Origin of the sequence: Halomonas maura, assembly GCF_030409305.1 — a bacterium.
GTDB classification, from domain to species: Bacteria; Pseudomonadota; Gammaproteobacteria; order Pseudomonadales; family Halomonadaceae; genus Halomonas; species Halomonas maura.
This window is the reverse complement of the sequence record NZ_JAUFPQ010000023.1, coordinates 1-54,524: the sequence shown is the minus strand read 5'-3', so window position 1 is coordinate 54,524 and position 54,524 is coordinate 1. Positions and strand designations below refer to the sequence as shown.

Sequence of the window (54,524 nt, the reverse complement as noted above, 5' to 3'; positions counted from 1 at the left end):
TGGCCAGCCTGCTGCTGGGGGCGCTGGTGGTGCGCCACTGGGAGGGTGTGCGGGTCTGGTCGGCGCGGCTCGAGCCCCTCATGGCCCTCGGCCCGGAGGGCGGCTACGCGGCCGTGATGCGCGGCTGGCTGCGTCTCGCCGAGGCGCAGACCCGATGGCTGCAGAATGGCCACCTGCGCAGCTACCTGGTGATGACCCTGCTGGTGCTGCTGGGGCTGGTCGGTCATGCCCTGTTCGTGCGCCACGGGACCCTGGCGGCCCCCGTGCCGTCGGCCCGGGGGCACGAGGCCGTGGTCGCCGCGCTGATGGTGGCCGGGGCGGTGACGGCCTGCCTGATGCGTTCCCGGCTGGCGGCGGTCGCCGCCCTGGGCGCCATGGGGTTCTCCATCGCCCTGATCTTCGTGCTGTTCAGCGCGCCGGACCTGGCGATCACCCAACTGCTGGTGGAGACCCTGACGGTGGTCCTGCTGGCGCTGGTGCTGTTTCGCCTGCCGCGCTTCGCCATCCTCTCCACCCCGCTGCAACGCCTGCGCGACCTGGGGGTGGCGAGCCTGGTCGGCGGGCTGATCAGCCTGCTGATGCTGTCGGTGCTCGGCGGCGAGCAACTGCCGCGCATCTCCGCGTACATGATCGCCAACGGGCTGCCGATGGGGCATGGCCATAACCTGGTCAACGTCATCCTGGTGGACTTCCGGGCGCTGGACACCCTCGGCGAGGTCATCGTGCTGGGCCTGGCCGCCACCGGGGTCTTCGCGATGCTCGGCCTGCGTCCCGAGGATCCCGCGAGCCGGCGGGAGGCGCGAGCGGGGGAGGGCGGTCATGGTTAAGTCCGGCACCCTGATCCTCGAGGTCGCGGCGCGCCTGCTGGTGCCCCTGCAACTGCTGTTCTCGCTGTTCCTGCTGCAGCGCGGCCATGATGAGCCGGGCGGCGGCTTCATCGCCGGCCTGGTGGCCGCGGGAGGGCTGGCGCTGTTCCTCTTCGCCCACGGGCGCCAGGCCCTGCGCGCCCTGCTCAAGGTGTCCCCCCGCGATCTGATCGGCCTGGGACTGCTGATCGGCGTGCTCTCGACCCTGCCCGCCTGGTGGTGGGGCGAGCCCCTGTTCACCGCCCAGTGGTGGCGGATCCCGGGCATCGGGCTCGAGATCTCGACCCCGCTGATCTTCGACATCGGCGTCTACCTGGCGGTCATCGGCTCGGTGCTGACCGCCATCATCGCCCTGGTGGAGACCGACCGGGACGATGTCATCCGCTGACGAGGAGGCTCCATGGAACCCGTGATGGCCGTGATCATCGGCATTCTCTTCGCCGCCGCCATCTACATGATGCTGCGACGCTCCATCGTCAAGCTGGTGATCGGCCTGATGCTGCTCTCCAATGCGGCCAACCTGCTGATCTTCGTCACCGCCGGCCTGACCCGCGATGCGCCCCCGCTGGTACCCCAGGGGATGAGCGCGCCCGTGGGGGCGGTGGCCGATCCGTTGCCCCAGGCGCTGGTGCTCACCGCCATCGTGATCTCCTTCGGCGTGCTGTCCTTCGCCGTGGTGCTGGTGCATCGTGCCTGGGAGGTGGTGCGCACCGATGACCTGGACCACCTGAAGGAAACCGATACGTGAACCCGGCGGTCACGCTGCCCCTGCTGATCCCCCTGCTCGCCGGGACCCTGTCGCTGATGGCCTGGCGCCAGCCACGCCTGCAGCGAGGGCTCGCCGTGGCCGGCACCGGCGGGCTGCTGATCGCCGGAGGCTGGCTGCTCCACCGGGTGCGGCAGGAGGGCATCCTGGTGGTCCAGGTGGGGGCCTGGCCGGCGCCCTTCGGCATCAGCCTGGTCGCCGACCTGCTGGGCACCCTGATGGTGGTCATCACCGGCCTGATCGGCCTTGCCGTGGCCGTCTTCTCGCTGGCGACCAGCGGCCGAGAGCACCAGGCCTTCGGCTATTTCCCGCTGATGCATCTGCTGCTGGCGGGGGTCGTGGGCGCCTTTCTCACCGGCGACCTGTTCAACCTCTACGTGTGGTTCGAGGTGATGCTGGTGGCGTCCTTCGCGCTGCTCATCCTGGGCGGCGAGAAGGCCCAGATGGAAGGGGCGATCAAGTACGTCACCCTCAACATGCTGTCGTCGGTGATCTTCCTGGTCGCCGTGGGGCTGCTCTACGGCAAGCTCGGCACCCTGAACATGGCCGATGTCGCGCGGCGCGTGGCGATGCTCCCGGGGGACGGCATGGTCGAGGCGCTGGCGATGATGTTCATGGTCGCCTTCGGCATCAAGGCGGCGGCCTTCCCGTTGTTCTTCTGGCTGCCGGCCTCCTATCACACGCCGCCGGTGGCGGTGTCGGCACTGTTCGCGGGGCTGCTCACCAAGGTGGGCGTGTATGCCCTGTTTCGCATGTTCACGCTGGTCTTCCCCCACAGCCCGGGCTATACCCATCAGGTCCTGCTGTGGGGGGCGGGCCTGACCATGCTCTCGGGGGTGCTCGGGGCGGCGGTCCAGTTCGAGTTCCGGCGCATCCTGTCGTTCCATATCGTCAGCCAGATCGGCTACATGCTGCTGGGCCTGGCGCTGTTCACGCCGCTGGCGGTGCTCGGCGGGCTCTTCTACATCGTCCATCACATCATCGTGAAGACCAACCTGTTCCTGATCAGCGGCATCGTCCATCGCCTGCGCGGCAGCTATCGACTCGAGCGGCTGGGCGGGCTCTACCGGCAGCGCCCCTGGCTGTCGGTGCTGTTCCTCGTGCCGGCGCTGTCGCTGGCCGGCATGCCGCCGCTCTCCGGCTTCTTCGCCAAGTTCATCGTGATCCGGGCCGGCCTCGAGGCCGGGGCCTACGGGGTGACCGCCATCGCCCTGCTGGTCGGGCTGCTCACGCTGTTCTCGATGGTCAAGATCTGGGCCGAGGTGTTCTGGAAGGCCTGCCCGCAGGACGTCGACACGCCGGTGCCGGTGGCGCGGGGCGAGCTGTGGCTGATGATGGCGCCGGTGGTGGGGCTGGCGCTGTGCACGCTGTTCCTCGGCCTGCATGCGGGGTCCCTCTATGACCTGGCCGAGGCCTCGGCCGAGCAGCTGCTCGACCCCGAGCGCTATATCCGCGCGGTGCTCGGCCCCGCCGGGGAGGCGGCGCCATGATCGGCATGATGTGGAACCTGCTGCTGGGGCTGGGCTGGCTGCTGCTCACCGGCGACTTCAGCGGCGCCAACCTGCTGACCGGGCTGGTCTTCGCCTATCTGGTGCTGGCGCTGGTGCAGCCCCGGATCGCCGCCCTGTCGGGCTACGCGCAACGCCTGCCCCGGCTGGTGGCCTTCGTCGGCTTCTTCGTCCGGCAGCTGCTGCTGGCCAACCTCAAGGTGGCCTACGACATCCTCACGCCGCCCTGGTACATGAAGCCGGGGGTGATCGCCATGCCGCTGGCGGCGCGCAGCGACTTCGAGATCGCCTTCGTCGCCAACCTGATTTCCCTGACCCCGGGGACCCTGAGCCTGGACGTCTCCGACGATCATCGCGTGCTCTACATCCATGCCATGTTCCTCGGTGACGAGCCGGCGCTGCGACGCAGCCTGGCCGAGCTCGAGCGCCGGGCCCTGGCGCTGTTCCGCTAAGCTTTTTCAGACATTGCTCAGCCAAGGGAGGCCCGCCATGCCGATCGTCATCCTGCTCTGCCTGACGTTACTGACCCTGGCGCTGGGCCTGGTCTTCCTGCGGCTGTTCCGCGGGCCCGGCCTGCCCGACCGGGTGGTGGCCCTGGAACTCTTCGCGACGATCATCGTGGGGATCATCGGCTTGCTGGCCATCGCCACCGACATCGCCCTGCTGCTCGACGTGGCCATCGTCATGGCACTGATGAGCTTCATGGCCACCATCGGCTTCGCCCGGTTCCTGGAACGGGGAGGGCCGCGGGATGATTGAGTGGCTAGTGGTCGGCCTGATCCTCGCCGGCACCACCTTCATGCTGGTGGCCGCGCTGGGCGTGGTGCGCCTGCCCGACCTGCTGACCCGCATGCATGCCACCACCAAGGCGGCCACCCTCGGCGTCTCGCTGATCATGCTGGCGGTGGCGCTGCATTTCGGCGAGGTGGCGGTGGTCGCCCGGGCGCTCGGGGTGGTGCTCTTCCTGATGATGACGGCGCCGGTGGCGGCCCATGTCATCGGCCGGGCAGGCTACTTCGTCGGCACACGGCTGTGGAGCGGCACCCTGAAGGACGAACTGCGACCCCACTATCACCCCCTCACGCACCGCCTCGACAGTGGCCTGGAACGGCCGGACGAGCCGTCGGACCCCACCCCGCGAGATCCCCCCTGATCCCTGGCCCCGCTGGCTCTGGCGGCCTGCTGGCCTTCACCGCCCGTCAGCTGCCGCCGATCTCTCGGCGGCTGCTACTGGCCTGAAACGGCGTTCTGCGCGATCATCGTCGGCCTGATGTTGCCAAGGAACGCCAGCCCATGATGTCCAGGATCCTCTCCCTCGTGCTGCTGTCTGCCGCCCTGGCGGGTTGCCAGGCCCGGGCCGCCTCGCCCGATCTCATGGCCGTCGCCGCGAGCGACGCGCCGGCCGCCGAGCGGGCGGAGGCGGCCGGCTTCGATGCCTGGCGGGCGTCCTTCCGGGAGCGGGCCCGGGCGGCGGGGATCGCGGAGGCGACCCTGTCCCGAACCCTGGACGGCCTGCGCTATCGGCCCCGGGTCATCGAGCTGGACCGCAGCCAGCCGGAATTCGTCCGCCCGATCTGGACGTACCTGGACAGCGCCGTCTCGCCGACCCGAATCCGCCAGGGTCGCGCGCGCCTGGCCGAGCATCGCGACACCGCCCGGGCGGCGGCCCGGCGCTACGGGGTGCCGGCCGAGATCCTGGTCGCCATCTGGGGCATCGAGAGCAGCTACGGGGATCATCTCGGCGACTTCTCGACCCTCGAGGCCCTGGCCACCCTGGCCTACGAGGGGCGCCGCCGCGACTTTGCCCGGGACGAGCTGATCGCGGCGCTGCGCATCATCGAGGCCGGTGACATCGCCCCCGAACGCATGCTCGGCTCCTGGGCCGGTGCCATGGGCCACACCCAGTTCCTGCCCTCGAGCTTCCTGGCCCATGCGGTGGACGGGGACGACGACGGGCGGCGCGACATCTGGGGCAGCATTCCCGATGTGCTGGCCTCCACCGCCCACTACCTCGAGGCGGCCGGCTGGCACGAGGGCGAGCCCTGGGGGGCGGAGGTCGTGCTGCCGGCGGACTTCGATCATGGCCTGGCCGACTCGTCGATCCGACGCTCCAGTGCCGAGTGGGCCGCCGCCGGCGTGCAGGGCCGGCAGGGCCGGCCGCTGCCGGCGCTCGACGACGCCGCGGTGATCGCCCCGGCGGGGGCGCGCGGCCCGGCCTTCCTGGTCGGCCACAACTTCCGGGTCATCCGCCGCTACAACAATGCCACCAGCTATGCCCTGGCGGTGGCCAGCCTGGCGGATGTCCTCGCCGGGCGCGATGCCATCCAGGGCGCCTGGCCCAGGGACGAGCCCCCGCTGAAGCGCGCCCAGGTCAGCGAGATGCAGCGTCGACTGAACGCCCTCGGCCACGAGGTCGGCCCGCCGGACGGCGTCCTGGGGCCGAACACCCGGCGTGGCCTGCGCGCCTTCCAGCGCCGGCTCGGCCTGGTCCCCGACGGCTTCGCTACCCTCGGCCTGCTCGAGCGCCTGCGGCGCCAGACCCTCTGATCCCCAGCCTGACCCTCAGGAGACCTCGCATGACCGCCATTCTTCGCCCTCTGCTGCTGGCCGTGGCCCTGTGGCCGGCCCTGACCTCGGCCGCCGCCCCCGAGCGGGTGGTGGGCTGGATCGAGACGGTGACCCTGTCGCCCTGGGACGTGGCGGTCAAGGCCAAGCTGGACAGCGGGGCCCTGACCTCGTCGCTGGACGCCCGCCACATCGAGACCTTCGAGAAGGCGGGGGAGGACTGGGTGCGCTTTCGGCTGATGCTCGAGGACGAGGCGTCCGGCAAGACCTTCTCGATGACCCTGGAGCGGCCCCTGTTCCGTGACATGGTGGTGCGCGGCGCCGGCGGCCGCGATGATCGGCTGGTGGTGCTGATGGACATCTGCGTGGGGGAGACCCGCTACGAGGAGGAGTTCAGCCTGCGTAACCGCGAGGAGATGACCTACCCGATGCTGCTCGGGCGCCGCACCATCGGCCATCTCGGCCGACTGGACGTGCGCGAGACCTTCCTCACCGAGGCGGACTGCGACGAGGACTCGCCCCGGGTGCCTCACGCGCCCGAGCGGGGCGAGGCCGGCGACGAGGACTGAGCCGCGCTAGAAGAGCCGGCTGAGCAGGGCGGTCACGGCGGTCTCCACCCGCAGGATGCGCGGACCGAGGTGGATGCCCCGGCAGCCGGCGGCGAGCAGCCGCTCCACCTCCCAGGGGATGAAGCCGCCCTCCGGGCCGACCACCAGCAGGGTGGGGGCCTCGATCCCGCGCGGGCAGGCCTCGGCCATGCCCGGGTGGGCCAGCAGGCCCCGGCGACCCGCCAGCAGCCCCGGCAGGCGGTCCTCGACGAAGGGCCGGAAGCCCTTGGCCAGGGTCACCGTCGGCAGCCGGGTGTCCCGGGCCTGCTCCAGGCCCAGCACCAGGTGGCGACGGATCCTGGCGTCGCCGAGCTCCGGCGACTGCCAGTAGCTCTTCTCCACCCGGCGGGTGTGGAGCAGGGTCAGCTCCTTCACCCCCAGCGCCGTGACATGCTCCAGGGTCCGGGCCAGCATGCGCGGGCGCGGCAGGGCCAGCACCAGGTGCACCGGCAGCGGCGGCGGCGGGGCCTGGTCGAGGCCCGCCACGTCGAACACCGCCTCGTGGGCATCGAGAGTCAACAACTCGCCGCGCCCCAGCCATCCGCCGGCGACGCCCAGCGTCATGACATCGCCCGCCCGGGCCCGGTGGACCTCCTTGAGATGCGCCAGGCGACGGGGGTCGCGGACCCGCGCCAGGCGGTCGTTCTCGATGTCTTCGGGCGAGAGCAGGATCAGGTTCATGGGGCCTCGTGATGCCTTTTGCCTTGCATGGATGGTGGCGCGGTGCACAATACCTGCATAAGGGGGCGACCGCCCACCTGACACGACAAGGAGCATCGCCGTGCGCGTGATTCGCAAGTATGCCAACCGCAGGCTCTATGATACCGAACAGAGCCGCTATGTGACCCTCGAGGATCTGCGGGGGCTGATCCTCGACGAGGTGCCCTTTCGCGTCGAGGATGCCAAGTCCGGCGAGGACCTGACCCGGACCATCCTGCTGACCATCATCATCGAGCAGGAACAGGCCGACGGCGATGCCGAGGTGTTCTCCAACGACCTGCTGGCCCAGTTCATTCGCGTCTACGACATGGCGCAGCCGCTGCCCCTGGCGCGCTACCTCGAGCAGGGCACCCGGCTGATGCTGGAGCAGCAGAAGCGCATGCAGGACCAGTGGCAGCAGGCCATGCGCCACACCCCGATGGAGATGATGCGCGAGCTGGCCGAGGAGAACATGCGCTTCTGGCAGCAGAACCTCGGCGCGACCGGCAAGAAGAGCGACGACCCCGAGGACAAGTGACCCAGCCGGGGCGGCGGTCGGCAGCGGTTTCTGACATAATGCCGCGATGTTTCCCCGAGGTATTGAGGTAGAGCAGCGGATGAAGGTTCTGATCATCGGCGGCGGTGGCCGCGAACATGCCCTGGCCTGGAAGGTCGCCCAGTCGCCCCGGGTCGAGACCGTCTTCGTGGCGCCCGGCAATGCCGGCACCGCCCGGGAGCCGGGACTCGAGAACGTGGCCATCGGCGTCGACGACCTGGACGGCCTGGTGGCCTTCGCCCGGAACGAGGACGTCGCGCTGACCATCGTCGGTCCCGAGGCACCGCTGGTGGCGGGCGTGGTGGATCGCTTCCGCGAGGCGGGGCTGGCGATCTTCGGGCCCACCGCCGGCGCGGCCCAGCTCGAGGGCTCCAAGGCCTTCACCAAGGACTTCCTGGCGCGTCATGCCATCCCCTCCGCCGAGTACCGCACCTTCGTGGCGGTGGAGCCGGCGCTTGAGTATCTCGCCGAGAAGGGCGCGCCCATCGTCATCAAGGCCGACGGCCTGGCCGCCGGCAAGGGCGTGATCGTCGCCATGACCCAGCACGAGGCCGAGGCGGCGGTGCGCGACATGCTCGAGGCCAATGCCTTCGGCGACGCCGGTGCCCGGGTGGTGATCGAGGAGTTCCTCGAGGGCGAGGAAGCCAGCTTCATCGTCATGGTCGATGGCGAGACGGTGCTGCCGCTGGCCACCAGCCAGGACCACAAGCGGGCCTGCGACGGCGATACCGGCCCCAACACCGGCGGCATGGGGGCCTACTCCCCGGCGCCGGTGGTCACCGACACGGTCTTCGAGCGGATCATGGCGCAGGTGATCCGACCCACGGTGCAGGGCATGGCCGAGGAGGGCCACCCCTATTCCGGCTTCCTGTATGCCGGGCTGATGATCGATACCGAGGGCAATCCCAAGGTGATCGAATACAACTGCCGCTTCGGTGACCCCGAGACCCAGCCGATCCTGCTGCGCCTGAGCTCGGATCTCGCCGAGCTGTGCCTGGCCGGGGCCCGCGGCGAGCTGGCCGGGCGCGACTGCGACTGGGACGCGCGGGCCGCGGTGGGCGTGGTGATGGCCGCCGGCGGCTATCCCGGCAGCTACCGCAAGGGCGACGCCATCGAGGGCCTCGCGGCCGCCGAGGCCACCGGCTGCAAGGTCTTCCACGCCGGCACCGCCGAGGGCGAGCAGGGCGGGGTGGTCACCGCCGGCGGCCGGGTGCTGTGCGTCACCGCCCTGGGCGAGGGCGTCTCCGCCGCCCACGATCTGGCCTACCGGGGGGTGGCCGAGATCCACTGGCCGGAGGCCCTCTATCGCCGCGACATCGGCCACCGCGCCATCGCCCGCGAGCGCGGCGAGCGCTGATCCTGCCGCCAGACAACAACAAGGAGGCTGCATGGAGCGCGTCAGACTGGATTTTCCCGAGGCGGACATTCGCCATCGCCACCCGCTGACGGTGCGGGTCACCGACATGAACTACGGCCGTCACCTGGGCCATGACGCCCTGGTGTCGCTGCTCCATGAGGCGCGCATCTCGGCGCTGGCGGCGCTGGGGCTCGCCGAGGGCGACATGGGGGGCTATCCCAGCGTGGCCGCGGACCTCGCCGTGCAGTACCAGGCCGAGGCCCGCTGGCCCGACGCCCTGGTGGTCGACACCGCGATCCCGGTCCCCTCGCGCAAGGCGATCACCGTCTATCACCGCATCCGCCGCGAGGTGGACGCGGTGGTCGTCGCCACCGCTCGCCTCAACCTGATGCTGGTGGACCCGGCGGAGGGCCGTCCGGTGCCGATCCCTGGCCCGCTGCGCGACTGCCTGACGGGAGCGGCCTGATGTCCCGAGAGTATCCGATCATCGCCGTGACCGGCTCTTCCGGGGCCGGCACCACCACGGTCAAGCGTACCTTCGAGCGCATGTTTGCCCGCGAGGACTTGCACGCCGCCTTCGTCGACGGCGACGCCTTCCATCGCTATACCCGCCAGGAGCTGGCGCGGATCTTTCGCGAGGAGCCCGAGCGCAAGGGCGAGCTCTCGCACTTCGCCGTGGAGGCCAACCTGCTCGACCACCTGGAGGCGCTCTTCCAGGAGTACGGCGACAAGGGCGCCGGGACCTACCGGCACTACATCCACGCCGAGGACAAGGCGATGATCGAGGCCGGCTACCAGGTCGGCACCTTCACGGAATGGCAGTCGCTGCCCACGGGCACCGACCTGCTGTTCTACGAGGGCCTGCACGGCGGCCTGGTCACCGCCGAGCACGACATCGCCCGCCATGTCGACCTGCTGGTGGGGGTCGCGCCGACCATGAACCTGGAGTGGATCCAGAAGATCGACCGCGACATGCGCTACCGGGGGTATTCCCAGGAGGCGGTGATCGATACCATCCTGGGCCGCATGGACGACTACGTGCGCTATATCCAGCCGCAGTTCTCGCGGACCCATATCAACTTCCAGCGAGTGCCGACGGTGGATACCTCCAACCCCTTCGAGGTGCAGGACATCCCCACCGATGCCGAGTCCTTCGTGGTGATCCGCTTCCGTGACCCCGCCACCGTGGACTTCCCCTACCTGCTGGCGATGATCCAGGATGCCTTCATGAGCCGGCCCCACACCCTGGTGGTCCCGGGCTCGCGCCTGCCGCTGGCCATGGAGCTGATCCTGGGACCGCTGGTGCGCCACCTGCTGGCCCAGCGGCGTTTCCGCTGAACGCCGGCCGAGCCCAACCGCCGAGGAGCACGAATCCATGGACTGCCTGTTCTGCAAGATCATCGACCGCGAGATCCCCGCCGACATCGTCTTCGAGGACGACGAGGTGCTGGCCTTCAAGGATCTCAACCCCCAGGCCCCGACCCACCTGCTGATCGTGCCCAAGCGGCACATCGCCACCCTCAACGACATCGAGGAGGACGGCGACCTGGCGCTGGTGGGGCGCCTGCAGTTCACCGCCGCCCAGCTGGCCAAGCAGGCCGGCTTCGCCGAGGATGGCTACCGGGTGGTGATGAATTGCAATGAGCAGGGCGGCCAGACGGTCTATCATATCCACATGCACCTGATGGGCGGTCGTCGCTTCACCTGGCCGGCTGGCTAGCCGGCGCTGTGCGGTTCGCCGCGCCACCCAAGCGCTCGACGCATGGGGTGCATGCCCACGACGCCGCCCCAGGGGCGGCGTCGCCTCTTGGGGCCTGCGCGGCGCGCGGCGACTCGGTTACAATGTCGCCACGACCGACCAAGGGGGTGTCATGAACCGTCACTATTCCCGCGCCGATGACCTGGTTCGCCAGGTCGATGCCGTGCTGCGCACCCTGGTGCCCCACGCCGCCCAGCCCTCCCGGCCCTCGCCGGCTACGCCGGAGGTCCGCGACGACGCCATGGACGAGGCGGAGCGGCGCCATGCCGAGGGGCTGATGCGCATCAACCATACCGGCGAGGTCTGCGCGCAGGCGCTCTACCAGGGCCAGGGGCTGACCGCCAAGCTGGCCGAGATCCGCGGGCAGATGGAGGCCGCCGCCCAGGAGGAGATCGACCACCTGGCCTGGTGCGACACCCGCCTGCAGGAGCTCGAGGGCCACACCAGCCGGCTCAACCCGCTGTTCTATGCCGCCTCCTTCGGCATCGGGGCGGTGGCCGGTGCCGTCGGCGATCGCGTCAGCCTGGGCTTCGTGGCGGCCACCGAGGAGCAGGTGGGCCGCCACCTCGATGCCCATATGGCGGAGCTGCCGCCGGGCGACCACCGCTCCCGGGCGGTGCTGCGCCAGATGGCCATCGATGAGGCCCATCACGCCCAGCAGGCCCTGGCGGCCGGGGGCGCCCGCTTCCCGGGGCCGGTCAAGGCGGCCATGACGCTGATGTCCAAGGTGATGACCCAATCGGTCTATCGGCTGTAAGCGCCGCTTCGCGGCGAGCCGTAAGCGGTAAGACCCCCAACAAGGCGAACCCCACCCTGGCCCGGCCGAGGTGGGGTTCGCTTGTTCTTCCAGCTTAGCGCTCCCGCGCGCCGCGCGGGCTAGTCCATGTTGCGCGAGTAGAAGATCTCCAGCATCTCCTTGCGCAGGCGGCCCTCGATGTCCCGGGCCTCCTCGAAGGTGATGTCCCGCCGCGAGGTGCCGAACAGGTAGTTCTCCAGCTCGAAGTCCTTGAGCAGCATCTTGGTGTGGAACATGTTCTCCTGGTACACGTTCACGTCCATCATCTGGTAGGCCTGCTTGGTGTCCTCGGCCAGGTAGTCCTGGATGGAGGTGATGTCGTGATCGATGAACAGCTTCCTGCCGTCCACGTCCCGGGTGAAGCCGCGTACCCGGTAGTCCATGGTCACGATGTCGGAGTCGAAACTATGGATCAGGTAGTTCAGCGCCTTCAGCGGGCTGATGTGACCACAGGTGGAGACGTCGATGTCCAGGCGGAAGGTGCTGATGCCGTTGTCCGGGTGGGACTCCGGGTAGCTGTGCACCGTGACGTGGCTCTTGTCCAGGTGGGCGACCACGGTCTCCGGCAGTGGGCCCGGGCCGGGCTCGAGCTGCTCAGGGTCGGCCTCCTCCAGCTCGTGCTCGGCGATCAGGATGGTCACGCTGGCGCCGTGGGGCTCGTAGTCCTGGCGAGAGATGTTGAGCACATGGGCGCCGATGATGTTGGTCACATCCTTGAGGATCTGCGTCAGGCGCTCGGCGTTGTAGAGCTCATCGATATAGTCGATATAGGCCCTGCGCTGCTCCTCGGACTTCGCATAGCAGATATCGTAGATGTTGAAGCTCAGGGAGCTGGTCAGGTTGTTGAACCCGTGGAGTCGGAGATTGTCGGTCACGTCCGAGCCTCCCTCTGTGGCAGATGATGTCATCCCGACGAGTGGCGCCGGAACCCAGGCGTTCGAAAGGCGCGTATTATGCACAGCCGCCGATGACGGCGCATCCGCCGGGCCAGTTTTTTTTCTGTCCCGTGTCACCGTCACCTAACCAATCGCCGGCGCCGATTCGGCGATTCCCCCTCAGTCCTCGACGATGGTGAAGGAATGCGTCACCTCGACGCCCCCCTTGGCCAGCATGATCGAGGCACTGCAGTACTTGTCGGCGGACAGCTCCACGGCCCGCTTGACCTGCTTCTCCTTGAGGCCCTGGCCGCTGACGGTGAAGTGCACGTGGATCTTGGTGAACACGCTCGGCACGCCGTCGGCGCGCTCGGCCTCGACGCTGGCCACGCAGTCGCTGACCGGTGCCCGGGACTTCTCGAGGATCTCCAGCACGTCGAAGGAGGTGCAGGCGCCCAGGCCCATCAGCAGCATCTCCATGGGCCGCGGACCGGTGTTGCGGCCGCCGTGGTCGGGCGGGCCGTCGATGACCACACTGTGGCCGCTCCCGGCCTCGGCGACGAACTGGCGACCGTCGGTCCACTTGACGCTGGCTTTCATGGGCAGGGGTTCCTTGTTTCGGTGATGGATGCAATGGCCCGGGATGGGGTCAGGCAGCATAGCAGCAGATGGCCGCCGACTCAGCCCCTGGCCCCGCCGAGGGCCCGGTCCAGGGCCGCCAGGCGTGCGGGGGTGCCCACGTCGACCCAGGCGCCGCGATGGTGATGGCCGCCGACCCGGTCCTCGGCCATGGCCGCGCGCAGCAGCGGCGCCAGGGCGAAGGCGCCGTCGGGGTGGTCGGCCACCAGGGCCGGGTCGAGCAGGGCCAGTCCGGCATAGGTCAGCCGCGGCTCGCCCCGGTCGTGGACCCGTCCCGTCGCATCGAGGTGGAAGTCGCCCCCCGCATGGTGGTCGGGATTGTCCACCAGCACCAGGCGCGCCAGGTCCTCGCCCAGCGGGGCCAGGGCGGACGGGACAACGTCGCACCAGACGTCGCCGTTGACCAGCCAGAAGGGCGCCTCGCCGAGCAGCGGCAGGGCGCGGCGGATGCCGCCGCCGGTCTCCAGGGGCGTCTCCTCGCGGCTCCAGGCGATGCGCACGCCATGCTCGCGGCCGTCGCCCAGCGCCGCGATGATCTGCTCGGCGCGATAGCTGACATTGATCACCACGTCGGCGATACCCGCGGCCGCCAGCCGCTCCAGGTGGTGCACGATCAGCGGCTTGCCGGCCACCGGCAGCAGCGGCTTGGGGCAGTGGTCGGTGAGCGGTCGCATGCGGGTGCCGAGGCCGGCGGCCAGGATCATCGCCTTCATGCCGATGCCTCCCGGTCGAGCCCCGCCGCGGCGAGCCGGGCCATCAGCGCGGGGCGAAAGCGCTCGGCGAGCCAGGCCTGGAAGGCCGCCTGGCCGTCCAGCTCGGCCAGGGCGTCCTCGAGGTGGGCGAGGAAGTGCGGCAGGCGGGCCAGGTACCCGTCGCGATGGTCGCGCAGGGTCAGGCGGCAGAAGATGCCCAGCACCTTGAGGGCGCGCTGGGCGGCCATGGCCGCCACCTGGTCCCGGAAGGCCTCGGGCGCGAGCGTGGCCGGCAGCCGGCCGTCGGCCACGGCCCGCCGCCGGAAGGCCTCGATCCAGGCCGCGCGCCGCGCCGGCGCGAAGCGACAGTAGCGGCCATGCAGCAGCGAGATCAGGTCATAGCTCAGCGGGCCGGCCACGGCGTCCTGGAAGTCGATCAGGTACAGCCGGTCGTCCCGGACCATCAGGTTCATGGCATCGAAGTCCCGGTGCACGGCGACCACCGGCTGGGCCAGGGCGGCATCGATCAGCGCCTGGCGCAGCGCCGGCCAGCCCGGCGGTGCCTCGAGGGCCAGCCAGCGGCCCAGGCACCACTCGGGGAAGAGATCCAGCTCCCGGCCCAGCAGCTCGGCGTCGTAGGCCGGCAGCTCGTCCGGGGTAGCGCGGGTCTGCAGCGCGTCGAGCAGCGCCAGGGCGCGCTCGTGCCAGGCCAGGGTCGCCGGGCCGTCGTCGCCGTCGAAGCAGGCCTGCAGGGGGGTGTCGCCCAGGTCGTCGAGCTCCAGGAAGCCGGCCGCGAGGTCGACGCCGTGCAGCGCCGGCACCGGCAGCCCGGCCTCCCGCCAGCGCCGGGCGATGGCGACGAAGGGGGCGCTGTCCTCCTGGGCCGGCGGCGCGTCCATCAGCATGCGCGTCTCGCCGTCGGGCAGGGTCAGGCGGAAGTAGCGGCGGAAGCTGGCGTCGCCGGCGGCCAGGCGCAGCTCGAGGGCCTCGGGGGCGAGCCCGTGGCGGGCGGCGGCCCAGTGGCGCAGTCGCTGGTGGCGCGGGAGGGCATCGGCCTGTGGCATCTTCACCTCTCGGTCGTCGGGTGGCGGGGCGTCGGTTGACGGCCCCCGGGCGGCGCCGCATGCTGAGGCCCGACGTCGTCGGCGATGACAGGGGCTCGTCGGCGGCACAGGTCGCACCGGGCCTGTATAATACCGATTCCCCCCGCCAAGGACATCGTGGAACATGGGCAAGCGACCCTCATGGACGGCCCTGGCAGGCCTAGTGACCTCTAGCGTGATGACCAGCCCCCTGCTGGCGGCACCCCCCGAGTCGCTGCCGGCGGCGCAGCTCGACTGGCGCCCGTGGGGCGAGGACCGCCCGGCCGGCGCCCTGTGTCGGGGCCGCTACGTGATGCCGGACTATCGCCTGGCCCCGCCCCCGACGGGGCGCGTGGCCAGCGAGGCCGACAGCGGCCAGTACGGGGCGGACGGCGAGACCCTGCTCAGCGGCGAGGTGGTACTGCGCCGCGCCGACACCCAGCTGGAGGCGCCGCGGGTGCGCCTGCCGGCCTCCCGGGAGCGGGTCTTCGCCGACGGGCCGGTGGCGCTGCGTGACCGCAACCTGCTGGTGCGCGGCGAGGCCGCCGAGTTCTCCCTGGACAGCGACGATGCGAGCATCGACACCGCCCACTACGTGGCCCACGAGCAGCGCCTGCGCGGCGATGCGGTGCGCCTGGCCCGGGTCGCCGAGGATCGCTACCGGCTGACCGAGGCCAGCTTCACCACCTGCGAGCCGGGCAGCGACCTGTGGCGCCTGGTCGGCAACGACATCCTGCTGGATCGCCGGCGCGGCTACGGCACCGCCACCCATGCCCGCCTCGAGATGGGCAAGGTGCCGGTCTTCTACTGGCCCTGGGTGCGCTTCCCGCTGGACGACCGCCGTCAGACCGGCTTCCTGTGGCCGACCCTGGGCTTCTCCGGCGATTCCCTGGACTATGCCCAGCCCTTCTACTGGAACATCGCCGCGAACCAGGACGCCACCCTCACGCCGCGCTGGATCAGCAACCGCGGCCTGCTGATGGGCGCCGAATACCGCTACCTGCTGCCCAGCGACGCCGGCACCCTGGAGGGCGCCTACATCGCCGACGACCGCCAGGCCGGCGAGGAGGCCTCGGCGGGCTCCGCACTGGAGAACGGCGACGCCCGCTGGTACATCGATGCCCGGCATGCCGGCCGCTTCGACCCGCGCACTCGCTACCAGCTGCGCTACGGGGCGGCCAGTGACGGGGCCTACTTCGACGACTTCGGCCTGACCTTCGGCGAACAGGACACCGACAGCCTGGCCCGGCTGGCCCGTCTCGACTACCGGGGCGACGTCTGGCGGCTCGAGGCCAAGGCCCAGGGCTACCAGAAGCTCGAGGATCCGCTCGACGAGGGCGACAAGCCCTTCTACCGCCTGCCGAGCCTGACCGCCAATGCCCGCTGGCGCCAGGACAGCGGCTTCTATCAGGAGTGGGGCTCCAACCTGACCTACTTCTGGCGGGACATCGAGGGCGACGAGAACGGCCTCTACGACTTCGCCGGCGGTCAGCGCGCCATCCCCATCCGCGAGGCGGCCAACGGCTCGCGGCTGCGCCTGACCCCCGCCACGGGCTGGCGCTTCGACGACACCTGGGGCTTTCTCGAGCCGCGCCTGGCGCTGGCCCACATCGCCTACGACCTCGACTACGGGGAGCGCGACACCGACCGCCCCGAGGGGCCGTCGCAGACCGTGCCGGTCGCCTCGCTGGATGGCGGCCTGGTCTTCGAGCGCGACCTGGCGCTGGGCGGCGACGACTTCCGCCAGACCCTGGAGCCGCGCCTGAACTATGCCTATGTGCCGGCCCGGGACCAGAGCGACTTCCCCGACTTCGACACCAAGGAACGCGCCTTCTCCTGGAACCAGCTGTGGTCCCCGTATCGCTTCACCGGCGGCGACCGGGTCGGCGACCTCAACCGCTTCTCCTACGGCACGGAGTCGCGCCTGCTGGAGGATGCCAGCGGCCGTGAGCGCCTCTCCCTGGGCGTGGGGCAGGCGGTCTACTTCGAGGATCGCACCATCGACCTGGGCGGGGATCCCGACACCCTGCCCAGCGAGCAGAACTTCCCGCGCTTCTACGACGCCACCCGCGACCGCTCGCCCTGGGTCACCCGCCTCGACTGGCGGGTCAGCGACCACTGGCGCACCCGCTGGGAGTGGCTCTATGACGACCACCTGTCGCGCACCGAGCGCACCTCGCTGGGACTGCAGTACCGGGCCGATGCCGGTCACGTGCTGAACCTCGGCTACAACTGGGAGCTCGAAGGCTTCTCCCCCGCCGAGGACGAGGAGGACGTGCGCAGCTATGACCGCGAGGACTACGACCTGTCCTTCGCCCTCAAGGCGACCTCCAGACTCGACGTGATCGGCCGGGTGCTCTACGACAACACCAACGACCGGATGCTGGAACAGCTGGCGGGTGTGCAGTGGAACGACTGCTGCTATGGTCTGCAGCTGGTCTGGCGGGAGTGGATCGACGACGAGGACACCGCCAACACCATCGACGACGATACCACCGACCGCGGCTTCTTCCTGCGCTTCGTGTTCAAGGGGCTCGGCGGCGTCGGTGGCGATGCGGACACCCATTTCCGGGAGGCGATCCCGGGCTATCAGAGCACTGCCTTCGGCCGACCCTGAGGCAACCGACACCGATGAGAGGAAAGACAGACATGCGCAGTCGACAACTCGCCACCCTGATGCTGGGCCTATGCCTCGCCCTGACGCCCCTGGCCGGCCTGGCCCAGGCGCGCCAGCCGCTGGACCGCATCGTGGCGGTGGTCAACGAGGGAGCCATCATGGCCACCCAACTCGAGGATCGCCTCGCCCAGACGCGCAACCGGCTGAGGGCCCGGGGCGTCGAGCAGCCGCCCGAGGCGGCGCTGCGCGAGCAGGTGCTCGATCGCATGATCGTCGAGGAGATCCAGCTGCAGATGGCCCGCGAGGCCAACCTCAGCGTCGACGATACCGAGCTCAACCGCCAGGTGCGGGCCATCGCCGAGGGCAACAACATGACCCTCGAGCAGTTCGCCGACGCCCTGGAGGCCGACGGCCTGTCGCTGGGCGTGGTCCGCGACCAGGTGCGTCGCGAGCTGCTGATGCGCGAGCTGCAGCAGCGCCGGGTGGCCAGCCGCGTGAACCTCTCCGAGCGGGAAGTGGAGCGCTACATCGAGCAGCAGGGCGGTAACGTCAGCCGTGACCAGGCCCGCGAGGCGCTGTTCCAGCGCAAGGTCAGCGACGAGATGGAGGCCTGGATCCAGGAGATCCGCGCCGATGCCTTCATCGACGAGCGGCTCGAGTCCGGCTCATGAGGGCATCCCCGGTGCTGGCGCTGACCACCGGTGAGCCGGCCGGCATCGGCCCGGAACTCGCGGTGATGCTGGCGACCGAGGTGCCGGGTGCCGGGGCCGCGGACCACCGGGTCGTGGCGGTGGGCGATCCCGATCTGCTGGCCGAGCGGGCCGCGTCCCTCGGCCGGCCCCTGGAGCTGGTCGAGCTGGCCCCCCACGAGGCGCCGCCGGCGCCGTGCCCGGGGCGGCTGGCGGTCTGGCCGGTGCCCCTGCGCGCGCCCTGCCGGCCGGGCGTGCTCGACACCCGCAACGCCGACTATGTCCTCGAGACCCTCGACCGGGCCGTCCGCGGCTGTCGCGACGGCGAGGCCGCGGGGCTGGTCACCGCGCCCCTGCACAAGGCCGTGATCCTCGAGGCCGGCCATGCCGGCTTCCGCGGCCATACCGAATACCTGCGCGACGCCTGTGGGGTCGACGAGGTGGTGATGATGCTCGCCACCGACCGGGCCCTGCATGCCGAGGCCCCGGACTGGCGGGGCGGCAGCGCGCTGCGGGTGGCCCTGGCCACCACCCACCTGCCGCTGCGCGAGGTCAGCGATGCCGTGACGCCCGAGCGGCTGGCGCGGCTCCTGCGCATCCTCGACGCCGACCTCCGCCGCTGGTTCGGGGTGGCGGCGCCGCGCATCGCCGTCTGCGGCCTCAACCCCCATGCCGGCGAGGACGGTCACCTGGGCCGCGAGGAGCTCGAGGTCATCGCCCCGACCCTGGCGCGGCTGCGCCAGGAGGGCCTGACCCTTGACGGACCGCTGCCGGCGGATACCCTGTTCACCCCGCGCCACCTGGCGGGCGTGGACGCGGTGCTGGCGATGTATCATGACCAGGGCCTGCCGGTGCTCAAGTACGCCGGCTTCGGCCGCGCCGCCAACATCACCCTCGGCCTGCCGTGGGTGCGCACCTCGGTGGACCACGGCACGGCCCTGGACCTGGCCGGCCGGGGCGAGGCCGACCCCGGCAGCCTCGCCGTGGCCGTGGCGCTGGCCGCCGACATGGCCCGCCGCGGCGGGCACGCCTGAGGCGCCACAGCGGCGCGTCGGATCGAATCGAACAGAAGGACACAGTCATGGCATCCCGCCCCCAGGGTCATCGCGCGCGCAAGCGCTTCGGCCAGAATTTCCTGCGTGACCCCGGCATCATCTCGCGACTGGTGCGGGCCATCGGCGCCCGCTCCGGCGAGCGCCTGGTGGAGATCGGTCCCGGCCAGGGCGCCCTCACCGAGCCGCTGCTCGAGGCGGCGGGCGGCCAGCTCGAGGTGATCGAGCTGGACCGTGACCTGATCCCGGGGCTGCGCGTGCAGTTCTTCGACCAGCCGGGTTTCGTCATCCACGAGGGCGATGCGCTCAAGGTCGACTTCCGCGCCCTGCGCGGCGACGGGCCGCCGCTGCGGGTGGTGGGCAACCTGCCCTACAACATCTCCACCCCGCTGATCGACCACCTGCTCCAGGCCGGCGATGCCGTCGCCGACATGCACTTCATGCTGCAGAAGGAGGTGGTGGAGCGGCTCGCCGCGCCACCGGGCGGGGCCGACCGCGGTCGCCTCTCGGTGCTCGCCCAGTACCACTGTCGGGTCGAGTCGCTGTTCACGGTGCCGCCGGAGGCCTTCGTGCCGCGGCCCAAGGTGGAGTCGGCCATCGTGCGGTTGACCCCCCATGCGAGCCTGCCCCAGGCGGCACGCGACGAGGTGCTGCTGTTCCAGCTGGTGCGCGAGGCCTTCGCCCAGCGCCGCAAGACCCTGCGCAACAATCTCAAGGGGCGCCTCGCCGCCGGCGACCTGGAGGCCCTGGGCATCGACCCGGGCCGCCGCCCCCAGACCCTCACGGTGGAGGAATTCGTGCGTATCGCCAATCACCTGTCCGCGCAAGGGGAGGCATCATGACCCCGTCATCGCTGGGCGACGAGATCCGCGTCGACGTCGAGCCCGCCTTCCGGGAGGACGAGTCGGCGCCGGAGGAAGAGCGCTTCGTGTTCAGCTATACCATCACGGTGCACAACCATTCCGGGCACAGCATGCAGCTGCTGGCGCGCCACTGGAAGATCACCCAGGGCAGCGGCAAGGTGCAGGAGGTTCGCGGCAAGGGGGTGGTCGGCCAGCAGCCGATGATCGGCCCCGGCCAGACCTTTCGCTACACCAGCCGGGCGATCCTCGACGGCCCGGTGGGGGTGATGGAGGGGGACTTCACCTGCGTCGACACCGCCACCCAGCGGCCCTTCGAGGTGGCCATCGCGCCCTTTCGCCTGGCCGGTCCCAACCAGGTGCACTGAGCGCCGTCACCCACTGCCGACACGGAGGGCCCATGTCCACCTATGCCATCGGCGACCTGCAGGGCTGTCACGCCGAATTCGTCGCCCTGCTCGAGCGGCTGGCCTTCGACCCTCGCCGCGACCGGCTCTGGCTGGCCGGTGACCTGGTCAACCGGGGGCCGGGATCGCTGGCTTGCCTGCGCGAGGTCGAGGCCCTCGGCGAGGCGGCCCAGGTGGTATTGGGCAACCATGACCTGCACCTGCTGGCCGTGGCCCGGGGCGGGGCGCGGGCCAAGCGCAAGGACACCTTGGCGGCGATTCTCGAGGCGCCGGATCGGGAGGCACTGCTCGACTGGCTGCAGAGCCGGCCGCTGCTGGTGCGCGACGGCGATACCCTGATGAGCCATGCCGGGCTGCCGCCCCAGTGGGGGCTCGACCAGGCCGGGCGCCTGGCGGGCGAGCTGGAGAGCGCCCTCGCCGGCGAGCGCTCCGGTGCCTTCCTGCGCCAGATGTACGGCAACGAGCCGGCCTGCTGGTGCGACGACCTGGACGGCATCGATCGCCTGCGGGTGATCGTCAACACCTTCACCCGCATGCGCTTCATCGATGCCCGGGGTTGCCTCGACTTCGCCGCCAAGGAGGGGCTCGACGCTGCCCCGCCGGGCTTCGCCCCCTGGTTCCAGTACCCCCGGGACGATGATCCCCGGCTGCTGTTCGGCCACTGGGCCGCCCTGCAGGGCACCACCCCGGGCAGTCGGGTGCGGGCCGAGGCCCTGGACACCGGTTGTATCTGGGGCGGGGCCCTGACGGCCCTGGACCTGGCGACCGGCGAGCGGGTCAGCGTACCCAGCCGCCACTGAATCCCCTTCCCGACCCGGAGACTCACATGACCGCCGCCACCTTCCAGCACCTGGACATTCCCACCCTCGGCGCCTGGCTCGAGGGGGATCGGCCCCTGACCCTGGTCGATATCCGCGACCCGGCGAGCTTCGTCGCCGGCCACATCCCCGGCAGCCGCCATCTGGACAACGACGGTGTGCCGGCCCTGCTGGCCGAGGCACCCCGGGAAACGCCGCTGGTGGTGGTCTGCTACCACGGCCACTCCAGCCAGCAGGCCGCGGCCTGGCTGGCCGGCCAGGGCTTCGGCGAGGTCTACAGCCTCGACGGCGGCTTCGTCGGCTGGCAGCACCGCCATCCCGAACGGGTGGAGGCCTGAGCCATGCCGGCCCGCCGTGACGGCCTCCTCGAGGGGCTCGAGGTCTACCGGGTCGGCGGGGCGGTGCGCGACGCCCGGCTGGGCTGGCCGGTCACCGATGTCGACTGGGTGGTGGTGGGTGCCACGCCCGAGACCCTGACGCGGCGCGGCTTCAAGCCCGTGGGGCGCGACTTCCCGGTGTTCCTGCACCCCGAGAGCCACGAGGAATTCGCCCTGGCGCGCACCGAGCGCAAGTCGGGGCACGGCTACACCGGCTTCGAGGTCCAGGCCAGCCCCGAGGTCAGCCTGGAGGAGGACCTGGTCCGGCGCGACCTGACCATCAATGCCATGGCGGAGACCCCGGAAGGCGAGCTCGTGGACCCCTATGGGGGCCTCGCCGACTTGCAGGCCCGGGTGCTGCGGCACGTCTCGCCGGCCTTCGTCGAGGACCCGCTGCGGGTGCTGCGCACCGCCCGCTTCCTGGCCCGCTACGCCGGACTCGGCTTCGTCATCGCCGAGGAGACCCGCGCGCTGATGCACGAGCTGGTGGTCAGTGGCGAGCTCGCCCACCTGGTGGCCGAGCGGGTCTGGGCCGAGACCGAGAAGGCCCTCGGCGAGCCCTGGCCCGACGTCTACTTCCAGGCGCTCCACGACTGCGGGGCCCTGGGGGCGCTGATGCCGGAGCTCGCCGCCGACCCTGCGGGGCTGGACGAGGCCCTGGGGCGGCTGCCCTGCCTGCCCGAGGACATCCCGACCGACGAGGAGCCCCGCTGGCGCTGGGCCCGCCTGGTGGAGCACCTGGAGGGCGAGGCGCGTGAGGCCCTGGCCGAGCGCTTGAAGCTGCCGAAGGCGCCACGCCGGCTGGCCGACCAGGCGGCCATGACCCGGACGCTGTGCGCGGCGGCCCGGGCGGGGCGGATGGACGGGGGCAGGGTGATGGCCTGGCTCGACGGCATCGATGCCTGGCGACGGGCCGAGCGGGTGGCGCCGCTGATCGCCCTGGTCAGCATGGACGACTCCGGCCTGGCGGCCGACCTGGCGCTGGCCTGGCGCCTGGCCGCGCAGATCCTGCCCAGGGGGCTGGTCGAGGAGGGCTACAAGGGGCGGGCGCTGGGCGAGGAACTGGCCCGGCGTCGCCGGGCGGTGATCGACGAGGTGCTGGCCGAGGGCTGAGCCTCAGGCCTCGCCGGACAGCACCCGCCCCCGCCACACGAAGGCCACCGGCCAGAGGGGCTGCTGGTCGGCGTCGAAGGCCTGCCACAGCGCCAGATAGCGCTCGCCGCTGATCGGGTGACGGGTGTCGGGCAGCAGTTCCGCCAGGGGCCGCAGCACGAAGGCGTGGTGCAGGATATCGGCCCGCGGCAGCTCCACGCCGTCATGCTCGCCGGTCAGGGCATCCACGCTGAGCAGGTCGATATCCAGGGTGCGGGGGCTGAACTTGGGGCTGTTCGGGCGCCGGCCGTTGGCGAACTCCAGCCGCTTGCACCAGGCCTGCAGCGCGCCCACCGACCAGTCGCTCTCGAACACCGCGACCAGGTTGAAGAAGTTGCGGCCGTCCTCGAAGCCCACCGGCTCGCTCTCGTAGACCCGCGAGATGCGCAGGGCCGGGAAGGTCTCGGCCAGGGCGTCCAGGCAGACGCGCACGTGGTGCTCCCGTTCGATGTTGCTGCCGATGCTGACGCAGACCCGGGCCATCAGCGCCCCGCTCCCCGCTCGATGCACACGCCCACCGCAGCGGCGGCGGGCACCGCGCCGGGCTTGCGCAGGGTGAGGCGCAGCCAGGGAATGGCGAACTCCTGGCGCAGCGTCTCGGCGAGCCGCTCGGCGAAGGTCTCGACCAGCGCGAAGCTGTGCTGGGCGCCGAACTCGGCGATGCGCTCGCTGATCGCGGCGTAGTCGAGGGTCTGCGTGATGTCATCGGCCGCCGCGGCCGGGCGGATGTCGGTGGCCAGTGCCAGGTCGATCACCAGGGTCTGGGTCAGGGTGCGTTCCCAGTCGTAGACGCCGATCACGGTGTCGACCTTCAGCGCTTCGATCAGTACGAGATCCATCGAGGGCTCCCCGAGCCGGTGGGCAGGATGGTGGCGATTGGCGGGCGATTGTACGACAGCGCATCGCGGGACGACAGCGCCCGCCGGCTGTTCCGGCCGGGCCATGGCTGGCAGAATCGTCAGCGAACCCTCCACGAGACACCGTCGTGCCGGCACAACTCGAAGTGACGCTGCCGTTGATGGCGCTGGGCTATCTCAGCGGCACCTGGCTCGGTGCCCTGACGGTCTGTCGGCTGGCCCGGGTGGGCGATCCCCGTCTGGCGGGCTCCGGTAACCCCGGCGTCTCCAACGTGCTGCGCCTGCACGGTCGTCGCCTGGCACTGGCGACGCTACTGGTGGATGCCGCCAAGGGCATGCCGGTGCTGGGACTGGCGATGCTGCTGGGCCTGCCGCCCTGGGCCCAAGGGCTGGTCGGGCTGGGCGTGCTGCTGGGACACAGCTACCCGGTCTGGTATCGCTTTCGCGGCGGCAAGGGCGTGGCCAGCGCCTTCGGGGTGATGCTGTTGCTGACGCCCAGGGTCGCGCTGTGCTGCGCGCTGCTGTGGTGCCTGCTGGCCTGGTGGATGCGCAACGCGGCGATCGCCTCGCTGACCAGCGCCGCCGTGGCCCCGTTGGCCGCCCTCTGGCTGGCACCGGACTATGTCCGGGTGGTGATCGTCTTCACCCTGCTGGTGCTGGTGCGCCACGTGCTCAATATCCGCCGGCTGGGGACGGGCGACGAGCCTGGGTTATAAGCCGCTTGGCTTCGCCGACGGCTGATAAGCTTGAACAGCGGCGCTTCGCGCCTGGCAGCCGGAGGCTGGAGGGTCTCCATCGGCCAGCGCGGCACCGCCTGCATCCGGCCAGCCTCATCATGTTCCCCGGCCAGCAGGCGCTGGGCGCTGTGGCCCTCGAGAGCGCGATCATCGGCCCTCTGTGTCGGGGGGTGTCAGGGTCTCCATCGGCCAGCGCGGCACCGCCTGCATCCGGCCGGGCTCGTCATGTTCCCCGGCCAGCAGGCGCTGGGCGCCCACATAGGCGATCATCGCCCCGTTGTCGGTGCAGAAGCGCCCGCGTGGATAATGGACCTCGGCGCCGCGCTTGACGGCCTCCCGTTCCAGGCGTTCGCGCAGACGGACATTGGCGCTGACCCCGCCGGCGACCACCAGCCGCTTGAGCCCGGTCGCCTCCAGGGCCCGGCGGCACTTGATCGCCAGGGTGTCGACCACGGCGTCCTCGAAGGCCCGGGCCACGTCGGCCTTGGCCTGCTCGTTCAGGGCGCCCTCGGCCTCGAGCCGGCGGATGGCGGTCAGGGTATGGGTCTTGAGCCCCGAGAAGCTGAAGTCCAGCCCGGGACGGTCGGTCATGGGGCGCGGGAAGCGCAGACGGGTCGGGTCGCCGGCCTCGGCCAGGCGCGCCAGCGCGGGGCCGCCGGGGTAGTCGAGGTCGAGCATCTTGGCCGCCTTGTCGAAGGCCTCGCCGGCGGCGTCGTCCACCGACTCGCCGAGCAGGCGGTAACGGCCGAGGCCGGCGACTTCGACGAGCTGGGTATGGCCACCGGAGACCAGCAGGGCCACGAAGGGAAAGGCCGGTGGCGCGTCCTCCAGCATCGGGGCCAGCAGGTGGCCCTCCATGTGGTGGACGCCGAGCACCGGGATGTCCAGTGCCCGGGCCAGGCCATGGGCGGTACTGGCCCCGACCATCAGCGCGCCGACCAGGCCCGGGCCGGCGGTATAGGCGATGGCGTCGAGCTGGGAGCGCGTCAGGCCGGCGTCGTCCAGCACGCGCTGGATCAGCGGCAGCAGGCGGCGAGTATGGTCGCGGGAGGCGAGCTCCGGCACCACGCCGCCGTACTCGGCGTGCATGGCGACCTGGCTGTGCAGGGCGTCGGCCGTGAGGCCGCGCTCGGTGTCGAAGAGGGCGACGCCGGTCTCGTCGCAGGAGGTCTCGATGCCCAGTACACGCATGGTCATGGCCCGTCAGCGGAAATGGCGGCATTCTACGCCTTTTGGCCGGGTTGCGGCAGGGGCCGGGCCGGCGAAACGGTTTGCATGGAGCGATCACGACGACTAGAATACTGTGCGCTGCAAGACTGGGTCGTGCGCCCGGGGGCAACATCCCGCGTTATTACCTCGTTTCGTACCGGCTCGCCTGGCGATGTCGGTGTCACGCGATCGAGCGAGATGGGGTCCCGGAAGGCGTGCGTTCAAACCGAACTCAAGTTTTCCAAGGTAGGTGAGTGCTTAATGCCTTCTGTCAAAGTACGTGATAACGAGCCGTTTGACGTCGCACTGCGTCGCTTCAAGCGTTCCTGCGAAAAAGCCGGTGTTCTCTCCGAAGTTCGTCGTCGCGAGCAGTACGAGAAGCCGACCGCAGAGCGCAAGCGCAAGGCGGCGGCTGCCGTCAAGCGCCATGCCAAGAAGCTGCAGCGCGAGCGCAAGCGTTTCGAACGGCTCTATTGATCCGTACTGGAGTCGGCCGGCGTTCTCGCGGGCCGTCTCGGGAGGGACGCCAAGCGGCCGCCAATCGGTGGCCGCTTGTTTTTGCGCCGGGATTCGGCGCGCTGTCTTCCACCTTGCCTGGATTGCCCGATGGCCGGTCAGATTCCACAGCGCTTCATCGATGACCTGCTGGCCCGTGTCGACGTGGTCGAGGTGGTCGGCGAGCGGGTCAAGCTCAAGAAGGCGGGGCGCAACCATGCGGGGCTCTGCCCCTTCCATCAGGAGAAGTCGCCGTCGTTCACCGTCAGCGCCGACAAGCAGTTCTATCACTGCTTCGGCTGTGGCGCCCACGGTAACGCCCTGCGCTTCCTGATGGAGTACGACAAGTTGCGCTTTCCCGAGGCGGTGGAGCAACTGGCCGCTCGCCTGGGGCTTGAGGTGCCCCGGGAGGGGGCCGACGATCCCCGGGCGCAGGCCAGGGAGCGCAAGCGCCAGGAGGGCGTCAACCTGCTGGAGCTGTCGGCGAGCTTCTTCCGCGAGCGGCTGAAGATGCCGGAGGGGCAGGGCGCCCGCGACTATCTGGAGCGGCGTGGCCTGTCGCCGGAGGTGCAGCAGGCCTTCGGCATCGGCTATGCCCCCGACGGCTGGGAGTCGCTGAAGCGTCATCTCGGCGAGCGGGGCATCACCGAGGCGGTGCAGGTGGAGTATGGCCTGCTGGTGCACCGCGAGGATAGCGGGCGCACCTATGACCGCTTCCGCGACCGGGTGATCTTCCCGATCCGGGATATCCGCGGGCGGACCATCGCCTTCGGCGGTCGTGTGCTCGGCGATGCCAAGCCCAAGTACCTGAACTCGCCGGAGACCCCGGTCTTCCACAAGGGGCGCGAGCTCTATGGCCTCTTCGAGGCCCGCCAGGCCGAGGCCCGCCTCGAGCGCCTGGTGATCGTCGAGGGTTACATGGACGTGGTGGCCCTGGCCCAGTTCGGCATCCGCAATGCGGTGGCCACCCTGGGCACGGCCACCACCGAGGAGCACCTGTCGCGGCTGTTCCGGCTGGTCGGCGAGGTGGTGTTCTGCTTCGACGGCGACCGGGCCGGCCGCCAGGCGGCGACGCGGGCCCTGCAGACGGTGCTGCCGCAGATGATCGACGGGCGCCAGGCACGCTTCCTGTTCCTCCCCGAGGGCGAGGATCCGGATACCCTGGTGCGCCGCGAGGGAGCCGAGGCCTTCCGGGACCGCATCACCTGCGCCAGTCCGCTGTCGGAGTTCCTCTTCGAGCAGGCGGCGGAGGGGCGCGACCTCGAGCGGATCGAGGAGCGCGAGCGCTATGCCAGCCAGGTGCTGGCGGCCATCGAGCGCCTGCCGGAGGGCGTGTTGAAATCGCTGCTGCTGACGGAACTCTCGCGGCGCACCGGCGTCGACCAGTCAAGCTTCGAGGCGCTGATGGCGAAGCAGGGGGGCGACGCGGCCGCGCCGCCCTCAGCGGTCTCGGTGGCGCCTGCCGAGCCGCCGGAAGAGGCATCGCCGGGCCGTCCGTCAACCGGAGGGGCGGCGCTCGGGCTGATGGCCCGGACCCTGCAGCTGCTGGTTCACGACCCGGGGCTGGTCGAGCGCCTCCCCGAGAGCGATGACTGGAGCGATCAGGATGACCCGGATGCCGGCCTGTGTCGCGAGGTGGTGCGCCTGCTGAAGGCCGGGCGCTACCGCAGCGCCCAGGTGCTGCTGGCACACTTCCATGGCACGCCGGAGGGCGAGCGGCTGGCGGCGCTGGCGCGACGTGAACTGTTGATCCCGGCGGCGGCGCGCGCCACCGAGCTGGAGGGCCTGGTGGCCTACTTCCAGCGTCACCGGCAGCGGCCGAGCCGTCAGGAAGAGATCAAGGCCCTGTTGGCCAGGCAGGGCAGCGGTGAGCGGTTGAGCGGCGAGGAGCGCCAGCGACTGATGGCCTTGCTGGCCGAGGTGGGAAAATGACGCGAACGGCTACGATAGCGCAAGACATTGGCGGCGGGGTTGAAGTTCCTCCTACCATCACCATATACATCAGCGTCACCTGAACGGGGCGCAACCTGACAACCTAACACACCTGAATGACCGCGCAAACACATCGAACTGGCAAAGCGGCGGTCTAACCCGCTATACTGTTCGGCTTATCGAGTTTTTCTCCGCCTCAGTGCTTCAGGTGCTTCATTCTTCTTCGTCGAGATAGGGTTTCTATGGCTGGAAATGCGCAGCAGCAGTCACGTCTGAAGGAGTTGATCGCGCGCGGCAAGGAACAGGGCTTCCTGACCTATGCCGAGGTCAACGACCATCTACCCGAGGATATCGCCGACCCCGATCAGGTGGAAGACATCATCGGCATGATCAACGACATGGGTATCAATGTCGTCGAGGAAGCGCCCGATGAAGATACCCTGATGATGGCCGACCATTCCACCGACGAGTCGGCGGCCGAGGAGGCCGTGGCCGCGCTGGCGGCGGTGGAGAGCGACGTGGGCCGTACCACCGACCCGGTGCGCATGTACATGCGCGAGATGGGCACGGTGGAGCTCCTGACCCGCGAGGGCGAGATCGAGATCGCCAAGCGCATCGAGGAGGGCACCCGCGAGGTGATGTCCGCCCTGGCCTACCTGCCGGGCGCCGTGGACTCCATCCTCGACGCCTATGATGCCACTCAGGACGAGGAGGCTCCGGGGCGCCTGTCCGACCTCTTCTCGGGATTCATCGATCCCGACGAGGGCATCCCGGGCGTGGCCGAGGCGGAGGTTCCCGAGGAGCCCGAAGCCACGGTCGGCGACGCCGACGACGCCGACGAGAGCGCCGAAGAGGAAGATGACAGCGGCGGCGGCCCGGATCCCGAGGAGGCGAAGGCGCGCTTCGAGCAGATCCGTGAGCAGAACGAGGCGTCGCGCCAGGCCATCGACGCGCACGGCCGCGGTTCCGCCGAGGCCCAGGCCGAGTTGGCCCGGCTGGCCGAGCTGTTCTCGCCGATCAAGCTGGTGCCCAAGCACTTCGAGCGCCTGGTCGGTCAGGTGCGCATCAGCGTCGAGCAGGTGCGTGCCCAGGAAAAGGCGGTGATGCAGCTGTGCGTCAAGAAGGCCAAGGTGCCGCGCAAGACCTTCATCAAGGCCTTCCCCGGCAACGAGTCGCGCCAGGACTGGCTCGACGACTTCATGGGCGACAACGCCAGGTACGCCGACCGCCTGGCGCCCCTCAAGGCCGATATCCAGCGCGCCCAGCGCAAGATCGCCTTCGAAGAGGAGATGGTGCTGCTGCCGGTGACCGAGATCAAGGAGGTCAACCGTCGGCTGTCCATCGGCGAGGCCAAGGCCCGGCGGGCCAAGAAGGAGATGGTCGAGGCCAACCTGCGCCTGGTGATCTCCATCGCCAAGAAGTACACCAACCGTGGCCTGCAGTTCCTCGACCTGATCCAGGAGGGCAACATCGGCCTGATGAAGGCGGTGGACAAGTTCGAGTACCGGCGCGGCTACAAGTTCTCGACCTATGCCACCTGGTGGATCCGCCAGGCGATCACCCGCTCCATCGCCGACCAGGCGCGCACCATCCGCATCCCGGTGCACATGATCGAGACCATCAACAAGCTCAACCGGGTGTCCCGGCAGATGCTCCAGGAGATGGGCCGCGAGCCGACGCCGGAGGAGCTGGGCGAGCGCCTCGAGATGCCCGAGGACAAGGTGCGCAAGGTGCTCAAGATCGCCAAGGAGCCGATCTCCATGGAGACCCCGATCGGCGACGACGACGACTCGCACCTCGGCGACTTCATCGAGGACGGCACCATGCTGCTGCCCATCGACTCGGCCACCGGCGAGGGGCTGATCGAGGCGACCCGCAACGTGCTCGGCGGGCTCACCGCTCGCGAGGCCAAGGTGCTGCGCATGCGCTTCGGCATCGACATGAACACCGACCACACCCTGGAGGAGGTCGGCAAGCAGTTCGACGTGACCCGCGAGCGGATCCGCCAGATCGAAGCCAAGGCGCTGCGCAAGCTGCGCCACCCGTCGCGCTCCGAGCCGCTGCGGTCCTTCCTCGACGAGTGACGCCCGGCTCTCCCGCGTGACCATGACGCCCGCAGGCCTGCCTGCGGGCGTCGTCGTTTGTCAGGGCGCGGCAGCGTCGTCGCGGCGCCGCCAGCGACGCACCAGCAGCAGCAGCTCGAACATCGCCAGCACCAGCAGGGTATAACCGAACAGTTCGGTGACTTCCTCGGCGGCGTCCTTGAAGGTGCGCAGGTAGTGTTCGCCGAGGATCGCCTTCCACAGCTCGCTGCGTCCATAGAGCCGCGAGAACACGTAGGTGGTCAGGAAGCCGGCGGCGAACAGGCCGAAGGCGAAGGACCCGGCACAGCGTTCGAGTTCGACGACGAAGGCTCGCCGACTGCGGATCACCACGAACAGCACCGGCAGCACCAGCAGGCTGACCAGGGTCTGCCAGGCGCCGTCGAAGACGTGGGCGTCCAGCAGGGCATCCTGCTCGCGGATCAGCGAGGCGCCGAGCAGGCCGACCAGCAGCAGCGCCACATGGGGCAGTCGATGGTCGAGCAGGCGGACGGCCAGCGCCAGCGCCGTGGCGATGGCCAGCAGCAGGGACTGGGTCAGCTCGGTGAAGCCGATCTCGGAGAACTGCTCGCTGGTGAGGCCCAGGGCCTCGTGCAGCACGCCCTGCATCAGGGCGCCCACCAGCAGGATGTAGGCCAGGCCGCGCAGGCAGAGGGCGGGAAAACCGATTCGGTCGGGGGGCGATGTCGAGGGCATCCATGTTCTCGCGGTAACAGGGTGAAGCGTCTGGGGCGAATTATACCTGTCTTGCCCGGCCGTCGCGCGCCAGTCGACGGCTTCCACTGGGGCGGCCGGCCTCCTCGATGAGCCAGTCATGCACGGCGCGCACGCGGCGATCGTCCAGCGCGCCGCTGGCGTAGACGATGCCATAGTGCATCCCCGTGGCGACCCGCCGGTCGAAGGGGGCGATGAGGGCGCCGTTGTCCAGCTCGCCGGTGATCAGCGTCTGGCGGGCGATCGCCACGCCCATCCCGGCGATGGCCGCCTCCATGGTCAGGTGGTTGCGGTTGAAGGTGTAGCCGCGGCGGACGTTGACCAGGGGGGCCTCGATGGCTTCCAGGTAGTGCTCCCACTCGCCGTAATCGTGACTGCCGCGCCAGGCGGTGACGTCGTGGAGCAACGGGTACCAGGCCAGGTCCTCGGGGCGTCGCAGTGGCGGCCGCCCGCGCAGCAGCGACGGGGCGCAGACCGGGAAGATGGTTTCCTCCATCAGCGGCGTGATGGCCAGGCCCGGGTAGTGGCCGTCGTTGAGGTCCAGGGCCAGGTCGAAGTCGCCCTCCCGCAGGGAGATGCTGCTGTCCTCGGCGGTGACGTGCAGTTCGATGTCCGGGAAGCGGGCCTGCAGGCGGGGCAGGCGGGGCATCAGCCACTTGTTGAGGAAGGAGGGCACCGCCCGAAGCCGGATGATGCCGCTCATCACGCCGCTGCGCAGGCGCTTCACCTCGAGCCCCACCGACTGGTAGGCCTCGTCCACCACCGTGGCCAGGCGTCGGCCCTCCTCGGTGAGGGCCAGCTGCCGCGGCAGGCGACGGAACAGCTTGAAGCCCAGGCGGTCCTCGAGCTGCTTGATCTGCTGACTGACGGCGCCGGTGGTCACGTGCAGCTCCTCCGCTGCCCGGGTGAAGGACAGGTGGCGGGCGCTGACGACGAAGACCTTCAGCCAGGCGTGGGTCTGGGAATTCAGGAGACGGCTCATGGTTTAGCCATTCTATACTGTCGACGAGATTTTCTCGATTGCCGGGGCACGAGACTGCCCCCAAGATAAGGGCCAACCGGGGCGGAAAGCCAGATGGCTTTAGCCTGACTGACAACAAGGCGGACACCGGAGCGATCCGGCCCCAGACACGAGGCATCATCATGGCAATCAGCGTCTTCGACCTCTTCAAGATCGGCATCGGCCCCTCCAGCTCGCACACGGTCGGTCCCATGCGCGCGGCCTACGACTTCGTCCAGGCCCTGCGTCGTCAGGATCTGCTGGAGCGGGTGGCCCGGGTCGAGGTGCACCTGCACGGCTCGCTGTCGTCGACCGGCAAGGGCCATGGCACCGACCAGGCCACCATCATGGGGCTGATGGGCGAGCTGCCCGATTCCATTGACCCGGCCATCGTCACGCCGTGCATCGAGGAGCTGCTGGAATCCCAGACCCTGCTGCTCGACGGCCGCCTGGCGATCCCCTTCCTGTGGGCCCGGGACCTGCAGTGGCACGACGAGAGCCTGCCCTACCACCCCAACGCCATGACTCTGGTGGCCCACGGCCATGCCGGCGAGCTCTACCGCAACGTCTTCTACTCGGTGGGCGGCGGCTTCGTGATCGACGAGGCGCAGGCCGCCCGTGGCGAGCTGGATGCCGACACCACCGCGCTGCCCTACGACTTCAACAGCGCCGCCGAGCTGCTGGCGCTGTGCCGGCTGCACGACCTGCGCATCAGCGAGCTGATGATGGCCAACGAGAAGGCCTGGCGCAGCGAGGCCGAGGTCCGCGCCGGGCTGTGGCGGATCTGGGAGGCGATGCAGGAGTGCGTCAACCAGGGGCTGGCGGCCGAGGGCGTGCTGCCCGGCGGGCTCCATGTCCGGCGCCGCGCCGCCGCCCTGCACCGTCGACTCGAGTCCATGGATGACGACCGCAGCCTGATCGCCTCGACCTTCTCGGCGATGGACTGGGTCAACGTCTTCGCCCTGGCGGTCAACGAGGAGAATGCCGCCGGTGGGCGCATGGTCACCGCGCCGACCAACGGGGCGGCGGGTATCATCCCGGCGGTGCTGCACTACTACATGAAGTTCCAGGAGGGCGCCGACGAGCGCTGCGTGGTCGACTTCATGCTGACCGCGGCCGCGGTGGGCATCCTGTGCAAGAAGAACGCCTCGATTTCCGGTGCCGAGGTGGGCTGCCAGGGCGAGGTCGGCTCGGCCTGCGCCATGGCGGCGGCGGGGCTGACCGAAGTGCTGGGCGGCACCCCGGGCCAGGTGGAGAACGCCGCCGAGATCGGCCTGGAGCACAACCTGGGACTGACCTGCGACCCCGTGGGCGGCCTGGTGCAGGTGCCCTGCATCGAGCGCAACGCCATCGCCTCGGTCAAGGCCATCAACGCCGCCCAGATGGCGCTGCGTGGCGACGGTGAGCACTTCATCTCCCTGGACAAGGCGATCCGCACCATGCGCGATACCGGCGCCGACATGCAGGACAAGTACAAGGAAACCTCCAAGGGCGGCCTGGCGGTCAACGCCATCGAGTGCTGACACCCCTTCTCTCTCGGGCGGCGGATGCCGTCCCTCCTGGCGCGCGTCCCGTAGCGGGACGCGCGCCTTTTTTGTGTTCAAGCGACGTATTTCGGCCGTCTACGCCATTGGTCGAGTTCGGTGATTCTGCGGTTGCCGCCCTGCGTTTCGTCCTCTAGCTTACGTTGACGTAAAGGTAATAGCTGGCCGCTCCCGCCAGTGATGCCACCGCCACCTCGGCACCACAACAACGACAACAGCAACGCAACGGCGGATCGCCACGGCGGTCCCGAGAGGACGTCTCATGACCCAGGAGTTCGTGCTCGAGACTTGCGGGTTGACCAAGGAATTCCGCGGCTTCACTGCCGTGGACGACGTCAACCTGCAGGTTCGGGAAGGGCATATCCATGCCTTGATCGGCCCCAACGGCGCCGGCAAGACTACCGTCTTCAACCTGCTCACCAAGTTCCTGCCGCCGACCCGCGGCGAGATCCTCTATCGCGGCCGGCCCATCACCGCCATGCGCGCCAACGAGATCGCCCGCCTCGGGCTGGTGCGTTCCTTCCAGATCTCGGCGGTCTTCGCCCACATGACGGCGCTGGAGAACGTGCGGGTGGCCCTGCAGCGCCGGCTCGGCACCTCCTTCCACTTCTGGAGGTCCGAGCGCTCCCTCGAGCCCCTCAACGAGCGGGCCCTGGCGCTGCTCGCGGAGGTCGGCCTCCAGGACTATGCCGACGTGCTCACCGTGGAGATGCCCTACGGGCGCAAGCGCGCCCTGGAGGTCGCCACCACCCTGGCGCTGGAGCCCACGGTGATGCTGCTCGACGAGCCGACCCAGGGCATGGGCGCCGAGGACGTCGACCGCATCGTCGAGCTGATCCGCCGGGTCTCCAAGGGTCGGACCGTGCTGATGGTGGAGCACAACCTCAGCGTGGTCAGCCGGCTGTGTGACCGCATCACCGTACTGGCCCGCGGCGCGGTGCTCGCCGAGGGCGACTATGCGTCCGTGTCGCAGGATCCTCGCGTCAGGGAGGCCTATATGGGCAGCGAAGCCGCCGACGCAGAGGAGGTCAGCGCATGAGTCAGACAGCCGAGGCGATCAGCGACTACCGCGACCTCGACGGCGCCGAGATGCTGCGGGTGCGCGACCTGCACGCCTTCTACGGCGAGTCGCATATCCTCCACGGCGTCGACTTCGACGTGCGCCGCGGCGAGCTGGTGACCCTGCTGGGTCGCAACGGGGCCGGGCGCAGCACCACCCTCAAGGCGGTCATGAACATGGTCGGCCAGCGCACCGGGTCCATCGTCATCAACGGCAACGAGACCCTCGACATGCGCCCGCACCGCATCCCGCGGCTGGGCGTGGGCTACTGCCCGGAGGAGCGCGGCATCTTCGCCAGTCTCGACGTCGAGGAGAACCTGCTGCTGCCGCCCACGGTGCGCTCCGGCGGCATGAGCCTCGACGAGATCTACGCGATGTTCCCCAACCTCTACGAGCGGCGCCGCAGCCAGGGCACCCGGCTGTCCGGCGGCGAGCAACAGATGCTGGCGATGGCGCGGATCCTGCGCACCGGGGCTCGCCTGTTGCTGCTCGACGAGATCACCGAGGGGCTGGCGCCGGTCATCAACCAGGCGCTGGGCGAGGTGCTGGTCAAGCTCAAGGAGCGCGGCATGACCATCGTGCTGGTGGAACAGAACTTCCGCTTCGCCGCCCCGCTCGCCGATCGCCACTTCGTCATGGAACACGGCCGCATCATCGAGGAGATCTCGGCGGCCGAACTGCCCGCCCGACGCGAGCATCTCAATCGCCTGCTGGGGGTCTGACGGCGACGCCGTCGTCCCGACGCTGCCACCCGCAAGCCAACAACAACAAGCCGCCCCAAGGGGCACGGAGAGAACGATGACCTTCAACAACAGCACCCTCGCCGGGACCCTCGCCATCGCCGCCACCGCGCTGGCCACCGGCACCGCCCAGGCCCAGATGAGCGACGATGCCGTGCGCATCGGCTACCTGGCCGACATGTCCGGTACCTACCGCGACCTGGCCGGCCCGGGTGGCCTCGAGGCCCTGAAGATGGCCGTCGAGGACGTCGGCGGCGAGGTCAACGGCGCGCCCATCGAGGTGTTCAGCGCCGACGATCGCAACAGCGCCGACGTGGGGGCCAACACCGTGCGCGGCTGGATCGACCAGCGCAACGTCGACCTGGTGGCCGGCATGGTGGCCTCCTCGGTGTCCATCGCCGTGACCAAGGTGCTGGAGGAGGCGAACGGCCTGGCCATCATCTCGGGCTCGGCGGCCTCGAGCATCACCAACGAGCACTGCACGCCGAACCATATCCACTGGGTCTACGACACCTACCCGCTGGCCCACGGCACCGCCAAGGCGGTGGTCGAGCAGGGCGGCGACCAGTGGTTCATGCTCACCGCGGACTACGCCTTCGGTCACGCCCTGGAGGGCGATGTGACCAGGGTGGTGGAGGAGAACGGCGGCGAGGTCGTCGGCGGGGTGCGCCATCCCTTCCCGACCAGCGACTTCTCCTCCTACATCCTCCAGGCCCAGGGCTCCGGCGCCGATATCGTCGGCCTGGCCAACGCCGGCGCCGACACCGTCAACGCCATCAAGACCGCCAGCCAGTTCGGCCTGACCCAGACCGGCCAGCAGCTCGCCGGCCTGCTGATCTTCCTCAACGACGTCCACGCCATGGGCCTGGAGGCCACCCAGGGCCTGCTGCTGACCACCGGCTGGTACTGGGACATGGACGAGCGGTCCCGCGAATGGGCCGAGCGCTACTTCGAGCGCGTCGGCCGCATGCCGACCATGGTCCAGGCCGGGGTCTACTCCAGCACCCTGCACTACCTGGAGGCCGTGGCGGCCGCCGGCACCGACGAGGCCGAGGCGGTACGCGCCCAGATGGCCGAGACCCCGGTCGAGGACTTCTTCGCCCGCAACGGCCGCATCCGCGAGGACGGCCGCATGGTCCACGACATGTACCTGGCCGAGGTGAAGTCGCCGCAGGCCTCCAGCGGCGAGTGGGACCTCTACGAGATCAAGAGCACCATTCCCGCCGAGGAGGCCTACCGCCCGCTCAGCGAGAGCCAGTGCGACCTGGTCAACCAGTGAGCTGAGCCCGACCCGGCGGCGGCCGCGGCCGCCGCCCCATGACGGCGAGGAGACCCTGCCATGACAATGATACTCGGGGTGCCGCTGGCGGTATTCATGGGCCAGCTGATGCTGGGCCTGATCAACGGCGCCTTCTATGCCCTGCTGAGCCTGGGGCTGGCGGTGATCTTCGGCCTGCTGAAGATCATCAACTTCGCCCACGGGGCCCAGTACATGCTGGGGGCCTTCGCGGCCCTGCTGGGCCTTCAGTACCTGGGGCTGAACTACTGGCTGGCCCTGCTGCTGGTGCCCCTGGTGGTGGGGGGGCTCGGCATGCTGATCGAGCGCACCATCCTGCGCCGCATCGCCCATCTCGACCACCTCTACGGCCTGCTGCTGACCTATGGCCTGGCGCTGATCTTCGAGGGGGCGCTGATCAATCTCTTCGGCGTGTCCGGGGCCAGCTACCCGGTGCCCGAGGCGCTGCAGGGCGGCCTCAACCTGGGCTTCATGTTCCTGCCCACCTACCGCGGCTGGGTGCTGGTGGCGGCACTGGTGGTCTGCCTGGCGACCTGGTTCATCATCGAGCGCACCCGCCTCGGCGCCTACCTGCGGGCCGGCACCGAGAACCCGGCGCTGATGCAGGCCTTCGGCGTCAACGTGCCGCAGCTGATCACCCTGACCTACGGCTTCGGCGTGGCACTGGCCGCCTTCGCCGGGGTGCTGGCCGCGCCGCTCTACCCGGTGTCGCCGACCATGGGCTCGAGCCTGCTGATCGTGGTCTTCGCCGTGGTGGTGATCGGTGGCATGGGCTCGATCCTCGGCGCCATCCTCACCGGCCTGGGCATGGGCCTGGTCGAGGGGCTGACCAAGGTGTACTACCCCGAGGCCGCCAACACCGTGATCTTCCTGGTGATGATCCTGGTGCTGATGCTGCGTCCCGCGGGACTCTTCGGCAAGGAGGCATGACATGATGGCCACGACCCACTCCCTCACGCCCTCCATGCAGCGGCGCCGGCGGGCCCGCCAGCGCCGGGGGGCCCTGTACCTGGCGCTGCTGGGGATCGGCCTGGTGGCGCCCTTCGTCGCCTATCCCGTCTTCCTGATGAAGGTCCTGTGCTTCGCGCTCTTCGCCTGTGCCTTCAACCTGCTGCTGGGCTATGCGGGGCTGCTGTCCTTCGGCCATGCGGCCTTCCTGGCCACCGGCGGCTATGTCACCGGGTTTCTTCTGTCGAGCTATCCGGGCCTGACGCCGGAGACCGGGATCCTCGCCGGGACCCTGGCCGGGGTGGCACTCGGCCTGGTGTTCGGCGCCCTGGCGATCCGCCGCCAGGGGATCTATTTCGCCATGGTCACCCTGGCACTGGCGCAGATGATGTTCTTCTTCTTCATCCAGGCGCCGTTCACCGGGGGCGAGGATGGCCTGCACGGCGTGCCCCGCGGGCAGCTGTTCGGCCTTGTCGACCTGTCCAGCAACCTGGCCATGTACTACTTCGTGTTCGCGGTCTTCGTGATCGGCTTCGCCATCATCCAGCGTACCGTGCACTCGCCCTTCGGCCAGGTGCTCAAGGCGATCCGCGAGAACGAGCCGCGGGCGGTGTCGCTGGGCTACAACGTCGACGCCTACAAGCTGCTCGCCTTCGTGATCTCGGCCGGGCTGGCCGGCCTGGCGGGATCGACCAAGACGGTGGTCTTCCAACTGGCCTCGCTCACCGACGCCCACTGGCACATGTCCGGCGAGGTCATCCTGATGACCCTGCTGGGTGGGGTGGGCACCCTGTTCGGGCCCCTGGTGGGGTCGGGGCTGGTGGTCAGCCTGCAGACCCAGCTGGCCCAGTCGCCGCTGGGCAACTGGGTCAGCGTGATCCTCGGGGCGATCTTCGTGATCTGCGTGCTGAGCTTCCGCAGCGGCATCGTCGGCGAGGTCCAGAAGCTGGTGCGCAGGAACTTCAAGTAGCCGCGTGGGCGGCAGGCATGCAGGGCGCCTCAGCGGGCGCCCTGCGTCGTGTCGGCCTGACGGCCGGGCAACACCTCGCCGATGTGATCGACCAGGAAATCGAGGAACTGGCGCACCTTGGGGGACCGATGGCGGTGGCGGGGATACACGGCCCACACCGCGGTGTCGCTGTGGCGATAGGCATCGAGCACGCTGATCAGCTCGCCCCGGACCAGGTGCGCCTCGACGTAGTAGTCCGGCAGCTGGGCCAGCCCCAGCCCCTTGAGGGCGGCATCGAGCAGGGCCGGCCCGGAATTGCCGTGCCAGGGGCCGTCGACGCGAATCTGGCGGCGTACGCCCTCGACGTCGAAGCGCCAGTAGTCCTGCGAGCCGACCAGACAGCGGTGCCGGGACAGCTCGGAGAGGCTGTGGGGCTGGGCCACCCGGGTGAAGTAGTCCGGCGAGCCCACCACGTATTCGCGACGCTCGCACAGCCGCCGGGCGATCAGCGAGGAGTCCTTGAGGGTCCCCATGCGGATGGCGATGTCGAAGCCCTCGTCGATGATGTCCACCTGGCGGTTGGTGAAGTGCATGCGCACCTCGAGCCGCGGGTGGCGGCACATGAAGTCGTGGACCAGGGGCGCCAGGTAGCGCTCGCCGAAGGTCGTCGCGCAGGTCAGGCTGAGCAGCCCGGTGGGCTTGGCCTGCAGGTCCTTGACGGCGGCCTCGGCCTCGCGGAAGCCCTCGACCAGATGCAGGCAGTGTTGATAGTAGAGGCGGCCGGCCTCGGTCAGGCGAATCCGCCGGGTGGTACGGTAGAGCAGGGTGGTGCCCAGCTGGTTCTCCAGCTGGCTGACCAGTCGGCTGACATGGGAACTCGACACCTTGAGCCGCTCGGCGGCGGCCTTGAAGGCGCCCAGGCGCACCACCTCGACGAAGGCCTCGACGCGGTCCCAGCGTTGCATGCGGTGTCCTCTTCATGGATTGTTGCTGTATGGCAATAATGTGATGAGTTTGATGCAGTTTATCGGAGTGTGCGCTCTTGCCTAGACTGCAGGGATACCACCCACCCCGTGAATGAAGAGGACTGCACCATGAAATCACGCGCCGCCGTTGCCCTGGAAGCGGGCAAGCCGCTGGAGCTGGCCGAGATCGACGTCGAGGGCCCCAAGGCGGGCGAGGTGCTGGTGCGCATGGCCGCCACCAGCGTCTGCCACACCGACGCCTTCACCCTCTCCGGCGCCGACCCGGAAGGGCTCTTCCCCTCGGTGCTGGGTCACGAGGGCGCCGGGGTCGTCGAGGAAGTGGGCGAGGGCGTCACCGGCCTGCGTCCGGGTGACCATGTCATCCCGCTGTACACCGCCGAGTGCGGCAAGTGCAAGTTCTGCCTCTCGGGCAAGACCAACCTGTGCCAGGCGGTGCGCGCCACCCAGGGCAAGGGCCTGATGCCCGACGGCACCAGCCGCTTCTCGTTGGACGGCAAGCCGCTGCATCACTACATGGGCTGCTCGACGTTCAGTGAGTACACCGTGGTGCCGGAAGTGTCCCTGGCGGTGGTCTCCAAGGAGGCGCCGATGGACAAGATCTGCCTGCTGGGCTGCGGCGTGACCACCGGCATCGGTGCGGTGCTCAACACCGCCAAGGTCGAGCCGGGCGCCACCGTGGCGGTGTTCGGCCTCGGCGCCATCGGCCTGGCGGTGATCCAGGGCGCGCAGATGGCCAAGGCCAGCCGGATCATCGCCATCGACGTCAATCCCGACAAGTTCGAGCTGGCCCGCCAGTTCGGCGCCACCGACTTCGTCAATCCCAAGGAGTACAGCGATCCCATCCAGCAGGTGATCGTCGACATGACCGACGGCGGCGTCGACTACTCCTTCGAGTGCATCGGCAATGTCAACGTCATGCGCTCGGCGCTGGAATGCTGCCACAAGGGCTGGGGCGAGTCGGTGATCATCGGCGTCGCCGGGGCCGGCGAGGAGATCTCCACCCGCCCGTTCCAGCTGGTCACCGGACGGGTCTGGAAGGGTTCGGCCTTCGGTGGCGTCAAGGGCCGCACCGAGCTGCCCGGCTACGTGGATCGCTACATGAAGGGCGAGCTCAACATCGACGACTTCATCACCCACGACATGCCCTTCGAGAAGATCAACGAGGCCTTCGAGCTGCTGCACAAGGGCGAGAGTATCCGCACCGTCCTCCACTATTAATCTGCGCCCGGTGCCGCGCGAACCGCAATGATCGTGGCACGCCCGGCACCGTGCGAACCCCATGAGGAGTCGCCCATGACCATGACCGAACACCTCGAACTGGTCTCGGCCAACCGCTGTTTCGGCGGCTGGCACAAGCGCTATCGCCATCGCTCGCGGGCGCTGGACTGCGAGATGACCTTCGCCATCTACCTGCCGCCCCAGGCCGAGACCGAGCGGGTGCCGCTGCTGTGGTGGCTGTCGGGGCTGACCTGCACCGACGAGAACTTCATGCAGAAGGCCGGTGCCCAGCGGCTGGCGGCCGAGCTGGGTATCGCCATCGTCTGCCCGGATACCAGCCCTCGCGGGCTGGACCTGCCCGGTGAGCACGACAGCTACGACTTCGGCTCCGGGGCGGGCTTCTACGTCAATGCCACCCAGGCGCCCTGGAAGGACCACTACCGGATGTACGACTACGTGGCCGAGGAGCTGCCGTCGGTGGTGCGCCAGCACTTCCCGGTCAGCGGCCGCGAGTCGATCAGCGGCCACTCCATGGGCGGTCACGGCGCCCTGATCCTGGCGCTGCGCCGGCCGGGGCACTATCGCTCGGTGTCGGCCTTCTCGCCGGTGGTCAATCCCACCCAATGCCCCTGGGGCCGCAAGGCCTTCGGCGGCTACCTGGGCGAGGATGTCGGCAACTGGACCCAGTACGATGCCTGTGAGCTGGTCGCCCGCGGTGCCTCGCGTCAGCCGCTGTTCATCGATCAGGGCGAGGCCGACGACTTCCTCGAGGAGCAGCTGTGTCCCGAACGGCTGGAGGCGGTGTGCGCCGAGCAGGACCATCCGCTGACGCTGCGTCGCCAGCCGGGCTACGACCACAGCTACTTCTTCATCGCCACCTTCATCGACGACCACCTGCGCTACCACGCCAAGCACCTGCACGCGACCCGCTGAGGGTGACGACAGGACATGCCGCCCCGCGGGGCGGCATGCTACCCTGATGATGCATATGCAGGAGCGACATTCGCTTGCTCATGAGCGTCGCGATTGTCCCAGGCCACCGGGAACGGCCACTTGATAGGCAAATTTGACATGCCAAAAAACGACACCCGGGGTACATTCCGCGGTGAGCATGCCTGACAGCGACGCCTGACGCGGCCGGCATGCCCAACGCCCCGATGCCGAACAGCAATGACAAGACGAACACGGGCTAAAGATACTTGCGCTGGAGTACCTAAATGACAACCACTCCCCAAGCCTCACGCACTGCCGCCGTCCCCCAGACCATGGGTTTCCTGCTGCTGGACAATTTCACCCTGATCTCCCTGGCCTCGGCCATCGAGCCCTTGCGCATGGCCAACCAGCTGGCCGGCCGCGAACTCTACCGCTGGTTCACCCTGAGCCTCGACGGCAGCCCGGTGAAGGCCAGCGATGGCCTGCAGATCACCCCGGACGCCGCCACCACCGTGCCGCTGGCGCTGGACACGGTGATCGTCTGTGGCGGAGTGGCCCCCCAGCGCAGCGTCCAGCGCGAGCATGTCAGCTGGCTGCAGTCCCAGGCGCGACAGTCGCGTCGCCTCGGGGCGGTGTGCACGGGGACCTGGGCACTGGCCCGGGCGGGGTTGCTCGATGGCTTCGAGGCCAGCGTGCACTGGGAGTGCCTGGCCGCCATGCAGGAGGCCTTCCCCAAGGTGTCGCTGACCACCCGGCTGTTCTCCATCGACCGCGACCGCGCCACCACCTCCGGGGGCACCGCCCCGCTGGACATGATGCTGACCCTGATCGCCCGCGACCACGGTCGCGAGCTCGCGGCGGGCATCTCCGAGATGTTCATCTACGACCGGGTGCGCAACGAGCAGGATCAGCAGCGGGTGCCGCTCAAGCACGTGCTGGGCACCACCCAGCCACGCCTGCTGGAGATCGTCGCGCTGATGGAGGCCAACCTCGAGGAGCCCATCAGCCTCGACGAGCTGGCCGACTACGTGGACGTCTCGCGCCGCCAGCTCGAGCGGCTGTTCCAGAAGAACCTGCACTGCTCGCCATCGCGCTACTACCTCAAGCTGCGCCTGACCCGGGCTCGCCAGCTGCTCAAGCAGACCCCGATGTCGATCATCGAGGTGGCCTCGGCCTGCGGCTTCGTCTCCACGCCGCACTTCTCCAAGTGCTACCGGGAATACTTCGGCATCCCGCCCCGGGATGAGCGGCTGGGCAGCAGTGCCGTGGAGCTGTTGCCGGTGACTCTGGGCAAGGAGACGGCGACCATCCTGCAGTCCGCCTCCTACGAGCCGGTCACCAGCGAGCCGGAGTCCTCGGCCATGAAGGCGTTGGCCCAGGCCCGGGGCGAGCCCACCTATGCCAGCGTGCGGCTCAGACCATGAGCAAGGCCTGATGCGGGATTGGGGGCGCCGGGCGGCGCGGGGCCTGGGGCTTGCCCTGCTGGGTTGGCTGTTGCTGTCGGTCCTGCTGGTGCTGATGTTCCGGGTGGTGCCGGTGGGCGGTTCCATGGTGATGCTCGAGCGCAAGGTGGAAGCCTGGCGGGGCGGCGAAGCGCTGGATATCCGCCAGGACTGGCGCCCCTGGTCCCAACTCTCCACCCAGGCCAAGCTCGCGGTGATCGCCGCCGAGGACCAGCGCTTCCCCGTGCATCACGGCTTCGACCTGGTCGAGCTGCGCCGTGCCGTCACCGCCAGCCTCAACGGCGGCGACCTGCGCGGCGCCAGTACCCTCAGTCAGCAGACCGCCAAGAACCTCTTCCTGTGGACCGGCCGCAGCTGGGTGCGCAAGGGCCTGGAGGCCTGGTTCACCCTGCTCATCGAGATGCTGTGGCCCAAGCAGCGGATCCTCGAGGTCTACCTCAACATCGCCGAGTGGGATGACGGCGTCTTCGGCCTGGAGGCCGCGGCCCGCCACTACTTCGGGGTCTCCGCCTCACAGCTCAGTGCCGTCCAGGCCAGTCGCCTGGCCGCCATCCTGCCCAATCCCCGCGGCTGGAGTGCCTCCCGTCCCGGGGCCCACGTGCTGGGTCGCAGCGCCTGGATCCGCCGCCAGATGCGCAACCTCGGGGGGGCCACCTACCTCGACCGGCTCTGAGCCGGCTGCGCCTGCCCGGCATGTCGCGATCGCGACGGCCGTGACGTTTCTGGGATGCTACCGGTCGCTTCCAGGCGCCGAGCCCCGGGGGGCGGGGGATATGCTGCCGGCAAGTTCATGCACAATTCCGGAGCCCGTCATGACCCCAGCCGAACTGCACCAGGACGCCATCGTCATCGATGGCCTGATCATCGCCAAGTGGAACCGCGAGCTGTTCGAGGACATGCGTCGGGGCGGTCTGACCGCCGCCAACTGCACGGTCTCGGTCTGGGAAGGCTTCCAGGCCACCGTCGACAACATCGTCAAGACCAATGCCCTGATGGCCGAATCCAGCGACCTGGTGATCCCGGTGCGGACCACCGCGGACATCACCCGGGCCAAGGAGGAGGGCAAGACCGGGATCATCTACGGGTTCCAGAATGCCCACGCCTTCGAGGACCAGATCGGCTACGTCGAGATCTTCAAGCAGCTCGGCGTGGGTGTCGTGCAGATGTGCTACAACACCCAGAACCTGGTGGGCACCGGCTGCTACGAGCGTGACGGCGGCCTGTCCGGCTTCGGCCGCGAGATCGTCGCCGAGATGAACCGCGTGGGCGTCATGTGCGACCTCTCCCACGTCGGCGAGAAGACCTCCACCGAGGTCATCGAGGCATCCACCAAGCCGGTCTGCTACTCCCACTGCCTGCCCTCGGGGCTCAAGGAACATCCCCGCAACAAGTCCGACGCGGAACTCAAGTTCATCGCCGACCATGGCGGCTTCGTCGGTGTGACCATGTTCACGCCCTTCCTGCGGGCCGGGGTGGATGCCACCGTCGACGACTACGTCGAGGCCATCGAGTACGTGATGAACATCGTCGGCGAGGATGCCATCGGCATCGGCACCGACTTTACCCAGGGCCACGACCAGAACTTCTTCGAGTGGCTGACCCACGACAAGGGCTATGCCCGTCGCCTGACCCGCTTCGGCAAGATCATCAATCCCGAGGGCATTCGCACCATCGGCGAATTCCCCAACCTCACCGAGGCGCTCTCGCGCCGTGGCTTCAGCGAATCCCAGGTCCGCAAGATCATGGGCGAGAACTGGGTCCGCGTGCTGCGTGATGCCTGGGGCGAATGACCGCCCCTGACCCCTGACCACGAACCTACAACAAGTCGAGTGAGTGACACCGTGACCAAGATGGCCCCCGAACTGCCCATTGAAGTGGATGCCGAGACCGGCGTCTGGACCACCGATGCGCTGCCCATGCTCTACGTGCCCCGGCACTTCTTCATCAACAACCATGTGGCCGTGGAAGAGGCGCTGGGTGCCGAGAAGTACGCCGAGATCCTCTATCACGCCGGCTACAAGAGCGCCTGGCACTGGTGCGAGAAGGAGGCCGAATGTCATGGCCTCGAGGGCGAGGCGGTCTTCGAGCACTACATGAAGCGCCTGTCCCAGCGCGGTTGGGGGCTGTTCATCACCGAAGAGATCGATCTCGACGCGGGCACCTGCCGGGTGCGCCTCGAGCACAGCGCCTTCGTCTATCAGCTGGGCAAGGTGGGCCGCAAGGTCGAGTACATGTTCACCGGCTGGTTCGCCGGCGCCATGGACCAGATCCTCGCCGCGCGCGGCAGCGAACTGCGTACCGTCGCCGAGCAGACCCAGAGCGCCGCCGAGGAAGGCTGCGACGTGGGCATCTTCGTCACCCGTCCGCTCGACACCCAGCAGGGCTGAGGAGGCATTACCATGGCATTCGACGCGATCTTCCAGCCGATCCAGATCGGCAACCTGACCATCCGCAACCGCGTGGTCAGCACCGCCCATGCCGAGGTCTATGCCACCGATGGCGGCATGACCACCGACCGCTACGTCAAGTACTACGAGGAGAAGGCCAAGGGCGGCGTGGGCCTGGCCATCTGTGGCGGCTCCTCGGTGGTCTCCATCGATAGCCCCCAGGGCTGGTGGAGCTCGGTCAATCTCTCCACCGACCGCATCATCCCGCACTTCCAGAATCTGGCCGACGCCGTGCACAAGCATGGCGGCAAGATCATGATCCAGATCACCCACATGGGGCGGCGCTCGCGCTGGGACGGCTTCGACTGGTCGACCCTGCTGTCGCCGTCCGGCATCCGCGAGCCGGTCCACCGCTCGACCTGCAAGACCATCGAGGAGGAGGAAATCTGGCGCATCATCGGTGACTTCGCCCAGGCCGCGCGCCGGGCGAAGGAAGGCGGCCTGGACGGCGTCGAGCTGTCCGCCGTGCACCAGCACCTGATCGACCAGTTCTGGAGCCCGCGAGTCAACAAGCGCGAGGATCAGTGGGGCGGCAGTTTCGAGAACCGCATGCGCTTCGGCATGGAGGTGCTCAAGGCGGTGCGCGCCGAGGTCGGCGACGACTTCGTGGTCGGCTTGCGCATCTGTGGCGACGAGTTCCATCCGGATGGCCTGTCCCACGATGACATGAAGCAGATCGCCGCCTACTACGACGCCACCGGCCAGCTCGACTTCTTCGGCGTGGTCGGCTCGGGCTGCGATACCCATGACACCCTGGCCAACGTCATCCCCAACATGTCCTTCCCGCCGGAGCCCTTCCTGCATCTGGCCGCCGGCATCAAGGAAGTGGTCAAGGCGCCGGTCATCCACGCCCAGAACATCAAGGACCCCAACCAGGCCGAGCGCATTCTCGAGGGCGGCTACGTGGACCTGGTGGGCATGACACGGGCGCACATCGCCGACCCGCACCTGATCGCCAAGATCAAGATGGACCAGGTCGACCAGATCAAGCAGTGCGTCGGTGCCAACTACTGCATCGACCGCCAGTACCAGGGCCTGGACGTGCTGTGCATCCAGAACGCCGCCACCTCCCGGGAGTACATGGGCCTGCCGCACATCATCGAGCCCTCCGAGGGGCCGAAGCGCAAGGTCGTGGTGGTCGGCGGTGGCCCCGGCGGCATGGAGGCGGCCCGCGTGGCCGCCGAGCGTGGCCACGAGGTCACCCTGTTCGAGGCCTCCGAGGCACTGGGCGGGCAGATCACCACCGCCGCCAAGGCCCCGCAGCGTGACCAGATCGCCGGCATCACCCGCTGGTACCAGCTCGAGCTGGCGCGCCTCGGCGTCGACCAGCGCCTCGGCACCCGTGCCGACGAGGCCACCATCCTCGATCTGCGCCCGGACATCGTGGTGCTGGCCACCGGCGGCCGGCCCTATCTGGAGCAGTATCCCGAGTGGGGCTATTCGGAGAACGCCGAGGAGAGCCTGGTGGTCAGCACCTGGGACATCCTCGACGGCCGCGTCGAGCCGGGCAAGAACGTGTTGATCTACGACGCCCTGTGCGAGTTCTCCGGCATGTCCGCGGCGGACTATCTGGCCGACAAGGGCGCCAAGGTCGAGATCGTCACCGACGATATCAAGCCCGGCGCGGCGGTGGGCGGCACCACCTTCCCGACCTACTACCGCAGCCTCTACCAGAAGGAGGTGATCATGACCTCCGACCTGATGCTGCACAAGGTCTACCGGGAGGGCGACTCGCTGGTGGCGGTGCTCGAGAACGAGTACACCGGCACCCAGGAGGAGCGCGTGGTCGATCAGGTGGTGGTGGAGAACGGCGTGCGTCCCGACGAGGCGCTCTACTACGCCCTGAAGCCCCAGTCCCGCAACAAGGGCCAGGTGGATCTGGAGGCGCTCTACGCCATCCAGCCCCAGCCGAGCCTGAGCGAGGAGGGCGAGGGGCCGCTGCTGTTCCGGCTCGGTGACTGCAGCGCGCCGCGCAACACCCATGCGGCGATCTACGACGCCCTGCGTCTCTGCAAGGACTTCTAGGCGAGCGCGGACGCGGCGCCTGACGCCCGTCAGTGGTCCCAGCGGCCCGGTCGACCATGACCGGGTCGCCCAACAATTCCAAGATTGCGAGGTGAGCCGAGATGCTCGATACCCTCCTGCCGATCCTGATCGCCGCCGCGCTCGCGCTGGCGGTGATCGGCGCCGGGCGGCGTGTCCGCCTGTGGCGCCAGGGGCGTCCCGCCCGGGTCCCCCTGCTCAAGGGGCTCGCCGCGATGCCGCGGCGCTACCTGGTGGACCTCCACCACGTGGTGGGCCGCGACAAGGTGATGTCCAACACCCACGTGGCCACCGCCGGCGGTTTCGTCGCCGCGGCGGCACTGATGATCCTGGTGCATGGCCTGGGCCTGGCCGAGGGCGTGCTCGGCTGGCTGCTGCTGGCGGCCAGCGCGACCATGTTCGTCGGCAGCTGCTTCGTGGCCCGGCGGCGTCGCAACCCGCCGTCACGGCTCTCCAAGGGTCCGTGGATGCGGCTGCCGAAGAGCCTGATGGCCTTCTCGCTGAGCGTCTTCGCCGTCACCCTGCCCGCCGTGGGCCTGCTGCCCGAGGACTTCGGCGGCTGGGTCGTGGCGCTGGTCCTCAGTGCCGTACTGGTCTGGGGCCTGGGCGAGATGTTCTTCGGCATGACCTGGGGCGGGCCCATGAAGCATGCCTTCGCCGGCGCCCTGCACCTGGCCTTCCACCGTCGCGCCGAGCGTTTCGGCGAGGGCAACCGCTCGACCGGCCTCAAGGCCCTGGACCTGGACGATCCCGAGGCGCCGCTGGGCGTCGAGACGCCCAGCGACTTCACCTGGAACCAGCTGCTGGGCTTCGATGCCTGCGTGCAGTGCGGTCGCTGCGAGGCCATGTGCCCGGCCTTCGCCGCCGGTCAGCCGCTCAATCCCAAGAAGCTGATCCAGGACATGGTGGTGGGCATGGCCGGGGGCAGCGATGCCGCCTACGCCGGCAGCCCCTATCCCGGCCAGCCGGTGGGCGAGCACCAGGGCAGTGCCCATGGCCCCATCGTGGCGCGGGAGGGCAAGGCCCTGGTGGACGCCGAGACCCTGTGGTCCTGCACCACCTGCCGGGCCTGCGTCGAGGAGTGCCCGATGATGATCGAGCACGTCGATGCCATCGTCGACATGCGTCGCTTCCTGACCCTGGAACACGGCAACACGCCCAACAAGGGCGCCGAGGTCCTCGACAACCTGATCGCCACCGACAACCCCGGCGGTTTCGACCCCGGTGCGCGGATGCACTGGGCCGCCGACCTGGAACTGCCGCTGATGGCGGACCTGCAGCAGGTCGACGTGCTGCTGTGGCTGGGCGACGGGGCCTATGACATGCGCAACCAGCGCACGCTGCGCTCGCTGGTCAAGGTGCTGCGCGCCGCCGACGTCGATTTCGCGGTGCTCGGCAACGAGGAGCGTGACAGTGGTGACGTGGCCCGCCGCCTGGGCGACGAGGCGACCTTCCAGAGCCTGGCCAAGCGCAATATCGCCACCCTGGCCAAGTACCGCTTCCAGCGCATCGTCACCTGCGACCCGCACAGCTTCCACGTGCTCGGCAACGAATACGGCGAGCTGGGCGGCCACTACGAGGTGCGTCACCACAGCACCTACATCGCCGAGCTCTACGAGGCCGGTCGCCTGCACTTCAAGCCCTGGAAGGGCGGCGGCGTGACCTACCACGATCCCTGCTACCTGGGCCGCTACAACGGTGAGTACGAGGCGCCGCGCAACGTGCTCAAGGCGCTCGGCATCGAGGTCGCCGAGATGGAGCGCTCCGGCTTCCGTTCCCGCTGCTGCGGCGGCGGCGGCGGCGCGCCGATCACCGACATCCCCGGTGAGCGGCGGATTCCCGACATGCGCATGAAGGACGTGGGCGAGACCGGCGCCGAGCTGGTGGCGGTGGGCTGCCCGCAGTGCACCGCGATGCTCGAGGGCGTGGTCGACGCCACCGCCGAGGTGCGTGACATCGCCGAACTGGTCGCCAATGCGCTGACCGAGGCGCCCGAGGCGTCCGCCGGTGCGGCCCAGCAATCATCGAATCGGCCCCAGGCCGTGGAGGTGGCGTGATGAGCGATATCGTCCGTCGCGATCCGCGCAAGGAGTGGATCGCCCGCAACCGGCTGCACCCGCAGCACCTGGAAGTCCTGGCCGAGCTCGGCCAGGGCGCGGCCAGCGAGTGGATGGGGCCTGCGGGCCTGATCCGCAGGAACCCGCATGCGGTGGGCTTCATGGGCCCCAATGGCCTCAAGCGCATCGACCGCAGCGGCGTCCAGCAGGGCGCCGGTGGCGGCGGGGCCGCCAAGTCGGCCGCACAGAGCAAGCCGCTGGTCGAGATCGAATCGCCGGCCTTCCTGGTCGCGGTGGTGCCGGACATGGCCGGCGGTCGCCTGACCGGTCACGACCGTGACCTGCTGGGGCTGGCCCGCCAGCTGGCCGATGCCGACCCGGCGGCTCGCGGGGCGGTGCTGGCCGTGGTCTTCGGTGAGCACAAGGAGGATGACTTCGAGGGGGCCGGTGTCGATCGCCTGCTGCACCTCACCGGGGCCGAGGTCGATGGCTTCGCCCCCGAGGCCCGTCTCGGCGCGCTGGTCGCCATGGACCGGGCCTGGATGCCGCGGCACTGGCTGCTGCCGGATTCCAAGCTGGGCGGTGCCGACCTCGGGCGGCGCCTGGCGGCCCGGCTCGGCGAGCGTCCGGCCACCGGCGTCTGGCAGCTCGAGGCCGACGACGAGGCCGCCATGGGCTGGCGCTGCACCGCCCGCGGGGCGGCGGGCACCGTGGATTTCCAGAGGGCCATGCCCCGCCTGGTGCTGGCCCTGGCCGAGTGTGCCGAACCGGTCAGCGAGACGCGCCATGCCGCCGAGCCCCTGGCGCTGCCCGAGGTCCTGCCCTCCCAGCTGTCGCGCATTCAGGATCTCGGTCAGGTGGCGGTCGACCCCGCCGGCGTGGCGCTGTCGGAGGCCGAGTTCATCCTCTCCGCCGGCAACGGCGTGCGTGACTGGGATGGCTTCCATCATGCCGCCGAGGTGCTCGGGGCGACGGAGGGGGCGTCGCGGGTGGCCGTGGACGATGGCTTCATGGCCCGCGACCGGCAGGTCGGGGCCACCGGCACCTGGGTCACCGCCCGGGTCTACGTGGCGGTGGGCATCAGCGGGGCCATCCAGCACCTCCAGGGCATCCAGACCTGCGACAAGGTGGTGGCCATCAACATGGATCCCGGCTGCGACATGATCAAGCGTGCCGACCTGGCGGTGATCGGTGACTCGGCCAAGGTGCTCGAGGCCCTGGTGGCCCTGGTGGAGCAGTCAAGGGAGGAGAAGCGCAATGCGGCCTGAGTCTCATCACAACGGATCACTCGCGGTGACCGTGCTGGTCTCCGTGGGGCGACATCCGCTGACCGGGCGCGGTCGGCGCGCCGACCAGGATGCCCGCGCGGTGGAGCTGGCGCGCAGCCTGACGAGCGCCGAGGTCGAGCTGCTGCACGCCGGCCGCCTCGACGAGGGCAGCGAAGCAGCCCTGCGTGGCTACCTGGGCATGGGTTTCGATTCCCTCTCGCTGCTCGAGCAGCCCGTCGGGGCCGACGTGCTGCCCGCCGTGGCCGAGTCACTCGAGGCGGCGGGGCCGCAGCTGGTGATCGCCGGCGAGCGGGCCGAGCAGGGCGAGGGCTCGGGCCTGCTGCCCTACCTGCTCGCCGAGCGCCTGGGCTGGCCGCTGGTCAGTGGCCTGGCGGCCGTGGAAGATGTCACCGAGGGCGTCGCCACGCTGCTGCAGGCCCTCCCGCGGGGTCAGCGTCGCCGGCTCCAGGTGCGTCTGCCGGCCATCGTCACCGTCGACGCGGCGGCACCGGCCCCGCGCCAGAGCGCCTATGGCCCGGCCCGGCGTGGTCGCCTGGAGGTCCAGGCGGCCGCGGTGATGGACGACGCCGACCTGGCCCAGTGGCAGGCCCAGCCGGCGCGCAAGCGGCCCAAGCGCCTGAAGATCGTCAAGGCCGCCTCGGCCCGAGATCGCTTCAAGGCCGCCGCGGCCAAGGCCGAGGGTGGCGGGGGACAGGTGCTCACCGATGTCGCGCCGGAGGAGGGTGCCGCGGCCATCTTCAAGCTGCTCAAGGAGGAGGGCGTGCTGCGCTAGGCGCCGGCTGTCCGCGATCGCAATGCAAAGCCCCGGCCTGGTGCCGGGGCTTTCGCGTTGGGGCGGTGGCGTCGCCGTCAGGGGGCGATCCGCTGGTTGGCATCGGTGAAGCCCATCAGGGAGATGTCCAGGTCCATGCGGTTGCCCCGCGGGCCGACCAGGCTCAGGGTCGCGTTGCTGCCGGAGCGCAGCGCCTGGAGCAGCGCCGGTTCCACCGGCAGGTCGGCGCGGCAGCCCTGCTGCAGGCAGACCTGGTAGGGGAACTGGGCCGGCTGGGCGCTGCCCGCGCTCAGCTGCAGGCCGGGCGCGAGGCGCACGCCGAGCGGCAGCAGGAAGGTCATCGCCGGGCGACCCTCGAGCTGCGGCGGGTAGGCGACCACCACCCGCATCATGGGCTGGTCGCTGTCGGCGTTGGTGACCACCTGGTTCATGGTGCAGTTGCCCTGGCTGCTGTCGCTCGGGCAGACCACCTCCCAGTCATCGAACTGCTCGGTGGTGATATCGGTACGGGCCTGCTCCGACGAGGCCTGCTGGGCGAAAGCGTTGGGGGCCAGGGCCAGCAGCGACAGCAGGCCGGTCAGGCACAGGCGGCGGGCGACAGGGTTCGGCATCGGTGGTATCTCCTTGGCGTGGGTGGCCATGAACGTTCGGTCGGGTCAAGTTTCCGCGGTCGGCGCCCGGCACGGGGGCGAGGCCGCTTTCCGGGCGTTGGCCCGGACGGGAAGTCCTACCATGCCCCGTCGACCCCCCCGAGGTCGAGCCCTCGGCAGGGATTTTGCCGGACGGGGATCGGCTTGGGGGCGCCGTCAAACGACGACGCCCCCGGCTAGGGCCGGGGGCGTCGCGTCGCAGGGGGCTGGGTCAGGCGGCCTGGGCCAGTCCCAGGTTGCGATGTTCCTCCCGCAGGCTCTTCACCAGGCCCACGCACATCACCAGCAGGATCACGGTGAACGGCAGGCCGGTGGCCACGGCCCCCGCCTGGAGGGCGCCGAGCGCCTTGTCACCGCCGCCGTAGAGCAGGATGCCGGCGATCACGCCCTCCAGGGTGGCCCAGAAGACCCGCTGGCTGCGCGGGGCGTCGACCTTGCCCCCGGCGGTGATGTTGTCGATCACCAGGGAGCCGGAGTCGGACGAGGTGATGAAGAACACCAGTACCAGCACGATGGCCATGGTGGAGGTGAGGGTGGTCAGCGGCAGGTGTTCGAGCATCTGGAACATCGCCAGCGAGACCTCGCCGATGCCGTCGGCCAGGGCGCCGACGCCGTTCGCGGACTGGGCCAGGGCGTTGCCGCCGAAGGCGGTCATCCACACGATGGTGACCAGGGTGGGCACCAGCAGCACCGCCATCAGAAACTCGCGCACGGTGCGCCCGCGGGACACCCGGGCGATGAACATGCCGACGAAGGGCGACCAGGAGATCCACCAGGCCCAATAGAACACCGTCCAGCCGTGGAACCAGGTCGAATCCTCGCGGCCGATCCAGTTGGACAGCGGCAGGATATGGCTGGCGTACGCCAGGGTGGTGTCCCACAGGCCGTTGACGAACATCAGGGTGGAGCCGGTCAGCACCACGAACAGCAGCAGGGCCAGGGCGATCACCATGTTGATGTTCGAGAACAGCTTCACGCCGCCGTCGATGCCGCGCCACACCGAGAACAGCGCCACGGCGGTGACGCCCACGATGATGGCGATCTGGGTGCCCAGGGTGTTGGGCACGTCGAACAGGTAGTTGAGGCCGCCGGCGGCCTGGGAGGCGCCGAAGCCCAGCGAGGTGGCCAGGCCGAAGATGGTGGAGAGCACCGCGACGATATCGATCACGTGGCCGAGCCAGCCGCGCACCCGCTCGCCGAGCAGCGGCGTGAAGGCCGAGCGCAGGGTCAGCGGCAGCCCGCGGTTGTAGGCGAAGAAGGCCAGCGAAAGCCCGACCACGGCATAGATGGCCCAGGGGTGCAGGCCCCAGTGGAACATGGTCGCGCCGATGGCGGCACGGGCGCCCTCGGGGGTGCCGGCGGCGGCATTCAGCGGGGTGCCGTACCAGTCGGTGTAGTAGGCGACCGGCTCGGCCACGCTCCAGAACATCAGGCCGATGCCCATGCCGGCGGCGAACAGCATGCTGAACCAGGAGACCGTGGAGTGCTCGGGACGGGCGCTTTGGCCGCCCAGGCGGATGCGCCCCAGGGGCATCACGATCAGCGCCAGGCACAGGATCACGAAGACGTTGCCGGCGATCATGAACAGCCAGTCGAAGTGCTCGATGGCGAAGCCGCGGGCCGCCGTCAGCTGGGTGTTGGCGAGGTCGGGGTAGATCAGGGCGTAGAGAATGAAGGCCAGGATGGCCAGGGCGGAGAGCGGAAAGACGGGGTTGTGGAAATCCAGCCCCAGGATCTGCTTGTTGTCCTGCCCGGGGGTCAGGATGGGGTCGTCGTCATGCGTCATGCGAGGTCCTCTGTTGTTGTTGTCGCATCGCCCGGAGGCGACGCCGAACATTCTTGGCGCAGCCGACAGGGGGGGCTGTCGTGAGAGCGACCTCGGGATACGCAGCGCCACCAAGGCGGGGGAGATGTCTCGAATTGGCATGGCGGTGACTCGCTCGGAACACTCCGGTCGAGTGGAAGGGCTATCGTCGGGGAGCGGTGGTGTAGCCACCGCCCCCTACAACAAACCTCCAAGGAAGCCAGCCATGAGCACAGCCAACCGCGGTGTCGTCTACAAGGGCCCCGGTGAAGTCGCCGTCGAATCCATCGCCTATCCGGAACTCGCCCTCGGCAACCGCAAGTGCGAGCACGGCGTGATCCTCAAGGTGGTCACCACCAACATCTGCGGCAGCGACCAGCACATGGTGCGCGGCCGCACCACTGCGCCTTCCGGCCTGGTGCTGGGCCACGAGATCACCGGCGTGGTCGTCGAAGCCGGCCGCGACGTCGAATTCCTCCGCCCGGGCGACCTGGTCTCGGTGCCGTTCAACATCGCCTGCGGCCGCTGCCGCAACTGC

General features: G+C 69.5%; 57 protein-coding genes (1 of these 57 running past the window's edge). 44 read left to right on the top strand and 13 right to left on the bottom strand.

Annotated elements, in window-relative coordinates:
- From QWY76_RS15040 to rloA3, 9 genes are all read left to right on the top strand, one after another.
- On the top strand, window positions 1-827 hold the 3' end of the coding sequence (locus QWY76_RS15040) for a putative monovalent cation/H+ antiporter subunit A (RefSeq protein ID WP_290312119.1). The gene continues 1,504 nt to the left of window position 1, outside the view; 827 of the gene's 2,331 nt are visible here — the last part of the coding sequence; its start codon lies beyond the left edge, outside the window; the stop codon is at window positions 825-827.
- Window positions 820-1,254, top strand: a complete 435-nt coding sequence (locus QWY76_RS15035) for a Na+/H+ antiporter subunit B (protein WP_290312118.1) — start codon at window positions 820-822, stop codon at window positions 1,252-1,254. The genes QWY76_RS15040 and QWY76_RS15035 overlap by 8 nt, the downstream gene beginning before the upstream one ends.
- Before the next feature lie 12 nt (window positions 1,255-1,266).
- Window positions 1,267-1,614 carry a Na+/H+ antiporter subunit C gene (locus tag QWY76_RS15030; RefSeq protein ID WP_290312117.1) on the top strand — a complete coding sequence of 116 codons (348 nt, stop codon included), beginning with the start codon at window positions 1,267-1,269 and terminating at the stop codon, window positions 1,612-1,614.
- Window positions 1,611-3,122 (top strand): Na+/H+ antiporter subunit D, encoded by a 1,512-nt coding sequence (locus tag QWY76_RS15025; RefSeq protein ID WP_290312116.1) that lies wholly within the window; start codon window positions 1,611-1,613, stop codon window positions 3,120-3,122. Before QWY76_RS15030 ends, QWY76_RS15025 begins: the two co-directional genes overlap by 4 nt.
- Window positions 3,119-3,592, top strand: a complete 474-nt coding sequence (locus QWY76_RS15020) for a Na+/H+ antiporter subunit E (RefSeq protein WP_290312115.1) — start codon at window positions 3,119-3,121, stop codon at window positions 3,590-3,592. Before QWY76_RS15025 ends, QWY76_RS15020 begins: the two co-directional genes overlap by 4 nt.
- Before the next feature lie 37 nt (window positions 3,593-3,629).
- Entirely contained in the window at window positions 3,630-3,899 is a 270-nt protein-coding gene (locus QWY76_RS15015) for a monovalent cation/H+ antiporter complex subunit F (protein WP_290312114.1), read from the top strand.
- Window positions 3,892-4,293 carry a monovalent cation/H(+) antiporter subunit G gene (gene mnhG, locus QWY76_RS15010; protein WP_290312113.1) on the top strand — a complete coding sequence of 134 codons (402 nt, stop codon included), beginning with the start codon at window positions 3,892-3,894 and terminating at the stop codon, window positions 4,291-4,293. The genes QWY76_RS15015 and mnhG overlap by 8 nt, the downstream gene beginning before the upstream one ends.
- A gap of 140 nt (window positions 4,294-4,433) precedes the next feature.
- Window positions 4,434-5,687 (top strand): lytic murein transglycosylase, encoded by a 1,254-nt coding sequence (locus tag QWY76_RS15005; RefSeq protein ID WP_290312112.1) that lies wholly within the window; start codon window positions 4,434-4,436, stop codon window positions 5,685-5,687.
- A 29-nt stretch (window positions 5,688-5,716) separates the two neighbouring features.
- Window positions 5,717-6,274 carry a retropepsin-like aspartic peptidase RloA3 gene (gene rloA3, locus QWY76_RS15000; RefSeq protein ID WP_290312110.1) on the top strand — a complete coding sequence of 186 codons (558 nt, stop codon included), beginning with the start codon at window positions 5,717-5,719 and terminating at the stop codon, window positions 6,272-6,274.
- Window positions 6,275-6,280: 6 nt separating this feature from the next.
- Here the strand turns inward: rloA3 and QWY76_RS14995 are convergent, their stop codons facing one another.
- Entirely contained in the window at window positions 6,281-6,994 is a 714-nt protein-coding gene (locus QWY76_RS14995; RefSeq protein ID WP_290312109.1) for a 16S rRNA (uracil(1498)-N(3))-methyltransferase, read from the bottom strand.
- A 100-nt stretch (window positions 6,995-7,094) separates the two neighbouring features.
- On the opposite strand from QWY76_RS14995, the gene phaR reads away from it, so the two are divergent.
- The 6 genes from phaR to coq7 all read left to right on the top strand — a co-directional run bounded on the left by phaR (window position 7,095) and on the right by coq7 (window position 11,441).
- Window positions 7,095-7,550: a polyhydroxyalkanoate synthesis repressor PhaR gene (phaR, locus tag QWY76_RS14990; protein ID WP_290312108.1), complete on the top strand. Its 456-nt coding sequence runs from the start codon at window positions 7,095-7,097 to the stop codon at window positions 7,548-7,550.
- Between the two features lie 79 nt (window positions 7,551-7,629).
- On the top strand, window positions 7,630-8,925 hold the full coding sequence (gene purD / locus QWY76_RS14985) for a phosphoribosylamine--glycine ligase (RefSeq protein ID WP_290312107.1): 1,296 nt from the start codon (window positions 7,630-7,632) through the stop codon (window positions 8,923-8,925).
- 31 nt (window positions 8,926-8,956) lie between these two features.
- Window positions 8,957-9,391 (top strand): acyl-CoA thioesterase, encoded by a 435-nt coding sequence (locus QWY76_RS14980; protein ID WP_290312106.1) that lies wholly within the window; start codon window positions 8,957-8,959, stop codon window positions 9,389-9,391.
- Window positions 9,391-10,263 carry a phosphoribulokinase gene (locus QWY76_RS14975; RefSeq protein ID WP_290312105.1) on the top strand — a complete coding sequence of 291 codons (873 nt, stop codon included), beginning with the start codon at window positions 9,391-9,393 and terminating at the stop codon, window positions 10,261-10,263. The genes QWY76_RS14980 and QWY76_RS14975 overlap by 1 nt, the downstream gene beginning before the upstream one ends.
- A 37-nt stretch (window positions 10,264-10,300) precedes the next feature.
- Window positions 10,301-10,645, top strand: coding sequence for a histidine triad nucleotide-binding protein (locus QWY76_RS14970; protein ID WP_126483517.1), 345 nt, complete (start codon window positions 10,301-10,303; stop codon window positions 10,643-10,645).
- 151 nt (window positions 10,646-10,796) lie between these two features.
- Window positions 10,797-11,441 (top strand): 2-polyprenyl-3-methyl-6-methoxy-1,4-benzoquinone monooxygenase, encoded by a 645-nt coding sequence (gene coq7, locus QWY76_RS14965; RefSeq protein WP_290312102.1) that lies wholly within the window; start codon window positions 10,797-10,799, stop codon window positions 11,439-11,441.
- A 119-nt stretch (window positions 11,442-11,560) separates the two neighbouring features.
- Here coq7 and speD read toward each other — a convergent pair whose 3' ends face one another.
- The 4 genes from speD to QWY76_RS14945 form a co-directional block, all read right to left on the bottom strand.
- Window positions 11,561-12,355, bottom strand: a complete 795-nt coding sequence (speD, locus tag QWY76_RS14960) for an adenosylmethionine decarboxylase (protein WP_290312100.1) — start codon at window positions 12,353-12,355, stop codon at window positions 11,561-11,563.
- A 180-nt stretch (window positions 12,356-12,535) separates the two neighbouring features.
- Window positions 12,536-12,955 carry an OsmC family protein gene (locus tag QWY76_RS14955; RefSeq protein ID WP_290312099.1) on the bottom strand — a complete coding sequence of 140 codons (420 nt, stop codon included), beginning with the start codon at window positions 12,953-12,955 and terminating at the stop codon, window positions 12,536-12,538.
- Between the two features lie 80 nt (window positions 12,956-13,035).
- Window positions 13,036-13,707 carry an N-acetylmuramate alpha-1-phosphate uridylyltransferase MurU gene (murU, locus tag QWY76_RS14950; RefSeq protein WP_290312098.1) on the bottom strand — a complete coding sequence of 224 codons (672 nt, stop codon included), beginning with the start codon at window positions 13,705-13,707 and terminating at the stop codon, window positions 13,036-13,038.
- Window positions 13,704-14,750: an aminoglycoside phosphotransferase family protein gene (locus QWY76_RS14945; protein WP_290312097.1), complete on the bottom strand. Its 1,047-nt coding sequence runs from the start codon at window positions 14,748-14,750 to the stop codon at window positions 13,704-13,706. Before QWY76_RS14945 ends, murU begins: the two co-directional genes overlap by 4 nt.
- Before the next feature lie 163 nt (window positions 14,751-14,913).
- On the opposite strand from QWY76_RS14945, the gene QWY76_RS14940 reads away from it, so the two are divergent.
- From QWY76_RS14940 to QWY76_RS14905, 8 genes are read left to right on the top strand one after another with little or no spacing between them, the layout of a single operon-like run.
- The gene (locus QWY76_RS14940; RefSeq protein WP_290312096.1) at window positions 14,914-17,385 is read left to right on the top strand and encodes an LPS-assembly protein LptD; all 2,472 of its coding nucleotides are present in this window, start codon (window positions 14,914-14,916) and stop codon (window positions 17,383-17,385) included.
- A 32-nt stretch (window positions 17,386-17,417) separates the two neighbouring features.
- Window positions 17,418-18,056 (top strand): SurA N-terminal domain-containing protein, encoded by a 639-nt coding sequence (locus QWY76_RS14935; RefSeq protein ID WP_290312095.1) that lies wholly within the window; start codon window positions 17,418-17,420, stop codon window positions 18,054-18,056.
- A complete protein-coding gene (pdxA, locus tag QWY76_RS14930; protein ID WP_290312093.1) occupies window positions 18,053-19,108 on the top strand; it encodes a 4-hydroxythreonine-4-phosphate dehydrogenase PdxA in 1,056 nt (351 codons plus the stop codon). Before QWY76_RS14935 ends, pdxA begins: the two co-directional genes overlap by 4 nt.
- Before the next feature lie 47 nt (window positions 19,109-19,155).
- Complete coding sequence (rsmA, locus tag QWY76_RS14925; protein ID WP_290312092.1) at window positions 19,156-19,968, top strand: 16S rRNA (adenine(1518)-N(6)/adenine(1519)-N(6))-dimethyltransferase RsmA; 813 nt, start codon at window positions 19,156-19,158, stop codon at window positions 19,966-19,968.
- Complete coding sequence (gene apaG, locus QWY76_RS14920; protein WP_290312091.1) at window positions 19,965-20,354, top strand: Co2+/Mg2+ efflux facilitator ApaG/CorD; 390 nt, start codon at window positions 19,965-19,967, stop codon at window positions 20,352-20,354. The genes rsmA and apaG overlap by 4 nt, the downstream gene beginning before the upstream one ends.
- Before the next feature lie 32 nt (window positions 20,355-20,386).
- On the top strand, window positions 20,387-21,193 hold the full coding sequence (locus QWY76_RS14915; RefSeq protein ID WP_290312090.1) for a symmetrical bis(5'-nucleosyl)-tetraphosphatase: 807 nt from the start codon (window positions 20,387-20,389) through the stop codon (window positions 21,191-21,193).
- Window positions 21,194-21,219: 26 nt separating this feature from the next.
- A complete protein-coding gene (gene glpE, locus QWY76_RS14910) occupies window positions 21,220-21,549 on the top strand; it encodes a thiosulfate sulfurtransferase GlpE (protein ID WP_290312089.1) in 330 nt (109 codons plus the stop codon).
- A 3-nt stretch (window positions 21,550-21,552) separates the two neighbouring features.
- Window positions 21,553-22,701 carry a tRNA nucleotidyltransferase/poly(A) polymerase-related protein gene (locus QWY76_RS14905; protein ID WP_290312088.1) on the top strand — a complete coding sequence of 383 codons (1,149 nt, stop codon included), beginning with the start codon at window positions 21,553-21,555 and terminating at the stop codon, window positions 22,699-22,701.
- A 3-nt stretch (window positions 22,702-22,704) separates the two neighbouring features.
- On the opposite strand, the gene folK is transcribed toward QWY76_RS14905, so the two are convergent.
- Together folK and folB are read right to left on the bottom strand one after the other, a co-directional pair.
- Window positions 22,705-23,223, bottom strand: a complete 519-nt coding sequence (gene folK / locus QWY76_RS14900) for a 2-amino-4-hydroxy-6-hydroxymethyldihydropteridine diphosphokinase (RefSeq protein WP_290312087.1) — start codon at window positions 23,221-23,223, stop codon at window positions 22,705-22,707.
- Window positions 23,223-23,579: a dihydroneopterin aldolase gene (gene folB, locus QWY76_RS14895; protein ID WP_290312086.1), complete on the bottom strand. Its 357-nt coding sequence runs from the start codon at window positions 23,577-23,579 to the stop codon at window positions 23,223-23,225. The genes folK and folB overlap by 1 nt, the downstream gene beginning before the upstream one ends.
- 179 nt (window positions 23,580-23,758) lie before the next feature.
- Between folB and plsY the strand changes: the two genes are divergently transcribed.
- Window positions 23,759-24,313, top strand: coding sequence for a glycerol-3-phosphate 1-O-acyltransferase PlsY (gene plsY, locus QWY76_RS14890; protein WP_435388996.1), 555 nt, complete (start codon window positions 23,759-23,761; stop codon window positions 24,311-24,313).
- Between the two features lie 168 nt (window positions 24,314-24,481).
- Here plsY and tsaD read toward each other — a convergent pair whose 3' ends face one another.
- The gene (gene tsaD, locus QWY76_RS14885) at window positions 24,482-25,525 is read right to left on the bottom strand and encodes a tRNA (adenosine(37)-N6)-threonylcarbamoyltransferase complex transferase subunit TsaD (RefSeq protein WP_290312517.1); all 1,044 of its coding nucleotides are present in this window, start codon (window positions 25,523-25,525) and stop codon (window positions 24,482-24,484) included.
- Window positions 25,526-25,804: 279 nt separating this feature from the next.
- On the opposite strand from tsaD, the gene rpsU reads away from it, so the two are divergent.
- From rpsU to rpoD, 3 genes are all read left to right on the top strand, one after another.
- Window positions 25,805-26,020, top strand: coding sequence for a 30S ribosomal protein S21 (gene rpsU, locus QWY76_RS14880; RefSeq protein ID WP_013333229.1), 216 nt, complete (start codon window positions 25,805-25,807; stop codon window positions 26,018-26,020).
- A gap of 129 nt (window positions 26,021-26,149) precedes the next feature.
- Window positions 26,150-27,970 (top strand): DNA primase, encoded by a 1,821-nt coding sequence (gene dnaG, locus QWY76_RS14875; protein ID WP_290312085.1) that lies wholly within the window; start codon window positions 26,150-26,152, stop codon window positions 27,968-27,970.
- A gap of 242 nt (window positions 27,971-28,212) precedes the next feature.
- The gene (gene rpoD, locus QWY76_RS14870) at window positions 28,213-30,054 is read left to right on the top strand and encodes an RNA polymerase sigma factor RpoD (RefSeq protein ID WP_290312084.1); all 1,842 of its coding nucleotides are present in this window, start codon (window positions 28,213-28,215) and stop codon (window positions 30,052-30,054) included.
- 60 nt (window positions 30,055-30,114) lie between these two features.
- Here rpoD and QWY76_RS14865 read toward each other — a convergent pair whose 3' ends face one another.
- Together QWY76_RS14865 and QWY76_RS14860 are read right to left on the bottom strand one after the other, a co-directional pair.
- Window positions 30,115-30,768: a hypothetical protein gene (locus QWY76_RS14865; RefSeq protein ID WP_290312082.1), complete on the bottom strand. Its 654-nt coding sequence runs from the start codon at window positions 30,766-30,768 to the stop codon at window positions 30,115-30,117.
- Window positions 30,769-30,808: 40 nt separating this feature from the next.
- A complete protein-coding gene (locus QWY76_RS14860; RefSeq protein WP_290312080.1) occupies window positions 30,809-31,768 on the bottom strand; it encodes a LysR substrate-binding domain-containing protein in 960 nt (319 codons plus the stop codon).
- Window positions 31,769-31,929: 161 nt separating this feature from the next.
- On the opposite strand from QWY76_RS14860, the gene QWY76_RS14855 reads away from it, so the two are divergent.
- From QWY76_RS14855 to QWY76_RS14830, 6 genes are all read left to right on the top strand, one after another.
- The gene (locus tag QWY76_RS14855) at window positions 31,930-33,309 is read left to right on the top strand and encodes an L-serine ammonia-lyase (protein ID WP_290312079.1); all 1,380 of its coding nucleotides are present in this window, start codon (window positions 31,930-31,932) and stop codon (window positions 33,307-33,309) included.
- A gap of 283 nt (window positions 33,310-33,592) precedes the next feature.
- A complete protein-coding gene (locus QWY76_RS14850; protein ID WP_290312077.1) occupies window positions 33,593-34,369 on the top strand; it encodes an ABC transporter ATP-binding protein in 777 nt (258 codons plus the stop codon).
- Complete coding sequence (locus QWY76_RS14845; RefSeq protein ID WP_290312076.1) at window positions 34,366-35,112, top strand: ABC transporter ATP-binding protein; 747 nt, start codon at window positions 34,366-34,368, stop codon at window positions 35,110-35,112. Before QWY76_RS14850 ends, QWY76_RS14845 begins: the two co-directional genes overlap by 4 nt.
- A 76-nt stretch (window positions 35,113-35,188) precedes the next feature.
- Window positions 35,189-36,409: an ABC transporter substrate-binding protein gene (locus QWY76_RS14840; protein ID WP_290312075.1), complete on the top strand. Its 1,221-nt coding sequence runs from the start codon at window positions 35,189-35,191 to the stop codon at window positions 36,407-36,409.
- A 60-nt stretch (window positions 36,410-36,469) separates the two neighbouring features.
- Complete coding sequence (locus tag QWY76_RS14835; RefSeq protein WP_290312074.1) at window positions 36,470-37,357, top strand: branched-chain amino acid ABC transporter permease; 888 nt, start codon at window positions 36,470-36,472, stop codon at window positions 37,355-37,357.
- Window positions 37,358-37,361: 4 nt separating this feature from the next.
- Window positions 37,362-38,345, top strand: coding sequence for a branched-chain amino acid ABC transporter permease (locus QWY76_RS14830; RefSeq protein WP_290312516.1), 984 nt, complete (start codon window positions 37,362-37,364; stop codon window positions 38,343-38,345).
- A gap of 29 nt (window positions 38,346-38,374) precedes the next feature.
- Here the strand turns inward: QWY76_RS14830 and QWY76_RS14825 are convergent, their stop codons facing one another.
- Window positions 38,375-39,289 (bottom strand): LysR family transcriptional regulator, encoded by a 915-nt coding sequence (locus tag QWY76_RS14825; protein ID WP_290312073.1) that lies wholly within the window; start codon window positions 39,287-39,289, stop codon window positions 38,375-38,377.
- 129 nt (window positions 39,290-39,418) lie between these two features.
- Here QWY76_RS14825 and QWY76_RS14820 point away from each other — a divergent pair, with 129 nt between their 5' ends.
- The 10 genes from QWY76_RS14820 (at window position 39,419) to etfB (ending at window position 51,532) form a co-directional block, all read left to right on the top strand.
- Window positions 39,419-40,528, top strand: a complete 1,110-nt coding sequence (locus QWY76_RS14820) for an S-(hydroxymethyl)glutathione dehydrogenase/class III alcohol dehydrogenase (RefSeq protein WP_290312071.1) — start codon at window positions 39,419-39,421, stop codon at window positions 40,526-40,528.
- 75 nt (window positions 40,529-40,603) lie between these two features.
- Window positions 40,604-41,461: an S-formylglutathione hydrolase gene (gene fghA, locus QWY76_RS14815; protein WP_290312070.1), complete on the top strand. Its 858-nt coding sequence runs from the start codon at window positions 40,604-40,606 to the stop codon at window positions 41,459-41,461.
- 284 nt (window positions 41,462-41,745) lie between these two features.
- Window positions 41,746-42,885, top strand: a complete 1,140-nt coding sequence (gbdR, locus tag QWY76_RS14810) for a choline metabolism transcriptional regulator GbdR (protein ID WP_290312069.1) — start codon at window positions 41,746-41,748, stop codon at window positions 42,883-42,885.
- Between the two features lie 10 nt (window positions 42,886-42,895).
- Window positions 42,896-43,597 carry a monofunctional biosynthetic peptidoglycan transglycosylase gene (mtgA, locus tag QWY76_RS14805; RefSeq protein WP_290312068.1) on the top strand — a complete coding sequence of 234 codons (702 nt, stop codon included), beginning with the start codon at window positions 42,896-42,898 and terminating at the stop codon, window positions 43,595-43,597.
- A gap of 139 nt (window positions 43,598-43,736) precedes the next feature.
- Complete coding sequence (locus QWY76_RS14800) at window positions 43,737-44,714, top strand: dipeptidase (RefSeq protein ID WP_290312067.1); 978 nt, start codon at window positions 43,737-43,739, stop codon at window positions 44,712-44,714.
- A gap of 51 nt (window positions 44,715-44,765) precedes the next feature.
- On the top strand, window positions 44,766-45,311 hold the full coding sequence (locus QWY76_RS14795; RefSeq protein WP_290312066.1) for a DUF5943 domain-containing protein: 546 nt from the start codon (window positions 44,766-44,768) through the stop codon (window positions 45,309-45,311).
- A 12-nt stretch (window positions 45,312-45,323) separates the two neighbouring features.
- Window positions 45,324-47,396 carry a dimethylglycine demethylation protein DgcA gene (dgcA, locus tag QWY76_RS14790; protein ID WP_290312065.1) on the top strand — a complete coding sequence of 691 codons (2,073 nt, stop codon included), beginning with the start codon at window positions 45,324-45,326 and terminating at the stop codon, window positions 47,394-47,396.
- Window positions 47,397-47,497: 101 nt separating this feature from the next.
- The gene (locus QWY76_RS14785) at window positions 47,498-49,471 is read left to right on the top strand and encodes a (Fe-S)-binding protein (RefSeq protein ID WP_290312064.1); all 1,974 of its coding nucleotides are present in this window, start codon (window positions 47,498-47,500) and stop codon (window positions 49,469-49,471) included.
- Entirely contained in the window at window positions 49,471-50,739 is a 1,269-nt protein-coding gene (etfA, locus tag QWY76_RS14780) for an electron transfer flavoprotein subunit alpha (RefSeq protein WP_290312062.1), read from the top strand. The genes QWY76_RS14785 and etfA overlap by 1 nt, the downstream gene beginning before the upstream one ends.
- A complete protein-coding gene (gene etfB / locus QWY76_RS14775; protein ID WP_290312061.1) occupies window positions 50,729-51,532 on the top strand; it encodes an electron transfer flavoprotein subunit beta in 804 nt (267 codons plus the stop codon). The genes etfA and etfB overlap by 11 nt, the downstream gene beginning before the upstream one ends.
- Before the next feature lie 77 nt (window positions 51,533-51,609).
- On the opposite strand, the gene QWY76_RS14770 is transcribed toward etfB, so the two are convergent.
- Window positions 51,610-52,143 carry an invasion associated locus B family protein gene (locus tag QWY76_RS14770; protein ID WP_290312060.1) on the bottom strand — a complete coding sequence of 178 codons (534 nt, stop codon included), beginning with the start codon at window positions 52,141-52,143 and terminating at the stop codon, window positions 51,610-51,612.
- Between the two features lie 250 nt (window positions 52,144-52,393).
- Window positions 52,394-53,968, bottom strand: coding sequence for a BCCT family transporter (locus QWY76_RS14765; RefSeq protein ID WP_290312059.1), 1,575 nt, complete (start codon window positions 53,966-53,968; stop codon window positions 52,394-52,396).
- Between the two features lie 244 nt (window positions 53,969-54,212).
- Here QWY76_RS14765 and QWY76_RS14760 point away from each other — a divergent pair.
- On the top strand, window positions 54,213-54,524 hold a 312-nt coding region (locus QWY76_RS14760; RefSeq protein ID WP_290312058.1), incomplete at its 3' end, for an alcohol dehydrogenase catalytic domain-containing protein.

Excerpts from the sequence above, each read along its gene's own strand:
- QWY76_RS14980 (WP_290312106.1), top strand. The coding sequence starts at position 8,957 with ATGGAGCGCGTCAGACTGGATTTTCCCGAGGCGGACATTCGCCATCGC.
- QWY76_RS14940 (WP_290312096.1), top strand. The coding sequence starts at position 14,914 with ATGGGCAAGCGACCCTCATGGACGGCCCTGGCAGGCCTAGTGACCTCT.
- QWY76_RS14955 (WP_290312099.1), bottom strand. The coding sequence starts at position 12,955 with ATGAAAGCCAGCGTCAAGTGGACCGACGGTCGCCAGTTCGTCGCCGAG.
- QWY76_RS14800 (WP_290312067.1), top strand. The coding sequence starts at position 43,737 with ATGACCCCAGCCGAACTGCACCAGGACGCCATCGTCATCGATGGCCTG.
- QWY76_RS14840 (WP_290312075.1), top strand. The coding sequence starts at position 35,189 with ATGACCTTCAACAACAGCACCCTCGCCGGGACCCTCGCCATCGCCGCC.
- QWY76_RS14865 (WP_290312082.1), bottom strand. The coding sequence starts at position 30,768 with ATGCCCTCGACATCGCCCCCCGACCGAATCGGTTTTCCCGCCCTCTGC.
- QWY76_RS14850 (WP_290312077.1), top strand. The coding sequence starts at position 33,593 with ATGACCCAGGAGTTCGTGCTCGAGACTTGCGGGTTGACCAAGGAATTC.
- murU (WP_290312098.1), bottom strand. The coding sequence starts at position 13,707 with ATGAAGGCGATGATCCTGGCCGCCGGCCTCGGCACCCGCATGCGACCG.
- folB (WP_290312086.1), bottom strand. The coding sequence starts at position 23,579 with ATGGATCTCGTACTGATCGAAGCGCTGAAGGTCGACACCGTGATCGGC.
- rloA3 (WP_290312110.1), top strand. The coding sequence starts at position 5,717 with ATGACCGCCATTCTTCGCCCTCTGCTGCTGGCCGTGGCCCTGTGGCCG.
- QWY76_RS14830 (WP_290312516.1), top strand. The coding sequence starts at position 37,362 with ATGGCCACGACCCACTCCCTCACGCCCTCCATGCAGCGGCGCCGGCGG.
- QWY76_RS15035 (WP_290312118.1), top strand. The coding sequence starts at position 820 with ATGGTTAAGTCCGGCACCCTGATCCTCGAGGTCGCGGCGCGCCTGCTG.
- etfA (WP_290312062.1), top strand. The coding sequence starts at position 49,471 with ATGAGCGATATCGTCCGTCGCGATCCGCGCAAGGAGTGGATCGCCCGC.
- apaG (WP_290312091.1), top strand. The coding sequence starts at position 19,965 with ATGACCCCGTCATCGCTGGGCGACGAGATCCGCGTCGACGTCGAGCCC.
- QWY76_RS14970 (WP_126483517.1), top strand. The coding sequence starts at position 10,301 with ATGGACTGCCTGTTCTGCAAGATCATCGACCGCGAGATCCCCGCCGAC.
- QWY76_RS14905 (WP_290312088.1), top strand. The coding sequence starts at position 21,553 with ATGCCGGCCCGCCGTGACGGCCTCCTCGAGGGGCTCGAGGTCTACCGG.
- QWY76_RS14935 (WP_290312095.1), top strand. The coding sequence starts at position 17,418 with ATGCGCAGTCGACAACTCGCCACCCTGATGCTGGGCCTATGCCTCGCC.
- pdxA (WP_290312093.1), top strand. The coding sequence starts at position 18,053 with ATGAGGGCATCCCCGGTGCTGGCGCTGACCACCGGTGAGCCGGCCGGC.
- QWY76_RS14995 (WP_290312109.1), bottom strand. The coding sequence starts at position 6,994 with ATGAACCTGATCCTGCTCTCGCCCGAAGACATCGAGAACGACCGCCTG.
- rpsU (WP_013333229.1), top strand. The coding sequence starts at position 25,805 with ATGCCTTCTGTCAAAGTACGTGATAACGAGCCGTTTGACGTCGCACTG.
- QWY76_RS14785 (WP_290312064.1), top strand. The coding sequence starts at position 47,498 with ATGCTCGATACCCTCCTGCCGATCCTGATCGCCGCCGCGCTCGCGCTG.
- dgcA (WP_290312065.1), top strand. The coding sequence starts at position 45,324 with ATGGCATTCGACGCGATCTTCCAGCCGATCCAGATCGGCAACCTGACC.
- fghA (WP_290312070.1), top strand. The coding sequence starts at position 40,604 with ATGACCATGACCGAACACCTCGAACTGGTCTCGGCCAACCGCTGTTTC.
- dnaG (WP_290312085.1), top strand. The coding sequence starts at position 26,150 with ATGGCCGGTCAGATTCCACAGCGCTTCATCGATGACCTGCTGGCCCGT.
- QWY76_RS14765 (WP_290312059.1), bottom strand. The coding sequence starts at position 53,968 with ATGACGCATGACGACGACCCCATCCTGACCCCCGGGCAGGACAACAAG.
- QWY76_RS14945 (WP_290312097.1), bottom strand. The coding sequence starts at position 14,750 with ATGCCACAGGCCGATGCCCTCCCGCGCCACCAGCGACTGCGCCACTGG.
- mnhG (WP_290312113.1), top strand. The coding sequence starts at position 3,892 with ATGATTGAGTGGCTAGTGGTCGGCCTGATCCTCGCCGGCACCACCTTC.
- QWY76_RS14770 (WP_290312060.1), bottom strand. The coding sequence starts at position 52,143 with ATGCCGAACCCTGTCGCCCGCCGCCTGTGCCTGACCGGCCTGCTGTCG.
- glpE (WP_290312089.1), top strand. The coding sequence starts at position 21,220 with ATGACCGCCGCCACCTTCCAGCACCTGGACATTCCCACCCTCGGCGCC.
- QWY76_RS14845 (WP_290312076.1), top strand. The coding sequence starts at position 34,366 with ATGAGTCAGACAGCCGAGGCGATCAGCGACTACCGCGACCTCGACGGC.
- rpoD (WP_290312084.1), top strand. The coding sequence starts at position 28,213 with ATGGCTGGAAATGCGCAGCAGCAGTCACGTCTGAAGGAGTTGATCGCG.
- QWY76_RS15030 (WP_290312117.1), top strand. The coding sequence starts at position 1,267 with ATGGAACCCGTGATGGCCGTGATCATCGGCATTCTCTTCGCCGCCGCC.
- QWY76_RS14975 (WP_290312105.1), top strand. The coding sequence starts at position 9,391 with ATGTCCCGAGAGTATCCGATCATCGCCGTGACCGGCTCTTCCGGGGCC.
- rsmA (WP_290312092.1), top strand. The coding sequence starts at position 19,156 with ATGGCATCCCGCCCCCAGGGTCATCGCGCGCGCAAGCGCTTCGGCCAG.
- QWY76_RS14915 (WP_290312090.1), top strand. The coding sequence starts at position 20,387 with ATGTCCACCTATGCCATCGGCGACCTGCAGGGCTGTCACGCCGAATTC.
- QWY76_RS15005 (WP_290312112.1), top strand. The coding sequence starts at position 4,434 with ATGATGTCCAGGATCCTCTCCCTCGTGCTGCTGTCTGCCGCCCTGGCG.
- QWY76_RS14860 (WP_290312080.1), bottom strand. The coding sequence starts at position 31,768 with ATGAGCCGTCTCCTGAATTCCCAGACCCACGCCTGGCTGAAGGTCTTC.
- QWY76_RS14820 (WP_290312071.1), top strand. The coding sequence starts at position 39,419 with ATGAAATCACGCGCCGCCGTTGCCCTGGAAGCGGGCAAGCCGCTGGAG.
- QWY76_RS15015 (WP_290312114.1), top strand. The coding sequence starts at position 3,630 with ATGCCGATCGTCATCCTGCTCTGCCTGACGTTACTGACCCTGGCGCTG.
- gbdR (WP_290312069.1), top strand. The coding sequence starts at position 41,746 with ATGACAACCACTCCCCAAGCCTCACGCACTGCCGCCGTCCCCCAGACC.
- plsY (WP_435388996.1), top strand. The coding sequence starts at position 23,759 with ATGGCGCTGGGCTATCTCAGCGGCACCTGGCTCGGTGCCCTGACGGTC.
- mtgA (WP_290312068.1), top strand. The coding sequence starts at position 42,896 with ATGCGGGATTGGGGGCGCCGGGCGGCGCGGGGCCTGGGGCTTGCCCTG.
- QWY76_RS14825 (WP_290312073.1), bottom strand. The coding sequence starts at position 39,289 with ATGCAACGCTGGGACCGCGTCGAGGCCTTCGTCGAGGTGGTGCGCCTG.
- tsaD (WP_290312517.1), bottom strand. The coding sequence starts at position 25,525 with ATGCGTGTACTGGGCATCGAGACCTCCTGCGACGAGACCGGCGTCGCC.
- QWY76_RS15020 (WP_290312115.1), top strand. The coding sequence starts at position 3,119 with ATGATCGGCATGATGTGGAACCTGCTGCTGGGGCTGGGCTGGCTGCTG.
- etfB (WP_290312061.1), top strand. The coding sequence starts at position 50,729 with ATGCGGCCTGAGTCTCATCACAACGGATCACTCGCGGTGACCGTGCTG.
- coq7 (WP_290312102.1), top strand. The coding sequence starts at position 10,797 with ATGAACCGTCACTATTCCCGCGCCGATGACCTGGTTCGCCAGGTCGAT.
- purD (WP_290312107.1), top strand. The coding sequence starts at position 7,630 with ATGAAGGTTCTGATCATCGGCGGCGGTGGCCGCGAACATGCCCTGGCC.
- QWY76_RS14835 (WP_290312074.1), top strand. The coding sequence starts at position 36,470 with ATGACAATGATACTCGGGGTGCCGCTGGCGGTATTCATGGGCCAGCTG.
- QWY76_RS14855 (WP_290312079.1), top strand. The coding sequence starts at position 31,930 with ATGGCAATCAGCGTCTTCGACCTCTTCAAGATCGGCATCGGCCCCTCC.
- folK (WP_290312087.1), bottom strand. The coding sequence starts at position 23,223 with ATGGCCCGGGTCTGCGTCAGCATCGGCAGCAACATCGAACGGGAGCAC.